This is a genomic window from Kitasatospora phosalacinea, assembly GCF_030268885.1.
GTDB classification, from domain to species: domain Bacteria; phylum Actinomycetota; class Actinomycetes; order Streptomycetales; family Streptomycetaceae; genus Kitasatospora; species Kitasatospora phosalacinea_C.
Genome location: NZ_BSSA01000027.1, coordinates 1 through 50,970 on the forward strand (window position 1 = coordinate 1; position 50,970 = coordinate 50,970).

42 protein-coding genes and 3 pseudogenes are annotated in these 50,970 nt (G+C 71.8%); 8 read left to right on the forward strand and 37 right to left on the reverse strand.

What is annotated here, in order from left to right; genetic code table 11:
* Window positions 1-155 precede the first annotated feature (155 nt).
* Window positions 156-1,364 carry a DUF4429 domain-containing protein gene (locus QSK52_RS29605; protein WP_285739278.1) on the reverse strand — a complete coding sequence of 403 codons (1,209 nt, stop codon included), beginning with the start codon at window positions 1,362-1,364 and terminating at the stop codon, window positions 156-158.
* A 939-nt stretch (window positions 1,365-2,303) separates the two neighbouring features.
* On the opposite strand from QSK52_RS29605, the gene QSK52_RS29610 reads away from it, so the two are divergent.
* From QSK52_RS29610 to QSK52_RS39725, 3 genes and pseudogenes are all read left to right on the forward strand, one after another.
* Complete coding sequence (locus tag QSK52_RS29610; RefSeq protein WP_285739279.1) at window positions 2,304-2,693, forward strand: hypothetical protein; 390 nt, start codon at window positions 2,304-2,306, stop codon at window positions 2,691-2,693.
* Between the two features lie 38 nt (window positions 2,694-2,731).
* Window positions 2,732-3,481, forward strand: a complete 750-nt coding sequence (locus tag QSK52_RS29615; RefSeq protein ID WP_285739280.1) for a transposase family protein — start codon at window positions 2,732-2,734, stop codon at window positions 3,479-3,481.
* A gap of 388 nt (window positions 3,482-3,869) precedes the next feature.
* A pseudogene (locus QSK52_RS39725) lies at window positions 3,870-4,278 on the forward strand (transposase); the annotation flags it as partial.
* A gap of 121 nt (window positions 4,279-4,399) precedes the next feature.
* Here the strand turns inward: QSK52_RS39725 and QSK52_RS29625 are convergent.
* From QSK52_RS29625 to QSK52_RS29645, 5 genes are all read right to left on the reverse strand, one after another.
* The gene (locus tag QSK52_RS29625; RefSeq protein ID WP_285739281.1) at window positions 4,400-4,798 is read right to left on the reverse strand and encodes a barstar family protein; all 399 of its coding nucleotides are present in this window, start codon (window positions 4,796-4,798) and stop codon (window positions 4,400-4,402) included.
* Between the two features lie 61 nt (window positions 4,799-4,859).
* A complete protein-coding gene (locus QSK52_RS29630) occupies window positions 4,860-11,834 on the reverse strand; it encodes a polymorphic toxin-type HINT domain-containing protein (protein ID WP_285739282.1) in 6,975 nt (2,324 codons plus the stop codon).
* A 113-nt stretch (window positions 11,835-11,947) separates the two neighbouring features.
* Window positions 11,948-16,177: a LamG-like jellyroll fold domain-containing protein gene (locus tag QSK52_RS29635; protein ID WP_285739283.1), complete on the reverse strand. Its 4,230-nt coding sequence runs from the start codon at window positions 16,175-16,177 to the stop codon at window positions 11,948-11,950.
* A 388-nt stretch (window positions 16,178-16,565) separates the two neighbouring features.
* Window positions 16,566-17,555 (reverse strand): AraC family transcriptional regulator, encoded by a 990-nt coding sequence (locus QSK52_RS29640; RefSeq protein WP_285739284.1) that lies wholly within the window; start codon window positions 17,553-17,555, stop codon window positions 16,566-16,568.
* A gap of 551 nt (window positions 17,556-18,106) precedes the next feature.
* Window positions 18,107-18,373: a hypothetical protein gene (locus tag QSK52_RS29645; protein WP_285739380.1), complete on the reverse strand. Its 267-nt coding sequence runs from the start codon at window positions 18,371-18,373 to the stop codon at window positions 18,107-18,109.
* Window positions 18,374-18,570: 197 nt separating this feature from the next.
* Here QSK52_RS29645 and QSK52_RS29650 point away from each other — a divergent pair.
* Window positions 18,571-19,098: pseudogene (locus tag QSK52_RS29650) on the forward strand (tetratricopeptide repeat protein); the annotation flags it as partial.
* Between the two features lie 238 nt (window positions 19,099-19,336).
* Here the strand turns inward: QSK52_RS29650 and QSK52_RS29655 are convergent.
* The 5 genes from QSK52_RS29655 to QSK52_RS29675 all read right to left on the reverse strand — a co-directional run bounded on the left by QSK52_RS29655 (window position 19,337) and on the right by QSK52_RS29675 (window position 23,869).
* Window positions 19,337-19,900 carry a helix-turn-helix domain-containing protein gene (locus QSK52_RS29655; protein ID WP_285739285.1) on the reverse strand — a complete coding sequence of 188 codons (564 nt, stop codon included), beginning with the start codon at window positions 19,898-19,900 and terminating at the stop codon, window positions 19,337-19,339.
* Window positions 19,900-21,492, reverse strand: a complete 1,593-nt coding sequence (locus QSK52_RS29660; RefSeq protein WP_285739286.1) for a hypothetical protein — start codon at window positions 21,490-21,492, stop codon at window positions 19,900-19,902. The genes QSK52_RS29655 and QSK52_RS29660 overlap by 1 nt, the downstream gene beginning before the upstream one ends.
* Before the next feature lie 326 nt (window positions 21,493-21,818).
* The gene (locus QSK52_RS29665) at window positions 21,819-22,355 is read right to left on the reverse strand and encodes an NUDIX hydrolase (RefSeq protein ID WP_285739287.1); all 537 of its coding nucleotides are present in this window, start codon (window positions 22,353-22,355) and stop codon (window positions 21,819-21,821) included.
* 81 nt (window positions 22,356-22,436) lie between these two features.
* Entirely contained in the window at window positions 22,437-23,564 is a 1,128-nt protein-coding gene (locus tag QSK52_RS29670) for a response regulator (protein WP_285739288.1), read from the reverse strand.
* Between the two features lie 95 nt (window positions 23,565-23,659).
* Window positions 23,660-23,869: a hypothetical protein gene (locus QSK52_RS29675; protein WP_285739289.1), complete on the reverse strand. Its 210-nt coding sequence runs from the start codon at window positions 23,867-23,869 to the stop codon at window positions 23,660-23,662.
* Between the two features lie 380 nt (window positions 23,870-24,249).
* Here QSK52_RS29675 and QSK52_RS29680 point away from each other — a divergent pair, with 380 nt between their 5' ends.
* Window positions 24,250-25,491 carry an endonuclease domain-containing protein gene (locus QSK52_RS29680; RefSeq protein ID WP_285739290.1) on the forward strand — a complete coding sequence of 414 codons (1,242 nt, stop codon included), beginning with the start codon at window positions 24,250-24,252 and terminating at the stop codon, window positions 25,489-25,491.
* Window positions 25,492-25,561: 70 nt separating this feature from the next.
* On the opposite strand, the gene QSK52_RS29685 is transcribed toward QSK52_RS29680, so the two are convergent.
* The 11 genes from QSK52_RS29685 to lexA all read right to left on the reverse strand — a co-directional run bounded on the left by QSK52_RS29685 (window position 25,562) and on the right by lexA (window position 31,907).
* Window positions 25,562-25,765, reverse strand: a complete 204-nt coding sequence (locus tag QSK52_RS29685; protein ID WP_285739291.1) for a hypothetical protein — start codon at window positions 25,763-25,765, stop codon at window positions 25,562-25,564.
* Window positions 25,766-25,815: 50 nt separating this feature from the next.
* On the reverse strand, window positions 25,816-26,274 hold the full coding sequence (locus QSK52_RS29690; protein WP_285739292.1) for a hypothetical protein: 459 nt from the start codon (window positions 26,272-26,274) through the stop codon (window positions 25,816-25,818).
* A 129-nt stretch (window positions 26,275-26,403) separates the two neighbouring features.
* The gene (locus QSK52_RS29695) at window positions 26,404-26,679 is read right to left on the reverse strand and encodes a hypothetical protein (RefSeq protein ID WP_285739293.1); all 276 of its coding nucleotides are present in this window, start codon (window positions 26,677-26,679) and stop codon (window positions 26,404-26,406) included.
* 40 nt (window positions 26,680-26,719) lie between these two features.
* The gene (locus tag QSK52_RS29700; protein ID WP_285739294.1) at window positions 26,720-27,262 is read right to left on the reverse strand and encodes an NUDIX domain-containing protein; all 543 of its coding nucleotides are present in this window, start codon (window positions 27,260-27,262) and stop codon (window positions 26,720-26,722) included.
* Between the two features lie 81 nt (window positions 27,263-27,343).
* Window positions 27,344-28,474 carry a methyltransferase domain-containing protein gene (locus tag QSK52_RS29705; RefSeq protein WP_285739295.1) on the reverse strand — a complete coding sequence of 377 codons (1,131 nt, stop codon included), beginning with the start codon at window positions 28,472-28,474 and terminating at the stop codon, window positions 27,344-27,346.
* Window positions 28,471-28,617 carry a hypothetical protein gene (locus QSK52_RS29710; RefSeq protein WP_285739296.1) on the reverse strand — a complete coding sequence of 49 codons (147 nt, stop codon included), beginning with the start codon at window positions 28,615-28,617 and terminating at the stop codon, window positions 28,471-28,473. The genes QSK52_RS29705 and QSK52_RS29710 overlap by 4 nt, the downstream gene beginning before the upstream one ends.
* A 93-nt stretch (window positions 28,618-28,710) precedes the next feature.
* Window positions 28,711-29,136, reverse strand: coding sequence for an ATP-binding protein (locus QSK52_RS29715; RefSeq protein ID WP_285739378.1), 426 nt, complete (start codon window positions 29,134-29,136; stop codon window positions 28,711-28,713).
* A gap of 267 nt (window positions 29,137-29,403) precedes the next feature.
* Window positions 29,404-30,252 (reverse strand): helix-turn-helix domain-containing protein, encoded by an 849-nt coding sequence (locus tag QSK52_RS29720; protein ID WP_285739297.1) that lies wholly within the window; start codon window positions 30,250-30,252, stop codon window positions 29,404-29,406.
* A 25-nt stretch (window positions 30,253-30,277) separates the two neighbouring features.
* A complete protein-coding gene (locus tag QSK52_RS29725) occupies window positions 30,278-30,808 on the reverse strand; it encodes a DUF6879 family protein (RefSeq protein ID WP_285739298.1) in 531 nt (176 codons plus the stop codon).
* Window positions 30,780-31,043: a hypothetical protein gene (locus QSK52_RS29730; RefSeq protein ID WP_285739299.1), complete on the reverse strand. Its 264-nt coding sequence runs from the start codon at window positions 31,041-31,043 to the stop codon at window positions 30,780-30,782. Before QSK52_RS29730 ends, QSK52_RS29725 begins: the two co-directional genes overlap by 29 nt.
* Window positions 31,044-31,205: 162 nt before the next feature.
* Window positions 31,206-31,907: a transcriptional repressor LexA gene (gene lexA / locus QSK52_RS29735; RefSeq protein ID WP_285739300.1), complete on the reverse strand. Its 702-nt coding sequence runs from the start codon at window positions 31,905-31,907 to the stop codon at window positions 31,206-31,208.
* Window positions 31,908-32,117: 210 nt separating this feature from the next.
* On the opposite strand from lexA, the gene QSK52_RS29740 reads away from it, so the two are divergent.
* Together QSK52_RS29740 and QSK52_RS29745 are read left to right on the forward strand one after the other, a co-directional pair.
* Window positions 32,118-35,603, forward strand: a complete 3,486-nt coding sequence (locus QSK52_RS29740; RefSeq protein WP_285739301.1) for a PHP domain-containing protein — start codon at window positions 32,118-32,120, stop codon at window positions 35,601-35,603.
* Entirely contained in the window at window positions 35,600-36,682 is a 1,083-nt protein-coding gene (locus QSK52_RS29745; RefSeq protein ID WP_285739302.1) for a DNA polymerase Y family protein, read from the forward strand. The genes QSK52_RS29740 and QSK52_RS29745 overlap by 4 nt, the downstream gene beginning before the upstream one ends.
* A 497-nt stretch (window positions 36,683-37,179) precedes the next feature.
* Here the strand turns inward: QSK52_RS29745 and QSK52_RS29750 are convergent, their stop codons facing one another.
* From QSK52_RS29750 to QSK52_RS29800, 11 genes are all read right to left on the reverse strand, one after another.
* Window positions 37,180-38,397, reverse strand: a complete 1,218-nt coding sequence (locus tag QSK52_RS29750) for a ParB/RepB/Spo0J family partition protein (RefSeq protein WP_285739303.1) — start codon at window positions 38,395-38,397, stop codon at window positions 37,180-37,182.
* Window positions 38,394-39,548, reverse strand: coding sequence for a ParA family protein (locus QSK52_RS29755; RefSeq protein WP_285739304.1), 1,155 nt, complete (start codon window positions 39,546-39,548; stop codon window positions 38,394-38,396). The genes QSK52_RS29750 and QSK52_RS29755 overlap by 4 nt, the downstream gene beginning before the upstream one ends.
* 297 nt (window positions 39,549-39,845) lie before the next feature.
* Window positions 39,846-40,604: a hypothetical protein gene (locus QSK52_RS29760; protein WP_285739305.1), complete on the reverse strand. Its 759-nt coding sequence runs from the start codon at window positions 40,602-40,604 to the stop codon at window positions 39,846-39,848.
* 69 nt (window positions 40,605-40,673) lie between these two features.
* Entirely contained in the window at window positions 40,674-41,357 is a 684-nt protein-coding gene (locus tag QSK52_RS29765; protein ID WP_285739306.1) for a hypothetical protein, read from the reverse strand.
* A 137-nt stretch (window positions 41,358-41,494) separates the two neighbouring features.
* Window positions 41,495-41,908 carry a hypothetical protein gene (locus QSK52_RS29770; protein ID WP_285739307.1) on the reverse strand — a complete coding sequence of 138 codons (414 nt, stop codon included), beginning with the start codon at window positions 41,906-41,908 and terminating at the stop codon, window positions 41,495-41,497.
* A 54-nt stretch (window positions 41,909-41,962) separates the two neighbouring features.
* The gene (locus QSK52_RS29775; RefSeq protein ID WP_285739308.1) at window positions 41,963-42,208 is read right to left on the reverse strand and encodes a hypothetical protein; all 246 of its coding nucleotides are present in this window, start codon (window positions 42,206-42,208) and stop codon (window positions 41,963-41,965) included.
* Between the two features lie 65 nt (window positions 42,209-42,273).
* Window positions 42,274-43,098, reverse strand: a complete 825-nt coding sequence (locus QSK52_RS29780; RefSeq protein WP_285739309.1) for a hypothetical protein — start codon at window positions 43,096-43,098, stop codon at window positions 42,274-42,276.
* A gap of 110 nt (window positions 43,099-43,208) precedes the next feature.
* Complete coding sequence (gene dnaN, locus QSK52_RS29785) at window positions 43,209-44,408, reverse strand: DNA polymerase III subunit beta (protein ID WP_285739310.1); 1,200 nt, start codon at window positions 44,406-44,408, stop codon at window positions 43,209-43,211.
* 87 nt (window positions 44,409-44,495) lie between these two features.
* Window positions 44,496-45,485, reverse strand: a complete 990-nt coding sequence (locus QSK52_RS29790; protein ID WP_285739311.1) for a hypothetical protein — start codon at window positions 45,483-45,485, stop codon at window positions 44,496-44,498.
* 33 nt (window positions 45,486-45,518) lie between these two features.
* A complete protein-coding gene (locus QSK52_RS29795) occupies window positions 45,519-45,764 on the reverse strand; it encodes a hypothetical protein (protein ID WP_285739312.1) in 246 nt (81 codons plus the stop codon).
* Window positions 45,765-45,778: 14 nt separating this feature from the next.
* Window positions 45,779-46,444 (reverse strand): hypothetical protein, encoded by a 666-nt coding sequence (locus tag QSK52_RS29800; RefSeq protein WP_285739313.1) that lies wholly within the window; start codon window positions 46,442-46,444, stop codon window positions 45,779-45,781.
* A gap of 220 nt (window positions 46,445-46,664) precedes the next feature.
* Between QSK52_RS29800 and QSK52_RS29805 the strand changes: the two genes are divergently transcribed.
* A complete protein-coding gene (locus QSK52_RS29805; protein ID WP_285739314.1) occupies window positions 46,665-46,883 on the forward strand; it encodes a hypothetical protein in 219 nt (72 codons plus the stop codon).
* A gap of 110 nt (window positions 46,884-46,993) precedes the next feature.
* On the opposite strand, the gene QSK52_RS29810 is transcribed toward QSK52_RS29805, so the two are convergent.
* The 4 genes and pseudogenes from QSK52_RS29810 to QSK52_RS29825 form a co-directional block, all read right to left on the reverse strand.
* Window positions 46,994-47,326, reverse strand: a complete 333-nt coding sequence (locus QSK52_RS29810) for a hypothetical protein (protein WP_285739315.1) — start codon at window positions 47,324-47,326, stop codon at window positions 46,994-46,996.
* Between the two features lie 104 nt (window positions 47,327-47,430).
* Window positions 47,431-49,497: a chromosome segregation protein ParM gene (locus QSK52_RS29815; protein ID WP_285739316.1), complete on the reverse strand. Its 2,067-nt coding sequence runs from the start codon at window positions 49,495-49,497 to the stop codon at window positions 47,431-47,433.
* Window positions 49,498-49,587: 90 nt separating this feature from the next.
* Window positions 49,588-50,052 (reverse strand): conjugal transfer protein TraB, encoded by a 465-nt coding sequence (locus QSK52_RS29820; RefSeq protein WP_285739317.1) that lies wholly within the window; start codon window positions 50,050-50,052, stop codon window positions 49,588-49,590.
* Between the two features lie 34 nt (window positions 50,053-50,086).
* A pseudogene (locus tag QSK52_RS29825) lies at window positions 50,087-50,970 on the reverse strand (hypothetical protein); the annotation flags it as partial.

Sequence of the window (50,970 nt, forward strand, 5' to 3'; positions counted from 1 at the left end):
GACCCCGAACACCTCGTCCGGACGGTCAGGCGCGGCTTACGGAAGATCCAGTACCGCCCGCACCTCATCGACGGCTGCCTCGCCGCGACCGGGCTGATCACCGACATCGCGAGTTCAACCTGAGTAATAGCCGCGGGTCCCCGAGCGCCTGTCAGCTAGGAGCCCAGGATCCGGGCCTTGGCGCTCTCGTACTCCTGGGCGGACAGCGCTCCGGATTCCGCGAGTTGCTGGAGCTTGGTGAGTTCGTCGGCCAGCGAGTCCGTCGGCAGCGGCCGGTGTTGGCGGGCGATCGCTTCGTCGACGGCTTCTCGGAGCTCCTCGAACGCGGCGGCCTGGTTCTTCATGACGATCACGCTGTTCTCGTCGTGGATCGCGCTGTTCGTCTGGTTGCCGAATCCGGACCTGCGCTCGATGCCGCCCGGCACGGTGAACTGGATGAAACCGTTCACCAGCTTCCCGGGTGGTTTCCATTGGACGGCCGCGATCTGCGAGATGTGAATCCGTTTCTCGCCCTTGCCGACCGACGTCCGCGCCAGGAAACCCTTCCGGGTGATGGTGACGTACTCGCCGTCGAACGTGACCTGGCCGTTGTGTCCCTTGGCTTCGATCATGAGTCCAGGATCAGCAGACCTGCCGGTTCCCGCACCTCGCCGCGGTCCAGCGGCAACGGCGGTGCCCTGGAGCGGCCGCCTACGGGTGCCGCCCCACCAGGTCCAGCAGCCGGCGGCGTCGGGCTCGTAGAGCGGGCGCCCGCCCGGGTAGGCACGGGGGGACGAGATCAGCGCGGTGCCCGGGACAGGATCGCCGACCCGGACGGAGGCGCGCTCGCCGTCCATCGAACCGCCGCCCGGCTCGACCTGGAGCGGCCCCTTCGCCGTGCCCGGTACCGTACCGGCCGTGGCGGGTCGGCCTGGCTCAGCCTGGCCTGGAAGGCTTCCGCGAGCGCCCGCCGCAGTGGTCTCCTCGATCCGCTGCTGCACCTGCTCGATGCTCTCGCAGCGCACCGGGGCTGCGGCCGTGGAGGCGGCGGTGTGCGTGCCGAGTTCGGCGAGGCGCTCCAGCAGGGCGGTGCGGCCGCAGTCCTCGTCCAGGCCGATCACGCTGCGGGCGAAGAACGTCAGCTCGATCCGGTAGGGGCAGTCCTTGGCACGCAGCGGCCGGGCCGCGCCGCTGTGCGGGTGGAGGAACGGAGGCGCCTCGTGGGCGAGCCGGATCCGGTTCGCTTCCTCGAACTGGGCCGTCGTCCGCAGCACCTCGCCGCGCAACTCGGCGTTGACCGGTTGCGTCAGTACTGCGGGCAGGCCCGGCACGGCGTCGGCGGCGTGCTGGGCCTGCCCCGTCAGGCCGTCGCCGCGGGCCAGCACCTGCTGCCGGCTTCCCGCTCTGGTAGCGGACGGCGACCGCCAGGCCGTCCGGCTCCGGCTCCACGCACCACCCGGCCACCGGCCGGTCCAGGCGCCGCTCCAGGCCCGCTGCCCAGTCCGCGAGCTCCTGCCCGGAGAGCACGTTGTCCGGAGAGCACGTTGTCCGGCGACAACGTCGGCGCGCTGTGCGGCACGTCGCCCACCACCGTGCCACCCGCAACCTCCCCGGCCGGCGAGTCGGCCAGCACCTCCTGCGGGTGCGCCTTCTCGTAGGCCTCGAGGCCGCGGCCAGCGCGTCGTACTCGTCGTCGCTCAGCCGGGGAGCTGCCATCGGTGTAGTACGCCGCGGATGCCGCCGCGGAAGCGCTCACGGCGGCATCCGCAGCGGCGGCGTAATCGGCAGAAGTGGCCAGGTCAGCGGCAGGAGAGGTGTCATGCGACCGTGACCTTGCACGGCGCTGACGGCCTCGCCCGGGCCGTGACGGTTCACTGGGGCGGTTGCGGTCCGGCGGGAGCCGGGAGGGCGGTAACTCCCGCCTTCTTGCCGGCCCAGCAGTTCACACCGCCGCCCGACGCTCAGCTCGGCGGTCGGCCGGGTGCCGCCTGGGGTGCCGCGGCTTCCTCGTGCAGACCGGTTACTGATGCTGTGCGTACGCCTGGCTGGAGCCCATGCAGGCAACCGCGCACCAGGTCCTGTTCGAACGGCCGGTTTCCTCGGGAACGCCCTCTGCCGCACCCGGCCGCCGCTACTGTTGCCCCGTCAGTGAACACTGGTACTGGGGGTAGTGGGTGCGCGGGGGAGAGTCGAGCACTGCCCGGATTCTGCGGCGAGCTGGACAGCTCCGGTGCTCAGCCGTGCTCTTGGCCGTAGCGGCCGTGGCGGTAGCCGGCTGCAGCGGGCCGAAGGACCAAGCAGCGAACGAGGGCAGTCCGACAACGGTGAGTGCCCCGCCCCCGTCCACCGCGCCGCCTTCCCCGTCGGCGGATCCGAGCACGGCGGCTCGGCAGCAGGTCCTCGCCGTCTACCAGGCGTTCGAGGACTATCGGACCCAGGCGTACACCTCCGGGCACGGGGACGCGAACCTCCAGGGGCAGGTCGCGGTGGGCGAGGAGTACCAGCAGCTTTCTGCGCAACTGTTCGAGTTTCAGCAGAGCAGCTACCGGTTCAAGGGGGCCAGGGTGAATCACCCCGAGGTGACCCGGGTGGACCTGCAGGCCTCGCCGCCGACTGCCGAGATCAAGGAGCGTTTTCAGAGCGGTCACCGATCGGGTGACGGCCCACGGTCGTGGGGCAGGAAGAACGGACAGGGCTCCCCGGCAGTTGAGTGAGGTATCTGACGTCTCAACTCTGTTGCCGGGGAGCCCTGGTGGTTACCTATCCTGCCGCACTGGACCTGCCGCACGCCCTCGTCGAGTGGGTCACCATGCTGATCGTCACCCGGGAGGGTGACCGCCGCTGCAAGCTCCGCCCTTCGCAACGAGCCCTGGTCGCGCTGGTCTACCTGCGCAAGCACGACACCCTCGCCCAGATCGCCGCCGGCTTCCGGATCAGCGTCGGCACCGCCCACGCCTACGTCCACCAGGTCACCGACCTGCTGGCCCGGAAGGCGCCCGGCCTGACCCGAGCCCTGCACGAAGCCGACGCCGAGTACGTCCTGGTCGACGGCACCCTCGCCGAGTGCGACCGGGTCGGCGACGGCCGTGCCGACTACTCGGGAAAGCACCGCCGCCACGGCGTGAACCTGCAGGTCATCACCGATCCGACGGGCAGACTCGTGTGGATCTCCCGCGCTCTTCCCGGCCGCACCCACGACCTGACCGCCGCCCGCACCCACCGCATCGTCAAAACCTGCGCCAGGCTCCACGTCCCGGCCCTGGCTGACATGGCGTACACCGGCGCCGGCGGCACCTTCGCCGTGCCGACCAGACGTCCCGCCCGCAAGGAACTCAGCCCCGCGCAGCGGTCGTTGAACCGAGCTCACGCCCGGCTCCGCCACCCGGTCGAGCGCGGCGTGGCCACGCTCAAGCGCTGGCGAATCTTCCGACACGCACGCTGCAGCCCGAACTGGCTGACGTCAGCAGCCAAAGCAGTCCTCACCCTCGAGCTGCAACGCTGAAAAGGCTCAAGGATTGCGTGGACATCTCGAATTGGACGGTGTACTCCACTGCTCCCGGAGGAAGCGCCTCGAAAGCGCCTGGCACCCCGCCGCGGATCCCCGCGACGGCACAGGCCCAGAGGATGCCCGACGGTACTTGGCGCATCAGCAGCTACGACTCCTCTCCTATGACTGCCTGCTGAAGGACGTCTTCCGGCAGCGCTCTGTGCACGGCACGCCGCCTGCCCGGGCACCGGGGAGGCGTGCTTCACTCTCCTGGCCCGCCTCCAGCACGGCTCGAACAAGGCCGGGGTGAGCTGCTGGCCGATGCCGGTGACTGCGGGGGCGGTGGTCCAGTTGGTCTTGATGGCGCTGCGGGCGGCCGCCAGGGTGATCCGGCCGGAGCAGATCCGGACGGCTGTCGATGGCGCAGATGACCTGCTACAAGCCGGGCGAGCGGTCCCGACTGATCTACGCGGTCCGGGAGTACATCGGGCGCAGAGACCAGCCGAAGGGCTTCGGTTGGCGCGACTCCCGAGACCTGATCATCCGGGCCCGCATCCAGCTCGGCGGCCCGATCGTCCTGGCCTGGGACAACCTCCCCCTCCACTTGACGACAGGGATGCGGGAATTCATCACCACGAACGCCGACTGGCTCACAGTGTTCCAGCTGCCGACCCACGCCCCCGACCTCAATCCCACCGAAGGGATCTGGTCCCTGGTCAAACGCGACAAGCGCAGACTCAAGCGCATCCAGTACCACCCCGACGGTGGTCGACGGCTGCCTCGCCAGCACCGGCCTCACCCTGGACCGCTGACCGACATCACCCTTTCAAGTTCAGTACTGCCGTCAGACACCGCACAGGCCCCACCGGAAGGTTCCGGTGGGGCCTGTAGTTCGCTATCGCTCACAACGCGATCACGGGCAGAGAGCCAACCTCACTCCCCCTCTGGGCGCCAAGACCCCCAGTAGAAGAATTCCAGCTGCCATTCACCGCCACCCTCAGATTCGATCGTTTCTGTCGCATTCTGGAGATACCACGACGTGTTGACGAACAGGCGCAAATCCCGACCTGCAAGAACATCCGAGTTCAGAATCCCCACGATCAATCGGCGCGGCTTCTCCTGGAACTCGGCAGACAGCAAGTCGAAGAACCCATCCCAGCCACCACGAAAGTAGCCCGGGAAGTCAAGCTCTCGCCCAACAGATAGAGAGGCGTCACGCTCCGATTCGAAGCTTGAGGCATCGACGCATCGGACCTGGAATCCCTGACCCTCTACGCGACGTCTGACCTCGTCCCGGCCAGCTTCTGGAAGCAGATAGGGCGGGGCGGACATCCCTGGGATGACGCTAGAGATCGGTCGCCACTGCACGTTTCATCAACCTTTCGCCGACTCCTCATCGAAGCCGGATGAAATTGTCGTAGTGATTGGAGGTGTAGTACACCTCACCCTTCCGTCCGAATACGAGACGCTCCGCCCCTCGATTCCCCGTCCCGCTGCCGGACGGCCAAACATCGCTCTCCGTGTAGTAGCCGAGCGGCCTATCTGGGAGCTGCCCATTTCCGTTGCCATACTCTCCGGCAGGTCGGCCTCTCCTGCCGCCCTGATGCGTCATGGCAGGCGGTCGCCCGTTCATGTCGTAGAAGTCAACAACCTCTTGGATTCGGTTCTGGGTTGCGGCCTTGCTCTGGCCGAAAATCCCTTCCCTGAGCGGGGCACCGAAGAGGCAGTTGCTGTTGTGAACAAGAACGGGAGTCTCGCCCGCCAGTACATAGTACGTATGAACGCCATTTACTGTGAGGTTGTAGGCGGCCAGGAGCGTGGCGGAGTGGCGGGTAGCCACCACGCGGGAGATGGTTCCACTGCTCGTGCGGAGCGCTTCTCCGACCTGGACGTCCGATGCCTCGACCCAGCTCTTGCGGGTCTCCAGCCAGAACGGGTGGTGGTCCGTTGCCGTGATGGAGCCGGTGTCTTCGAGTGTCAGCGTGGTGAATCCGCGATCGTCAGGCGTCGCGATCGTGGCGTCGATCCTCTGTGGTGAGGTCTGACCAGTCTCGGGATCAGCAGCCAGGACGATGTCGCCGACCTTCAGGGTCTCGATCGGGGCAGTGGCCCCGTCGGCCAGGAGCACCTCGGTGCCAGCCGGAAAACTATTGAACTCGCATGTGGTGACCGCCCCTTGCTCCCGCGAAGACTCCTCTTTCTGGAGCTTCGAGGACTGGCCCTTGAATGTGCCGGCCGACCATCCCGAATTTCCGGTGTACGGCTTGGGTGTGCGGCTGTACCCCTCGGCGTTGAAGTTGCCGAACTGGCTCTGGAGCCAGCCTCCGCCGATGATGGCACCAGCGGTTACAGAGGCGTCGCAGCGACCGACGTCCATACAGGAGGCGTGGAATTTGGTGATCAGGAGTTGGCTGATGTTCGAGTCGTAGGCCTGGGATCCAGGCTGGGCGTTGGTGTTGGTGACGTCGTTGCAGCCGAATTCATGGTTCCAGCCGGCACAGTTCTTTGCGATCCGGTCGTACATGGCCTTGCGGATCTTGTCGAAGGCCGGGTTGTCGTTCCTGATGGCGACGCCGGGGTAGATGAGGGTATAGGTGCCGTTGTTGGGGAGGTCCTTGCGGTCGGTGTACCGCATCCTGCAGGACGCTCCCTCGCAGAGGTCGTCCTGGATAGTCCCGCCGCCTTCGGTCGCTCCCGCGTACTTCATGAGGCCGCTGGGGTCGCTGTAGGTGAGGGGGTTGTTGGTGCTGTAGGTGTAGCCGGCGAGTGCTTGCGGGTCGGTGGGTGACAGGAGCGGGTCGACGCTGATGAAGCGGCCGGTGGTGGGGTCGTAGTCGCGGGCTGCGAGGTGGGTGAGGCCCGTGGGTTCGGTGGTGCCACCGAGGAAGCCTCGGTTGCCGGCCCAGGTGGCGGGGCTGGTGCCGCGGGTGGCGCCGAAGGGGAGGGTGTGGCGCTGGTCGGTGGCTCCGGTGGTGGCGTCGATGTTGACTTCGGCGGTGCCGTGGTGGTCCGCGCTCTGGTAGGTGAGCTTGTTGTCGTCGGTGCGGACGGCGGTGGCGGAGCCGAGCGCGTAGTAGCGGGTGGCGGTGGCCTTGGTGGCGCCCTTGACCAGCTTGAGCTCGGTGTTGCCGAGGTACAGGGTCCAGTTCTCGGCCGCCGGGTCGGCGGTGTCGAGGGTGTGGCCGATGAGTCGGTTGCCCGAGGCGTCGTAGAGGTAGTCGGTGCTCCGGTTGGTGGTTGTGGTGGTGCTGCCGGTGGTGGTCTTGACGGTTGCGGCGAGTCGGCTGAGCCGGTTCTCGGTGTTCCAAGTCAGGGTTTCGTCGCTGCTGCGGTTTCCGGCGGGCTTGAGGTTGCGGGTGGTGGTGTTGCCGGCGCTGTCGTAGCCGTAGCTCTCGAGCACCGGTGTGCCGAGGGCCCCGGTGACGGTGCTGGTGCCGGTCAGGGCGTGGGGCCGGGCGGCGGTGGCGGCCGGGTAGGTGTAGGTGGTGGTGGCGTTATTGGCGGTGTTGCCCGCCGGGTCGTGCCGGGTCTCGGTGGCCCGGGTGCCGTTGGTGTTGTAGGTCCAGCTGGTCCAGTACGGGGCCGGTCCGCCGAGGGTGGTACCGGTCGGCGAGGTGGGGCAGGTGTCGGCGGTCGGGGTGTACGCCTCGGTGAGGCGTGCGAGGTGGTCGTAGGTGAAGCACTGCCGGTCGGTGCCGGAGCGCGAGGTGTCGGTGACCGAGGTGACGTTGCCGGCCTGGTCGTAGGTGTAGGCGGCGGCGCGGGCTGCGCCGGTGATGCCGTACTGGTCGGTGCGGCTGGAGGCCAGGCGCTGGGTGCCCCACTCGTAGGAGTCGGTGACCAGGATCCGCTTGTCGCCGGTGCCGTTGAGGGTGGTCTGCCAGGGCTTGTTGGTGGGGCTGTAGGTCTGGCCGGTCTGGTAGTCGCTCAGGCCGATGACCTGGGTGGGCCGGTGGAGGGAGTCGTAGGTGAAGGCGACGGGCTCGGCCGGGAGGTTCCCGGCGGCCGGGTAGGTGACGGTTTTGGTCTGGCCGTCGAGCCGGTAGGTGGCGCCGCTGATGTAGGTACCGGCGAGGGGTTCCTGGCCGGGGACGGAAGGGACGGTGACGGTGGTGCGGGTGGGCCGGGCCAGGGCGTCGAAGAGCGAGTAGGCGGTCTTGTACTGGTAGGTGGTCCCGCCGACGGTGGCGTGGCGGATGCTGGAGGACAGCTGTCCCTTGTTGCCCGCCGGGTCCCAGACCTGGGAGGTGAGCAGAGGGCCGGTGGGCGAGTCCTGGTGGGTCTCGGTGGGTCGGCCGAGGTTGTCGTAGACGGTGGCGATGGTGTTGCCGCGGCCGTCGGTGGTGCTGGTCAGTTCTCCGCGGTCGTTGTACGTGCTGGTGGCGGTGCCGCTGTCGGGGTCGACGGCCTTGGTCTGGTGACCGTGCTGGTCGTAGGTCCAGGTCCAGACGGTGCCGGCGGGGTCGGTGAGGCGGGTGAGGTGGCCGGCCGGGTCGTAGCGGTAGGTGGTGGCGTCGTAGGCCCCGGTCGGGGTCGCGGACTTGTACTGGCGCAGCTCGGTGGTGTGTCCGGCGGCGTCGGTGATGGTGGTGGTGGGGGTGCCGCCCTGCGGTGGGGTGATGGTGGTGCGGTCGCCGGCGTACTCGGTGAGGGTGCTGGACAGGGGGGTGCCGACGCCGTTGCCGGCGAGGAGGGTGGATTTGACGGGCCGTCCGAGGCCGTCGTAGGCCGTCGTGGTCTGGGTTTCGAGGTTGGTGGTGTCGTCGACGTTGCGCAGCGTGCTGGAGGGCGCGCCAGCGGTGTAGTAGGCGGCGTAGGCCAGGGCAGGGTTGCCGCGGTCGTCGTAGAAGGTGTCGGTGAGGATGCGGCCGCCGTCCGGGCCGGGGGTCTGACTCTGGCGGGGGCGGGCGAAGCCGTCGTAGAGGGTGTAAGCGGTCTGTTGGGAGCCGTCGTCGTCGAGGGTCTTCGTGGCGATCGCGCTGGGCTTGCCGTCGGCGATGGTGTAGGTGAACTCCTGGTCGGGAGTCTGCCCGCTGGACTTGGCCCGGTCGGGGAGCCAGACCTTGAGGGTCCGTCCGAGGGCGTCGTACTGGACGTCGGTGCGGCGGTTGTTGGCGTCGAGGGAGTCGACGGGCAGGCCGCGCAGCAGGTCGAAGTCGGTGGTGGTGGACTGTGAGGTGGCTGTGTTGCCGGCGGTGGCCGGCGGGGTGGTCTTCGTGAGGCGGGCGGTGCGTCCGGCGGCCGGGGTGTAGGTGCTGCTGGTGGTACGGGCGTCGGGCGAGGCGGTGGTGACCGGGCCGGTGCTCCCGGTGGTATCGAAGACGGTGGTGGACACCAGGTCGGTGGCGGTCAGGGGCCGGCCGTAGGTGTCGAAGGTGCCGCTGCTGTCCAGGTAGGTGGCGGTGGTGCCGGTCCGGTTCTTGAGGCTGTGAGCGAGGGTGACGTCGCCCTTGGTGGGCGGGGCGCCGTAGGCCTGGTTGTCGTAGCGGTAGCGGACGTCGGACAGGACGGCGGAGGTGCCGTCGGGCTGGGTGTCACGGTTGACGTTCGCGGAGCAGTTCGCGGCGACGGTCTCGATCTGGCTGACGCCGGCAAGGATCCAGGTGGTCGTGTTGTCGGTGTAGGTGGTGCGGGTGCACTTGTCGTCGGCGGGCTCGGTGGTGTCGCCGAGGTCCTCGAGTGCGGTGACGCGGCCGTAGCCGTCGTAGGTGGTGTTGGTGCGGGTCTCGCGCCAGGAGGCGCCGACGCCCTTGTCGAGGGAGGTGAAGGAGCGGGTGGCCGCGGTGCCGGTGAGGTTGGCGGTGGTGGTTCCCCAGGTGTTGCTGCGGGTGGCGGTCTGCTTCTTCCATGGGGTGCTGACCGTCTTGGAGAGGATGACTCCGCCGGGCTTGTCGAACTGCTCGGTGCGGTACTCGAAGCCGGCCCACGCCTGGTCGTCGGTGAGGGTAGTTCCCTCACCGTCGTTGACGGTGACGCTGCGCTTGGCGTTCTTGTCGGCGGGGTCGTTGCGGTCGCCGTCCATGCCGCGCAGGAACCAGTGGTCGGCCTGGGTGGACATGCCGGCGACGCCGCCGGTCTCGATCCGGGCGTGGGCGTAGCCGCGCCACTGGGACCAGGTCTTGAGCTTGTCCTTGGTCAGGCCGTCCTCGTCGTCGTAGTGCCAGGCCGCATCACCGAGGTAGCTGTAGTGGGTGACCATGTCGGGTGCGCCGCCGGTGCGGTCGGTGGCGATGACGGAGGCCACCACGTACTTGTTGAACCACTCGGTGATGATGGGAGAGGTGTCGGAGGCCTGGTACATCTGCGGGAAGCAGCGGGTGGTGTTGGTCTGCGGAGTGGGCAGGTTCGTCCAGTCACACACCGCGGCCGAGTAGTTGACGTCGATCTGGCCGCCGAGCTCGTCGGTGATGGTGCCTAGGCGCTGCTTGACGAACGGCAGGCGGCCGTCGCCGGTCTGGTCGAGGCGGTTGACCATCTGCTTGTAGGCGAAGGTGGTCTTCGGCATCACGACCGCCGGGGTCGCGGAGGATCCGGTGTGCTGGATGGAGTCCAACAGCAGTTGATAGTCGTAGTCCGCGGTGCCCCACTTGTGCTTCAGGTCCCAGGTGTCCACGGGCGTGTAGCTGCCGTCGGCCTGGAGGGTCTTGGCGACGACCTGGGTCAGCCGGGTGCGGGTGAAGAACGTCGGCGCCGGCTGCGGGCAGTCGGTGCCGTCCTTGCAGGTCTGGTCCCACGGGGTGTCGTACCAGTACTGCTTGTTGGCGTCGATGTTCGCCGGGTCGCAGGTGCCCGCCGTGCTCTCGAGGCAGCGCTCGCCCGTGCCGAAGTCGACGCGGGCCATGGGCTTCACGGTCGCGGAGTAGATGTCGGTCTGCTGCTGGCCGTACTCGATGTGGTCGAGGCGGCCGCCGCGCACGTAGGGGGTGCGGTCGGTGGGGGTGAGGTTGCGGCCGTAGTTGTTGGTCTCGGGGGTGTACCAGTACGTGATGTCGTTGCCGTGGGTGTCGACGACCAGATCGAGGTTCCACCGCCAGCCCTGCTGGCACCAGGACGAGGCGAAGTCGGCGCTGTTGCACGGCTCGCCTGTGTTGTTGCCGTAGACCGGCAGGGTGTAGACGGACTTGGTCTCGGGCTTGCCCGCGGTCCAGTTCGGCAGCCGGTTGTAGCCGAAGTAGTAGGTGGTGCCTTCGGGGGTGGTGGCGCGGAAGTACTCACCGTCGTTGTCGCCGTTGCCGCGGTTGGCGTCGCGCACGCGGACGACCTTGGTGCCGCTGTCGTTCTTGATCCGCCACTCGTCCGCGGAGACGGGGATCAGCTCGCCCGCGTGGCCGGCGAAGCTGATGGTGGCGTTGTCGGTTCCCCAGCACTGGTCGCCCGGACTGAGGGTGCCGGTCTTCGGTGCGCCGTCGTCCGCGCACGGCTTGTAGGAGCGCTCGACGAAGCCCGGGGAGTAGCTGAAGCCGTCACCGATCCAGGAGGCCTGGTTGTTGCTGTTGGAGGTGCGGCCGTCGATGGATCCGGAGTCGTAGTCAAGGCCGAGCTGGGGTGTGAGACCGCCCGGCATCGGGGTCAGCGGCATGTCGTACGACCAACTGAACGAGCCGCTGTTCAGCGAAGTGGACCAGGTCGAGGCGCTGGCCAGCGGCGTTGCCGTATAGGTGCCGTTCGGGCCGGCGGTTCCGGCGGTGGCGGCCAGGACCATGACACCCGAAGAGGTCTGGACGCGGGTAGATCCGGGGGGAGCGGCGGTCAGGGCGTCCGCCTTGACTGTCTGCGCCTCGGTATCGTTGCCGCCGGGCAGGGCCGTCTGGGTCCGACACTCGGCGAGTTGCGGAGTGGTCAGGGCGCAGGCGGGCAGGCGGACGAGCTTCAGGCGGGATCCGAACGCAGAGCCCGCGGCCTGGGCGAACGACGAGTAGTCGACGCTGACGCCGTTGTCCTCGTTCACACCGGAGACGGTGAACAGCAGGCCGGTCAGACCTGCCTTCGCTGTGGCGTCCTGGTCGAGGATCTCGACGTGGGCCGTGCTGGCCGTTCCGGCGGAGGTGACGGTGATCGGGAGCTTGCCGGCCTTGACCGTCTTGCCGCGCCCGGCGGGCACTTCGGCGGTGGCGTTGCCCTTGCCGGGGAGGGCTCCGTGTTTGTCGTCGGTCTTGCTGGTGGTGGTGTCGGTCTTGCGGGGCTTGGCCTTGGCGTCGGAGGTCTTGACCGGCTTCTCGCGGGAGACGGCGGAGGGCGGGACGTAGGGCTGGGCCGCCGCGCTGGCGGCCAGGGGCAGGGTCGGCAGCAGCGACCCGACGAGGGTGGCCGCGATCGCCGCGGCTGTCCTGGGCCGGGCCCGCCGCGCGGCGAACCGTCCGGTTCTCATGGTGTGGTGGCTCCCGTGTCGAAGGGATGCCCCTGCAGGTGGGCGACCGTCGGGGCGTGGAAGGGCGCCGGCCGGGCAGCTGGGTGCTGCCCGGCCCGGACCGGTGTGGGGACTCAGAGGTCGGTGGCGGTGTCCAGCTCGGCGTTGGGGTCGGCGAGGCGCAGGATCTGCGCGGGACTCAGCACGCCCTGGTAGACCCAGACGTCGTCCAGTTCGCCGGAGAAGTACTCGCCCCACGCCCCGGCGGAGCGGGTGCGGCCGAACTGCAGGCTGTCGCCCGCCTCGTACGGCTGCGGAGCCCCGGTGGAGGAGACGTGGGGGACGCAGCCGGTCGTGCCGGCGATGCAGGTCTGGTTCTCCACTTGGCCGTTGACGTACAGCACGAGCCGGTCGGAGAAGGCGTCGTAGGTGAGGGCCAGGTGGGTCCAGTTTTCCAGGACCGAATAGGCCGGGGTGTGGGCGACCAGGGTGCGGTTGGCGCCGCTGGCGTCGGAGTCGCGGACCTCGGCCTGCCATTCGCCGGTGGGTTGCTGGTTGGCGTCCAGGCCGAGCGTGTGCCAGCGCAGGGTGACCGCGCTGTTGTTGGCTCCGGGAAGGGAGAGCACGGTCATGTCCCTGGTCGGGAGCCCGGCGGTGTTCGCCCAGGCGGCCAGGGTGAAGCTCTGGCCGGTGTGCACGGGCGCGCCGGTGGTCGCGGCGTAGCCGGTGGTGCCGTTCAGCATCAGGGTGCCGTGGTTGGGCAGGATGCCGCCGTCGGCGTTGACGGAGGCGCCGCCGCCGAGAGTGGCCGCGAGGGGGCCGGGGTCGTCTCCGGGGCGGGCTTCACCGGGGGTGGTGGCCGGGGTGCCGGTGACCGTGGCGAGCTTCCACCGGCCGGCCAGCTGCGGGCGCTGCTGGACCAGGGCGGACGCTTCGGGCGTGGTGACGACGCGGTCGTAGACGCGGACGTCGTCGACGTCGCCGCCGAAGTAGTCGACGTTAGCGCCCTCGCGGCTGCTGGCGCCGATCTGCAGGGGTCCGGGGGTGACCCACGGGGAGTTCTGCGTGTAGTCGGACTCGCCGACCAGGTAGCCGTTGATGTAGAGGCGCAGCTTCTTCGCGGTGGTGTCGTTCACGCCCAGCAGGTGGGTCCACTCCTCGCTGGTGGTGTCGCCCGCGTAGCACGGCACGCCGTTGATCTGGGTGCCTGGGGTGCAGTCCGGCTGGGCGGTGCGCACGAGGGTGTCGGTGGCGGTGTCCTCCTTGTAGCGGCCGAATGTCCAGCGCTTGGTGGAGGCGGAGTAGTAGAGCGCGAGTTCGCTGTTGTGCGCGCCCGTCTGGCTGAGCACGGTCTTCGCGGCGGTGTCGCTGTCCGCGAGCTTGGGCAGTTTCACCCACGCCGAGACGGAGAAGTCACGGGTACCGTCGACCTGCGGACGGGCGGTGCGCAGGTAGTCGTCCGTGCCGTCCAGGTGGACCGCCTTGCCTGAGACACCGGCTGCGGTGGTCTGGGCGTCGTTGTAGCTGGTCAGGGGGTCGGTCTCGGGAGCGCCGATGACGGGTCCGGTGTTCTCGTCGAGGTGCCACACGGCCTTGGCCGGGGCGCCGGCGGGCTGCTGGTCGGCGGCGACCGCGGCGGCTTGGGCGGCCGTCAGCGGCCGGTCCCAGAGCTTGACCTCGTCGACCGAGCCCGGCCAGGCGGCGGACCACAGGCCCTTCCACCGGTCACGGCCGATCTGCACCGGCCCGTGGCCGTCCCACAGTGAGGAGGGCACGACGGTGGATCCGGCCTGCGCGCCGTTGACGTACAGCACGAGGGCGTGGCCGGGAGCGTCGTAGACGCCGGTCAGGTGGGTCCACTGACCGGTCGGCGCCGCGGTGGACGCGCTCGCCGAGAAGGTGGTGTTGTCAGCGTCGCCGGCCGCGCTCTGCACCTTGAACGTCCAACGGCTCTCGGTGTCGTTGATGATGTAGGCGCCCAGGGTGAAGGCGTAGTAGTTCTGGCCGTTCTGGCTCACCGCGACACGGCTGGTGGTCGCGCCGTTGAAGAGCACCCACGCGGAGACGGAGAAGCTCTTGGAGGTGTCGAGCACCGCCGCGTCGGTCTGCGCGTAGCCGGTGGACGGATTTCCGTTGAGTGCGAGGGCGGATCCGAGGTGCCCGGCCGCCCCGGCGGTGGCGCCGGTTCCGAGCGCGGCCGGGACCTGGGCGCCAGCGCCGTTCAGGCTGCCGTCCATGCTCCAGCCGGCACGCTGGCCCTGTCCGTTGAGGACGTTGAAGTAGTACGTCTCGGGCTGCGAGGCGTTGCCCGAGCCGTCGACCGCACGGGCGGAGACGAAGTGCAGGCCGGAGGTCTGCGGGAGCGCTTTGACGGTCTGCTGGGCGCCGCCGGTGGTGGCGACCTCGTTGGCCGAGGACGGCGCCGCATCCAGACCCCACTGGTACTTGACGACGTCGGTGGAGGCCGACTTCAGCGTGAAGGTGCCGTAGCGGCCCACCCCGTCCGTCCAGGGGAGCTCGGCGGTGGCGTCGTTGGATCCGGGGTAGTTCGGCGACGTCACCGCCGGGCCCTCGGGCGCGGAGGTGTCCACCGAGAAGTAGCAGCCGGTCGGATCGCCCTCAGACGACCAGGGGCTCCAGGCGGCGCCGTCCCAGGCCCTGGCCTCCCAACTCAGCGTGGCGCTGTGCGGGAACTCGTCCGGAAGTGTCCAGGAGAAGATCGAGCCCGAGCCCTTGAAGTCCGCGTACGACGGCGGATTGTCCTCCGCCCCGGTGGACCACCAGTGGCGCCGCAGCCCGTCGCCGGCATCCCAGTTGACGGCGAACTGCACGCCGACGGCCTCTCCGTCCGGGTCGCTCGCCCGCACCGTGACCTGCGGCAAACGGTTGATCTTCACCGGATCGCTCTGGCAGACCGAGCCCGGCGACATCGTCATGTCCCCGTTCGGAATCTGGTTCGGGCTGGCGTTGTAGTAGACCTGCAGGTAGACGCCGTCGGTGAACCGCTTCCAGCCGTTCAGGTCGCTTTCGTCCTGCGCTTTCAGGCCGAAGGTGATGGTCTGCCATCCACCGTTCGCGGCGTCCTGCACCAGGTTCTTCACCCCCGCGTCACGGTCGCCGCCCCATTCGATCCAGCCCGCGTCACAGCCGCTGTTGCCCTTGGCCGCGGTGATGCTCTGCACCTTCCGCAGCCAGAAGTTGGAGTTGTTCTGCGAGTTCCAGGTCAGGCTCCTGGAGATAGCGCCGCTCCACCACAGCTCGACCGGACGCGGCTTCGTGCAGTCGTAGGTGTGGTTCTCCCAGGTGCCGAACGTGGCCCTGAGGATCTGCTTGCCGAGGTACGGGCCGGTCGGAACCTGGTAGAACGAGCGCTTCACGTCGTTCGGCGCACACCTCGAGGTGTCCCCGCAGAAGCCCAGACCCCAGTCGTGCACCGGCGTCGAGTCGTAGGAGAAGTGCCAGTAGGGCTGGTTCGGGAGGTAGCGCGAAACCCCGGCCCACTCGGAGGCGCTGGCGGTGTGCCAGGCGGGGTCGATCATCACCGGGAAGACCGTCGCCGGATCGTCCAGCAGCGCCTGGTCCGGCGTCAGGACCATCTCGTTCTTCGGCAGCTCCACCTTCAGCTTCGCCACCTTCGCGGCCTCACTCGGTCCGGAGGCGGCTCCGCCGCGGGCTTCGGCGGCGGCCGGAGCGGTGTCCGCCCTCGTCTTCGCGGAGGGTGCCGGACCAGCGGCCGCCAGCGCGGCGGAGGAATCCCACATCACGGGGGTGGGCGCCTCGAACACCGTGCCGCCACCGGACTGGTCGACCGCCTTCAGCGAGCCGTCACCCTGCTGCCCGACCGCCAGGCCGTCGGCCTGCAGGCCCAGTCGCAGCCGGTCCAGTTCGGGGTTCTTCGCCGCAGCCGCATCGTGCACCACCAGCACCTGCGTGAAGCCGGTCGCCTCGGCGGTCAGCCGAAGGTCCACACCCGGCAGGATCGACCGGTACTCGGCCGTGTTCCCGTCCAGCACCGGCGCCGGCAAGGCCTTCGGCCAGGTCAGCTTCAGCACCTTCCCGGCCCGCTCGATGCGCACCAGCGGCTGCTTGGCTCCGCCACCGGAGAACTCGATGTCGGCGGTGGCCGCCTTCGGCGCCACCGCGCCGCCCGGCAGCACCGCGAGCGTCGGGTCGACGTCCACCCAGCGGCCGGCCTTGCGCACCCTCTTGGGCTGCACGTAGGTCGTCGACAGCAACGTGCCGTCGGGTTGCGCCACGACGTCGGAGTTCTCCCGCTTCAGTGCCTCGACCTCGACGGGTTTGCCGGTCCGTTTCGCCTCCGCGACCGCCGCAATCTCCGCGGTGTCCTCCGCTGAAGTAGTCACTGTTGCAGGCCGGACCGGCTCCGCACCGGAAGCCGCAGCCACCGCTCCCGGAACAACGAATGTCCCTGCGAGCGTTCCAGCGGCGAGCAGGGCGGCGGACACGCCGCGCCCCCACCCCGTCCGCACGGATCTCTTCCGCACGCCACACCCCTATGAGATAGACGACCATCACCTGTCAGCCGGATGCTCACGTGGTGCGGCAGCTCGGGCCTCCGGTCAACCACGGAGGTCTTCGTGGCACCGGGCGTCAGTGCCCCCGGCCCCGGCAACGCTGCCGGCGCGACTGCCGGTCGAGAGGCCCCGGTCCCGCTGTCGGGGTTCAGATTCCCCGCATGATGATCACGGGACTATCCATTTCGGGTTTGCGGCGGTGCACGTTTGTGGATAGTCAGTGACGACTACGCGTGGTCTCCGACGGCGAACACCCGTAGGCGGCACGGTACTCGGCGCTGAACCGGCCGAGGTGCGTGAAGCCCCACCGGCAGGCGACCTCGGTCACCGTCCCCCTGGCACTGCCGTCCGCGATCGCCTTCAGATCGTGGTGGGCGTGGTCGAGGCGCACCCTGCGCAGGTAGGCCAGTGGTGTGGTGTCCAGATGCGTCCGGAACGCCTCGCGCAGCGTGCGGACACTGACCCGCGCGGCTTGCGCGATGTCGCAGACCGACACGGCGTCACCCGCCCGCTCGTCACAGAACTCCGTGGCCCTGCGCAGGGCGCTCGGCAGCAGCGCCGCTGCGCGGTCCGCCGAGTTGCTCCAGGAGTGCGGCTGGGCACCCAGCAGGGTGTCGACCAGCAGCCGCTCGAAATGCCGCACCCCCAACTCCGAGCTGCGGCTCAAGGGAGAGAGAACGAACTGCCGGAACGACTGGACGAGCGCGAGCCAGGACTGCACGGCCGGGTCCGCTGGGTCGAGCACGTGCTGGTCAAAGCGCAGCGGCTTGTGCGGAACGTCCCCCAGCCGCACCGCGAGGACCTCCTCCACGAGCTGGCGGGACATCGCCAGCGCCGAGTTGACGGCCAGGTGGTCCTGCTCCGTCAACACCGAATCCCCCGGCCCGCCGGCGCACAGCGGCGACGACAACGCAGCTCCGTTCACGACTACCGCCACACTGCCGACCTGCGGCAGCTGACAGTAGAAATCGGGCAAGTCCCCCACCCGCAGCCTGACGGGGGCACCGAAGCCCAAGTCGTAGAGCCCGACCGAGCCCGCGTGGAAGACCTGGAGCCGACCCGGCAGCACCTGCTTGCCCAAGATCGTCAGCCGGTGCGGCGACAGGCGGCTGCTCACGACCTCGTGCAACTCCTCGATGTCCGCACCCTCGTAGAGCGAGAGCGGACCCGCCGTACCGTCGCCACAACCCACCGCTTCGACCACCACACGCCCCCCTTCCTGCCAGCCCCGAAGTCCACCTCGTCCCAAAGCCGGTGGAGGCCGGCTCAACCCTGCCGCAAACGCTTCCCCGGAGCAACCAAGATCACCATCGGGAAGGGGACGACAGCACTGGTCAGGGGGCAGCGGCAGGGGCGAGGGGCCTGCGGACCACAGCAGCCCTCCGCGCGTCCGTGGTGGTGCTCTGCATTGGCGGAGCGGAAGGCGAACTCGTCGCCGTCGAGCACCCGCGGTGCCCGTGCAACCGGCCGTCATTTTGGTCGTGGTGGTTGGTGGCTGAGCTGGAGTGTTGGGATTGGTTTGGAGTGTGGCCTGGCTTCTGAGAGAAGGCGGCGCCGCCGTCGGCGGGCCCCGGCTCGCTGTCGCCCGTCGGCAGAGCCTGGTCGAAGGAGTACTGGCCGGGCTGGGCGGGATCGTGCACGGGACCACCTTGTTCTCGCCCGGGCTGCGCCGGTTTCCGCGGCGCAGCCCGAGCCTATGACCTGCCGCTCCGCCGATAGGGCCCGGTTGAGACCGGGGTGCCGGGGCGGAGCAGGCGGTCAGGACTCCTCGGATTCCTGCTGGTAGCGCACTGCGCGTGCCCGGACGGAGCCGAAAGACTCGCCGGCGCGCAGTCGGCGGGCGAGCGTCATCCCCTCGATCCGCAGGTGAAGGATGTTCAGGTCCAGTCCTCCGTCCCGGCACTGGCCGGCGAGGGGGGCGTTGTAGACGCCCAGCAGCGACGCCCAGGAGCGGGCCTCCACCGCGGTGGAGAACTTCAACTGCTCCCACTGCCGGGCGAGCAGCGCTCGGCTGGTGGGCGCCAACTCGAGAGTCAGGGCGGCGAGGGCTTCCTCGATCTCCGCAGCGGAGGCGACGGGCGCCAGCGGCAGCGGGCGGGCGGGGCGCCGGTCGCGCGAGCGCGGAGTACGGGCCGCAGGAACGCCGCCGTGCCGTCGGTCCCGGCCGGAGCGCGCAGCGCCGGTGCAGGCACCGCGGCGCTGGAGGCGGCGGAGGTCAACGCGCCATCGCCCTGCACGAACGCAACCTCGCCGACCACGAACGCGTCCTCGGCCCCGACCACCCCGCCACGTTGTCTTCGCGCAACAACCTCGCCTACACCTACCAGGCGGCCGGCGACCTCGAACGTGCCATCACCCTGTTTGAGAGGACCCTCGCTGACAGCGAACGCGTCCTGGGCCCTGACCACCCCGACATCTTGATCAGCCGCAACAACCTTGCCGGCGCCTATGAGTCCGCAGGCGACCTCGTGCGTGCTATCGAGCTTTACGAGAGCGTCCTCGTCGACCGCGAACGCGTCCTGGGCCCTGACCACCCCGCCACGTTGTCTTCGCGCAACGATCTCGCCTACACCTGCCAGGCAGCCGGTGACTTCGCCCGCGCCATCGCCCTGTACGAGAGGGCCCTCGCCGACCATGAAAGCGTTCTTGGTGCAGGCCATCCCAACACTGAGATCGTGCGTCGGAATCTGGCCCAAGCTAGAGCCGTGTGGCCGCGGCACCAGGGCGGCGTAGGCGTCGCTCCTCGGTGAGCTACGGACGACGGCTGCTGGGCGTGCATTCGCGCCTGCGGCTGCCCGGCCGGAACGCGGCACCCCGGACGGCACGTCAGCTCCCCGGGTACACGGGTGGCGGCACCTGTACGGCGGTTGTTCCTGTCTGGCGGCTGGGTCTCGGCACCGCGCTGCGGGCGGGAAGACGAATACTGGGGCGACTGCGCCTGTGGGGGCGGCCCATATGGGCCGCCCCCACAGGCGGTTTGTCGGCCAGTCAGCTGTTCAGGTCGACGTCGTCGGTGTCGTACTCGAAGTCGTCCGGGCTGAAACCTCTGTAGGAGCCGCCGTTGAAGTAGTCGGCCAGGGCCTGGCCGATGACCTCGCGGACCTCGCCCTCGTCTTGGGCGAGGGCGAGGTCCGCGAGGGCGGCGGCCTGGTCGCCGGTGAGGTCGAGGTGGATGTCGCGGGCCCGGACGGCGTCCGAGCCCTGGATGTTGAAGGTGTGGGTGCGTCCGACCTGGGCGGTGATCCCGGAGCGGGGGCCGAGCTGGGCCAGCTGCCTGGCCCTGCGGGCGCGGCCGCGCTCGGTGGTCTGCACCTCGACGGCCTCTGTGCGCAGCCGTCCCTGGTGGGGTCCGGTGGGGTGGCGGCTGCCGTCGACCCAGCGCTGGACGGTGCGGGCGGAGACGCCGTAGGCGGCGGCCATGGCTCTGGTGTTGCCGCCGTATTTGCGTTCCCGGACCTGCCTGGCCTGGGGGGTGGTCTGGACGGGGGCCCGTCTGGAGGGGAACAGCGTCTCGCGGACCCTTCCGAACAGGCCCCGGAATCCGCCGGCCATCAGTTCTCACCTTCCTTCTGCTCGTCGGTGCTCTCGGTGCCGCTGGTCTCGGAGGCCCGCTCGGGGCCGGTGTAGGTGCCGTCGGTGGCGTAGGAGTGGGTCAGCTTGGAGGGGTGCTCGCGCCGCTCCATCGCCTTCACCGCCTCCTGCAATGGGATCGACGACTCGTGCTTGTGCGAGTCGGGGGCGATGCCCAGGCGCAGCGCGCCCGGTACCGGGGAGCCGTCGTCCTTGAGGGGCAGGAGTTCGAGCGGGGACGGGGCGTCGGTGGCGTAGAGGTAGGAGTCGACGTTGACCGCGAACGGGGCCCGGCCGGTGAGCAGGTAGGTCTTGCGCATGCGGCGGTGGGCGGCGATGCGGGCGGCGGCGATGATGTGGAAGCGGATCTCCGGCCGATACGACCAGGAGGCGGCGACCTTCTCCAGCCACTGCTCGTCGTCGAGGTGGCGGGCGGAGTCGGACCACTTCCCGATCCCGCCCTTGTAAATGTTCTTGTACAGGGAGCCCAGCGTCAGGGCGTTCGCCTGCACCGCGTCGGTGCCGACCTCCTTGTGGACCGCGTACGCGGTGAGGAACTCCTCCGGGCCCTGGCCGTCGGCCAGGCCGAGGTCGGCGTAGACCCGCTTGTAGCCGCCGCGCACCCGGGTCGTCCACTCCTTGAGCAGCGGCGCGGTGTGGGTGGACAGGTACGCCTCGGTGATGGTGGCCGGGTCGAAACCGTACATGCTGGCCATGTAGGCGACGGTGGGGGTGGCGTACCAGCCGGGCCCGGTGGCCGGGCGGCCGTGGAAGGTGGCGGGGTGCGGCAGCAGCTCGTCGACCTCGACGCCGGTGAAGTCCGCGAGCCACAGGCCCGCGGTTTTGCCCTTGCCCCAGGACGGGTTGCTCACGTGCTCCAGCTCGCCGATCGGCAGCGGCGGGGAGTCGGTCACCGACAGGTAGGAGGCGCAGACGTCGACCGCGACCGCGAACGAGCGCGCGGCTTCCTCGTCGGTGAGCTGCCGGGCCCACCACTTGTAGTCCTCCTCCTCGCACACCGCCCGGCCCTGGGAGAGGAGTTCGTGGGTGAGGGGGTGGCGGGCGCCGGCCGCGATGGGTACGCACCGGTCCCCGGCCGGGAGCGCGCCCTCGCGCAGGTGCGAGGACCACTCCCCCGTTGCCTCGTCCTCGGTCCACTCCACCCGCGGGCGGACCGCGTCCAGGTGCAGCATCGCGGTGGAGGCGGTGGTCGCGCCCGGGGCGACGCCGAGGTCGGCGGTGAAGGCCCGGTAGCGGTGGGCGAACGTCTGCCCGTCCCGGGTGCCGTCGGGGGCGGTGGCGAGCGGGGCGGCGAGCGCGCTGACGGCCTGCTGCCGGGCATCTCCCTGGCCCAGCCACGGCGCGACGGTCACCTGCTGTGAGGTCTTCGGCCCGCCCGCCGACCCAGCGCGACGGAACGCCCGGAACATCGGCCCGATGCTCTCGGAGACCTCCATGCCCACGGCCGCGGCGGCCTTCGCGAGCTTGGCCTGCAGCGCGTTCAGCGCCTTGTCCGTGCTCGGCAGCGTGGCGGGCAGGCCGAGCTGCTTGAGGGCGGCGGCGGTCAGGCACACCGCGCCGTCCCCGCCCCGGCCCTGCGGGTGGGCGCGCTCGACGCGCAGCGGCAGCCCGGTGCCCAGCCACGCGAACCAGTCCGCCAGCTTCGGCCCGGCCGGGACCGGCGCGCCTGGCCCTACACCGCCTCGGCGCCGGGGACGATGACGTTTCCAGGGCCTGCTGGGCCCGGCTGGCGGCGCCCTTTCCGGCGCGGCGCAGCCCGGCCTTGGCGTACTGCTCGACCATGCCGGTCGAGGCACAGTCCCCGCCGGTGATGACCTGGATCTCGGGGGCGCTGTGGCCGGCCGCGCCGAGGTCGGCGGGCATTCCGGCGCGCAGGAGTTCAGCGCCACTGGTAGCTGGCGTCCGTCATCGTGACCAGCAGCACTGGTTCGGCGGCCGCGGGCGGGGCCTGGGTGGTGACGGCGGCGACCAGATGCTCCCCGAGAGCTGGGTAGAGGTGCGCTCCGGCAAGGTCGGCCGGGGGCAGCCAGAGCACTTCGGGGTCGTCCTCCGCGTTCAGCTCGGCTGGGGCGACGCCTTCGGCGAGCGGCTTCGACAGGTGGATGACGAAGACGAAGTGGCGGCGGCGGAACAGCCGACCCTCTCCCGGGCGACGGGTTTCCTGGTGCTGCTCGAACCGCGGCACCAGGCTAACGTCGTCGACGGCCAGGCCGAGCTCCTTGCGCAGTTCGCGCCGCAGTGCCGCGGCGAGCTGCTCGCCCTCAGCCACCAGCCCGCCCGGGAGCGTGTGCTGCACGCCGCCGGGCCGGTGACGGTGGATCACACAGACCCTGCCGCCGGGGTCGACCAGCGCCGCGCACACCCGCACCGGCACCCCGTCCGCCGCGCCGTCCCAGGCGCTAGTCACCGTGTTCACCGTGCCGATGATGGCGCAGCAGCAGGGTTCGCGGTCGCGCCCTGCAGGGGCCGGGACGGAGCGGGGGCTGGAGTGGTGGTGTCAGTGCGGGGTGGGGTGTTCGCGGTGGCGTTGGAGGTAGAACTCGACGAACACCGCGACCTTGGCCCGCAGCGCCCAGGGGTCGAACGGCTTGACGATGAAGTCGACGGCGCCGGCCGCGTAGCCGCGCATGGAGTACTCGGGGTCGTTGCCGATGGCGGTGAGGAAGATGATCGGGATGTCCCGGGTACGGGCGCGGCGCTTGATGTGGGCGGCGGTCTCGTAGCCGTCCATGTCGGGCATCTGGACGTCGAGGAGTATGACGGCGAAGTCGTCGGACTCCAGTAAGGCGCGCAGGGCGTCGGGACCGGAGGCGACGCTGACCATGTCGTACCCGTGGACGCCGAGGACGGCCTCCAGGGCCAGAAGGTTGGCGCCCTGGTCGTCGACCAGCAGCACCTTCGGGTGCAGGCCGCAGGCGAGCACGGGGGCATCCAGGGGGTCGACCAGGCTGACCAGTTCGGGGGCGGGCAGGAGGGTGCCCTGCCGCTGCTCGATGTGGACGAGCTGGCGCTCCAGCAGCTCGCAGCGGGCTTCGGCGAGCCCCGCCCGACGGCGGGTCTCCTCGAGCTCAGCAGCCATGTGGGCCAGGCCCGCGGCGAGAGTGTTGCGCTCCTGAAGGAGCGCGGCGTGGTCGGCGGCCGGATCGGGGTGCAGGGGAAGCTGGTCGCCGAGGTCGTTCTCCAGCTTCTTGAGCCGGTCGTCCAGGTCCGCGATGAGGCCGCGGGTGTCATCGACCGCGTGGTCGAGCCGCTCCTCCTGCGCCGTGGACTTGCGGGCCTCCTCGTCGGCGGCCTTCAGCTCCCCTGCCAGGTGCTGGACGGCCTGGCTGATCGAGGCGTTGGTCCGCAGCGCCGCCAGGTGCAGCGCCCTGATCCGCTGCTGCTCCCCTTCCTCGACGATGATCCCGTGGTCCTCGGCGAGGTGGCCGAACAAGTCCGCGACGAACCGCCAGGCCGGGATGCGGCTGCCGCCGAGGTAGCGCGAGAGCGTCCCCGGGTCGATGAAGCACCGCGACGCGTAGCGGCGCAGCGTCACGTTCAGTTCGAGGAACAGCTTGCGCAGTACCTCGGCGAAGGCGCGGCACTCGCTGTTGAGTCCCGCGTCCAGCGGCTGGAGCCCGCTCATCCCCACCCCTTCGGCCGGCCCCTTGCGGACCGGCGCATCCCCCACCCCGGGTGCCCGGCCGGGCACCCGCACCATGTTCCCGCGGCCGTGGCCCGTCATGAAGAGGACTGGGAGTCGTCGTCGCCCGGGGCCGCGACGAGCCGGTCGAAGAACGGCACCGCGAGGCCGAACGCTCCGGCCGCGTACAGGACGCACTGCGCACCGGGGGCGCCCGCCATGCGCGAGAGCACACCGGCGCCGATCCCGGTGAGCACCGCCAGCGTGAGCACCAGCGTCGACCTCAAGGAGAGCAGCGAACGCCGCACCTCATACCTCCGCACACCAAGCCGACCTCCCGGCCAGCTGCCAACATCCCGGCAGGAGAGCCGAGTTGGCAGAAGCATGTCGGAGCCGAAACCTGTTGCGCGCCCCGCAACACCCCGCAACAGAAGACGGCAACAAGCGGCAACGGCGAGTCGGGGGCCGACGCACGGGACTTCCAAGTTCGCGCACTTCCAGGCCTGGCACGACACGGCCCCGGACGTGGCCAGCTGCTTGCGCGTCCTACGCGGTGAGACGACGCGCCCGGTCCCCTGGCCCCGGTGCTGCTCCCCACGGCATCCGCCGGTATTCCCCCCAGGGCGGCGACGGCGGGCGCCCTGCGGGCTCCGGACGCGTTGTCAGTACGCGCTGGCACCCTGCCCCTGTGCTGATCCCCCTTGCCGCCGCCCGGACGAGGGCCGCGTCCGTGCTCACCGCCCCTGTGCTGCGCTTCGCCGCCGACGGCCTCCACTCCGACGTCCTCAAGGACACCGGCCACATGTACCTGGGCGCCACCGCGCTGCCGGGCGTCAAGCGCAGTGGCATCTGGCACGTCGACCAGGACCTGCTCGACGCAGCGCTGCAGGAACTCGCGGCGGTGGCCGCCGCACCGGGCCGGCTCGTCCCGCTCAAGCTGCCGTGGACGGACCTGAACCGGGACAGCCGCTTCAACGACGACTGGCGCCTGGCCGTCCAGGGCGAACTCGTCGACCGCGCCGCCCGGGCCCACCGCCGCCCACCGGCCGCCCGTCTCATCGACACCGGCCTCGCTCCCGCGGCGCAGCGCCGGGCGGTGAAGGAGCTCGACCGTCTGCTCTGGGGTGAGCGGGAGCCGGACGGCCGTGGCCCGCTGGTGGTGGCCGGGGTTGTGGTGATGGAGGTGGTGCGGCGCCGGGCCGGGGCGTGGAGCATCCCCGCGCGGTGGGCGGAGGTGCTGGACGGGTGGCGGGCCGAGCACGTGGCGCTGCTGGCGCGGGCGCAGCGGTGCGCGGGGTGCGGCGCGGTGGAGGACCGCTCCCCGCGGACGATGGCGGCCCGGGCGCGGCAGAACCTCGACTGGCGCTCCTCCGGCGCGGAGGGCTGGATCACCCAGTGCCCGGCCTGCGCAGAAGGTGGGCACCTCTTGTACGGCGGTTCGATGCGGGGCGTGCGCTACACCAGCGAGCGGCGGCGGGCGACGCGCGCCGACAGCTATCTGTGCGCGGTGTGCGGGCTGCGGCAGGCCGCCGTCTGGGACCACTGCCACGAGATGGGCCATGACTTCGTCCGCGGGCCGGCCTGCGCGAGCTGCAACCAGGCCGAACGCTCCCAGCATGGCATCTGGCGGACCTTCTGGAACCACGGCCCGGCCGTGAGGCACCTACTGGAGTGCAACGGCTGCCGCACCACCGGCAGCCTTCCGCCCCGGCACCTGGCGGCGCTGGCCGCCGCCCGACTCAGCGCCACCGCGCGGCACGACCGCTGCCCCACCGAACCCTCGACCGTTCTCGAGCAACTGCCCGGCGGGGACTTCCTCGCCCACCTGCACTGCGCAGCCCACCCGGGCCGGGAGGCCCGCTGGGAGGAGACCCTCGACGCGGCGACGGCCCTGGGGTGGGTCGCAGACCTGGCAGCCGAGCACTCCTGACCCCGGCACGGCGTGCGCCACCCAGGCCAACCGCCGCACCGCCCTTCCCTGCTCGGCGCCCCGTTCGAAATCAGGCCTGCGAAGCCAGGTAGCCGTGGCCCAGCGGGCGCCGCCCGTTCGAAGACACCGTCGCGGCCACGGCCGGGGCGGGGGCCGGCTCCAGGAACGGCGAGGACTCCACGGGCCGACGCGGCAGGCCGTCGGGCACGACGGGCTCATCGACAGCGGAGGAGGAGAACAGGGGCTGCCCCAGCGGGCTGCGGTCAACGCTCATGGCCCCAGTCTGTCCTCCCGCCACCGGCCCAACCCCACCAGGCCGTGCGACTACACGTGGGTGTCGGGCTGGAAGCGGCGGTTTCCCTGGAGCTGCCCGCCAGCGGGAGCAGTGCCGACACACGCCACGAACAGCCTCCACCGGTCCGCCGTGTCGATCGTGACGCCGTAGCGGACCGCCGGCGGCTGCGGGCGGGTGCTGTAGCGCTCGGCGCGCAACACGTGGCCCTGTTCGGCACCGGCGGCCAGCGCGGTCAGCAGCGCCTGCTCAACGTCCGCCGTCGCTGCCTTCCCTCCGGTCAGCTCCGGTACGGGCTGCGGACCGAGCCCGTCCGCGCCCTCGGGAGTGGCGGTGTTGCTGGCCCCGGTGATCGTCCAGTAGACGGTGCCCGCCCCGGAGACGGTGACCACCACCCCGTATGGGCTCTCGGACCAGGGCTGCGCCGAGGCGATGCCGGGCACCGAGGGAAGGTGGTTGACGAGGGTGCGCTGCAGCTCAAGGGGGGTCACCGCCGGAGCCTACCTGCGCGCTGCTACAGCCACGGCGGGCAGGGTCCGTTTCCGCCGGGATTCACCGGCCCGCCGTACGCGGCCGCCGTCCCGCCCTTGTCGGCAGGAACAGCTCCCTGGGCCTCTCGCCTACGCTGAGTCGCCCTGCCAGTCCCACCGGAGCGGGTCGCCGGGGCGCGGCTCGTAGTGGGCGCGGCCGCCAGCGCCGTAGCGGCCCAGCGGCGTGATCAGCGCGGCCCCGCACTCCAGCTGGTCGGCGTCCCAGCCGGTGACGTCCACCAGGAGGCCGTCCAGCGGGCCGCCCACCAGCTCCCGGTACTCGCAGCCCGGGCGTGGGCCGGGATCCTCACCGGGTTCGGCGCCGTAGACCCGGCCACGCAGCAGCTGCTCGTCCCTTTCATCCATCAGGTCAGGGTGACACCGTGGGCCGACAGCGCGCAGGCGATCAGCGCCACCGGAAGGTGGCGTCCGTCATCGCGGCCAGCAGCGTCGGCGCGGCGGCCGCGGGCGGGACCTGGGTGGTGACGGCGTCGACCAAGCGCTCGCCGACGTCCGGGTAGAGGTGCGCGCCGGCCAAGTCGGAGGGCAGCAGCCAGACCACCTCGGTCGCGTCTTCGGCGTCCAGCTCGACCAGGGCGACGTCTTCGACGGGCGGGCGCGGCAGGTGCGCGACGTAGACGAGGTGACGGCGCCGGAACAGCGGGCCTTCTCCCGGGCGGCGGGTTTCCTGGTGCTGCTCGAACCGCAGGACCAGGTCGACGTCCTCGACGGCCAGGTCCAAGCCGAGCTCTTCCCGGATCTCCCGGCGCAGCGCGTCGGTCGGCTGCTCCCCGAAGCCGACCAGACCGCCAGGGAGCGAGTGCTGTACGCCGCGGGGCCGGTGACGGCGGATCACGCAGATGCGACCGTCCGGGGCGACCAGCACTGCGCACGCCCGCACCGGCACGTCGCCCGCCGCGCCGTCCTGGACGCTCGTCACCGTGTTCACCGTCTCGATGATGGCGCAGCCGCAGCGCTCGCGTGCGCGACCGGCTCCAGCTGGCGAACCGAACCTGCCCGGCCGCGAGGGTCAGATCGTCTGTGCGGGGTCGTCCAGCCAGGCGTGCCAGCCGTGCGGGGTGACGGTGAGGCCGAGCCGGTCGACGCCCGGCTCGCCCGTCCGGTGCCACCAGGTGAGGGTCTGCTCGAAGTCGTCCCACAGGCGGCGGCCTCCGTACTGGCGGACCTGGTGGACGGTCTCCGCGTCGCGGAAGGTCGCGGCGGCCCAGGCCGGGGTGGTGAGGGAGTACAGCCACAGGGTGTGGCCGTCCTCGTGCGGCTGGACGGCGTGCGTCATGTCGCGCAGGCGCAGGCCGGCGGCGAAGGGGAAGGGGTCGAACTTGCCGTGCGGCGGCAGGTCGGCGGTGGTGGTGTGTTCGGCGAGGGGCGCACCGCCAGTGGGGTTCTCGGGCCAGGTCAGGCGCTGGGAGCGCATCTTCATGAACTCCACCGGCTGGAGGAACGGGCCGGACGCGGTGCCATCTGCGTGGACGGTGAGGCGGACCAGGGCGTCGGCGTTGGAGTAGTGGGTGCCGAACGGCGCCAGGATCAGCCCACCGGGCCGGGTCTGCTCGATCCACGCCCGCGGGATCTCGCGCAGCCCGTAGGTGACGGTGATCCGGTCGTACGGGGCCCCGTCCTTGAAACCGAGCGCGCCGTCGGCGCAGACGGCTGTCGGGCGGTAGCCGGCGGCGTGCAGGGCGGCGTGGGCCCGGGCGGACACGGCGGCGTCGATCTCGACGGTGGTCACGTTCGCGTCGCCGAGCCGGTGGCTCAGCAGGGCGGCGTTCCAGCCCGTGCCGGTGCCCTGCTCCAGCACCCGCATCCCCGGCTCGGCCTGGAGGTCGTCCAGCATCGAGGCGACCAGCGACGGCTGCGATGCCGAGCTGGTCGGCACCGTGCCGGGCTCGGTGCCTTGGTGCTCGCCGTCGTCCCACTGGGTGACGATCGGGATGTCCGCGGCGGCGGCCGCCAGCCAGTCGGCCTCGTCGGCGCTCCGGTCGACGGGCCGGCTCTTCCCGGTGGCCATGTCGTGCGCCCAGATGAGGTCCGGCAGGAACAGCGAGCGCGGGACGGCGTCGAAGGCTGGCACCCAGGCGTCGGCGACGGGGAAGGACCGCCCCGGCGCGGGGCGGTCCTCCTGCTCAGGTGCGAGCGTCACCTGCGGTGTCCCCCGTCCCCGGGCGGGGTGCTGCCGTCCGGGGACGGCGGGTCCTGCGGCGGCGTCCACGGAGTGCCCGGGTGACCGTCGCCCCCGCCGCCCCCGTCGCCGCCCGAGCCGCCGTCGACTGCCTCGATGTCCATGCCGAGCTCCTTGTCGTCGCTGACGTGATGGTGCCCTCCCGGAACCCGGGAGGAGTAGAGGGCCGGCCCCGGCGCACCGGGGCACGGGGGTGGCTATGCCGGGGCGGGAGAGCGGGTGCGCAGGTCCGCATGAACGGTCTTGCCGAGTGGCTCCAACCTCACGCCCCAGTGCCCGCCGGTGAGGTGGTGGACCAGGGCCATGCCGCGGCCCGACACGGCGGCCGGGCCCGCGTCGATCAGGCAGGGCAGGGCGCGGGAGCCGTCGCGGACGCCGATCCGCACGCACCCATCGGTGATCCGCTCGACGGTGACCGTCATCTTCCGCCGGCAGCCGGTCTTCGCCGCGTTGCCCACCAGCTCGCTGACAACCAGTTCGCCCGCCTCGACCAGGTCCTCCAGCCCCCACGCGCGCAGCGTGGTGCGCACCAGGCGCCGGGCCGCCGACGCGGACTGCGGCTCGTACGGCAGCAGCACCTTGGCGAAGTCGGCGGCCGCGGGCAGCGTCGGGGCCTCAACCATCGTGGTCACCGGGCACCTCGCATCCGCCGGTACCCAGGTTCGGCAGCGGCCCGAACCGGTGGGCGGTGTATGCGGTGCGCGGCCACTGCGGTTCTCCGCTCTCTCGTCGGCGGTGACGGCTGCGCCCGCCCGACGGGGGACGGGCGGGCGCAGCGGTCCCGGCTCGCCCGCAGGGGCCGGGTGTCCGGTCCGTCACGGCGGGCGACGGTTCGACGGTAGGGAGTGGCCGTTGGCGCGTTCAACGCGATTGCGGGTGATTGCGGGGATTCACCCGAGGGTGTCGATCGCGGTGGTGATGAGGGCGCGGGCGGCTGCGCCGTGGACGGCCAGTTTGGCCAGCTCGGCGAAGGCGCGGTGGTAGTCGGCGAGTTCGCGGGGCTGGGTGACGGTGACCTCGGCGGTCAGTGTCTCGACGCATGCCTGCTCGTTGTCGAAGAGGTAGAACGCCTCCAGCGGCCAGATCCGGCGCTGCGCGGTGAAGGGGATGATCCCGAGGGAGACCGACGGCAGCGGCATCACCGCCAGGAGGTGGCCGAGCTGGCCGGCCATCGTCTCCGGGGCGCCGATGCGGTAGCGCAGTACCGTCTCCTCGATGAGGATGACGAACCGGTGGCGGCCGTCGTGGAGCAGCCGGCCGCGCTCGGTGCGGGCGGCGACCGCGTCGGCGACGTCGTCCGGGGTGCCCTGGAACTCGGTGATCGAGCGCATCAGGGCGGTGGCGTAGGCGGCGGTCTGGAGGAAGCCCGGGACGACGTTGGAGACGTAGGCCCGGCATACCGCGGTCTGGTGGTGCAGCGTCAGGGACTCCTGCTGCACCTGCCGCATGCCGGTGCGGTGCACGCGGCGCCACTCCAGGTACATCAGCTCCACCGCGCGCAGCGAGGCGATCAGGTCGCCGGCCTGGTCGTCCGCGCCGCACGCGGCGCACCAGGCGCGCAGGTCCTCCTCGGACGGCGCCGACTTCCCGTTGAGGATCCGGGAGGTCTTGGAGGGGTGCCAGCCGCACCGGGCGGACAGCCCCTTGCCGTCGAGCCCGGCGTCCAGCATCAGCTCGCGCAGCCGGGCAGCGAGGGCGGCGTGGGCGGCCTGGGCGCTGGAGGAGGGTGAGGCGGGCATGGGCTGTCGGCTCGGTGCGGCGGGCTCAGACGGTGTACTGCTCGTGCGGGACGGCCCGCTCCCAGACCGTCTCGAACGCCTCGGCGCACAGCTTCGCCACCGCCGGGTCGTCGCTGACGGTGTCCTCCGGGTCCGCCCAGTCGCCATCTCCGGTGAAGTGGTTGAACATCACCACCTTGCCGTCGAACAGCCAGAAGTCGCTGCCGGGCAGCGCGATGGTGGAGGCCTGCATCCTGGGCAGCCAGCGGACCTGTTCGCCGGCCGCGATGTTGGTGAAGGTCATCGAGTGCAGGTAGCGGGTGTACTCGCTGACCGGCTCGGAGACGATCCGGGCCCGGCGCACCACCACCCCGCGGGCCACGGTCGCGGCGATTGTGTCCAGCCACGGCCGCCACCACGACTCCCGGTCCGCGGGGTCGAGGCGGTGCCCGGCCCGCCACTGCTCGATCCGCTCCGCCTCGTCGGCCACCGCGTAGGTGTCGCGCATCTCCAGGTGGACTGCCGAGTGCCGGGCGGAGGCCAGCAGGTCAGAGAAGCCCGTCACGCTCTGCGTCATCGCATGCCTTTCGCAAGATCGGGATCATCCGGGTGGGAATCCACACCACGGCCTCATGCCCGGGGATGCCAGCCTCGTGGCCCGGTGCCCAGGCCCGCTCGCCGACCTCGGCCTCCAGGTCCTCCTCAGCCTTCACGCCCTGGAACACGATCCTGCTGTTGGCGCGGTCTACCCACACCGTGGGCGAGCCCTTGTCCCCCGTCCCGGGGTCGATCCCGACGAAATCTAGCTCCACGACGCCCTCCGTCACCAAACCGGTTGCGAGCACTTGCGGGCAACCGTCCTCTTCCGGGTGAGCGGCCGTCAAGGGCGCGCGGGAGCATGCGGCCGGGTAGAGGTACGGCGCTGCGACGGAGTTGCGAGTGCCCGCTGTGCGGACACCCGCCGCCTGCTGGCTCTACAGGCGGCGCAGGACGGCGACGACCTTGCCGAGGATGGTCGCGCTCTCGCCGGGGATCGGCTCGTAGGCGGGGTTGTGCGGGAGTAGCCAGATCGTGCCGTCTTCGCGCTTGAACCGCTTGACGGTGGCTTCGCCGTCGATCATCGCGGCGACGATGTCGCCGTTCTCGGCGACCGGCTGCCTGCGGACCGCGACCCAGTCGCCGTCGCAGATCGCGGCTCCGACCATGCTGTCGCCGCGCACGGTGAGGGCGAACAGGTCGCCTTCGCCGACGAGCTGGCGGGGCAGCGGGAAGACGTCTTCGACGTTCTGCTCGGCCAGGATCGGGCCTCCGGCGGCGATCTGGCCGACCAGCGGCACGTAGGACAGGGACAGCCCGGCGGTGTCCGGCACGGTGGCACCCGGCGCGGTGGTGCCGTCCAGCGTGGCAAGGCGGTGGTGGGAGACGGTGTAGGCGCGGGGGCGGTTCGGGTCGCGGCGGACCAGGCCCTTGCGTTCCAGGGCGAGCAGCTGGTGGGCGACGGAGGAGGTGGAGGAGAGGCCGACGGCGTGGCCGATCTCGCGCATGGACGGCGGGTAGCCGCGGCGCTGGACGGAGTCGTTGATGACCTCGACGATGCGGCGCTGGCGCTGCGTCAGGCCGGCTTCGTCGGTACGGACGCCGGGCGGGCGGCCGGGGGCCTTCGCGGTGTGGGGCATGCCGTTGGCTCCCTTGCCTGGTGCGGGTCTTGGAGGCGGACTCTACGCCTGCGAATCGAACATGTCGACGATTCCCTCACATCGAACCCCACCCCCACCTGGGGTGATACGGATTGACGAGCAATTCGAACACGTGTTTGATCTAGGGGTGGGGTGCTGGGGAGCGCCGTAGTCGACCGAGGGGGCTGACGTAGAGCGGAGGTGGTGTGCGTGCCGGCCGTGCACCTCCACGTCGCCTCCGCGTTCAGCGCCCGATTCGGCGTCAGCCGCCCTGTGGAGCTGGCGCGTCGGGCCGCCGAGCGCGGGATCGCCGCGCTGGCCTTGACCGACCGGGACACCACCGCGGGCGTCGTCCGGCACGTGCGCGCCTGCCGCCAGGCGGGGGTGCGCCCGATCCTCGGCGTCGACCTGGCGGTGGAGCCCGCTGATCCTGCCCCCTCCCCCGCCGCCAAGGCGGGCACCGCGGCCGCGGGCGGCCGGTCGCCGGTGCGCGGCGGCGCCCACGTCGTCGAACACCCGCACCGCATCACCCTGCTGGCCACCTCCCGCTCCGGGTGGGCGGCGCTGTGCCGCCTGGTCTCGGCCGCCCACCTCGCCGACGGGCCGCCGGTCATCTCCTGGGCGTGCTTGCGTGAACACGCCGCGGACGGCGGGCTGCTGGCCTTGCTGGGGCCCGCCAGCGAGCCGGTGCGGGAGCTGCGCCGTGGGCGGGCGGATGCCGCGGAGCGGCTGCTCGCGCCGTGGATCGGGGTGTTCGGCACGCAGGTGCGGCTGGAGGCGGTGACGCACTGCACGGGCGGCCAGAGGCCAGGGTCGCTGCGGGTGGCGGCGCGCACCGTGCTGCTCGGCGACCGGGCCGGGGTGCCGGTAGTGCTGTCCGGTGCGGTCCGCTACGCCGACCCGGGGCAGCACGTGCTGGCGGACGTGCTGGACGCAGCCCGGCTGCTGCGGCCGGTGGACGGCCGGGCGGTGGACTCGGGGCGGCGGTGGCTGCTGGACGCCGCCTCGATGCGCGAGGCCGCACACCGGATCGTCGCGGCGGCCGGACTGGGCGAGGGCCGGGCGCTGCGGCTGCTGGCCGACACCTGGGCCGCGGGTGAGGAGTGCGCGCTGCAGCCGCACCGGGACCTTCAGCTGGGGCGGGCGCACCTGCCCGAGCCGCACACCGTCGGCGCCGGGCCCGGACCGGGTGCGGCCGGTGCGCAGCTGCGGGCGCGGTGCGAGGCGGAGCTGGTGCGCCGCGGCCGCCACCGGGAGCGGCGGGTGCTGGAGCGGCTGGAGGACGAGCTCGCGGTCATCTCGGCGACCGGCTATCCGGTGTACTTCCTGGTGGTTGACCAGGTGGTGCGCGACGTGCGGGAGATGGGGGTGCGGGTGGCGGCGCGCGGCTCGGCGGCCGGGTCGCTGGTGTGCCACCTGCTCGGCGCGGCGGTCGCGGACCCGCTGGAGCACGGGCTGCTGTTCGAGCGGTTCCTGACGCCGCGGCGCCTGGACATGCCGGACGTGGACCTGGACATCGAGGCGCACCGCCGCCTGGACGTCTACCACCGGGTGATCGCACGGTTCGGCCCGGAGCGGACGGCGGTGACGGGGATTGCGCAACGCTACCGGGCCCGGCAGGCGCTGCGGGCGGCCGGGCTGGCGCTGGGCCTGGAGCCCGATGTCGTGGACGAGGTCACCAAGGCGTTCCCGCACGTGCGGGCCTCGGGCATCCGCGCGGCGCTCGGAGAGCTGCCGGAGCTGCGGTTCCTGGCCCGGCGGGCGGAGCGCTACGGGCGGCTGTGGGAGCTCGCCGAAGGGCTGGACGGCGCGGTGGCCGGCTACGCCCAGCACCCGTGCGGGCTGATCGTCACGGACGCGACGCTGCTGGAGCGGCTACCGGTCCAGCCCGCGCCGACCGGCGGGATCCCGATGGTGATGGCGGACAAGGACGACGTCGAGCTCGGCCGGACCGCGGGCGAGGACGTGGGTGACGGTTTCGGGTGCATCAAGCTGGACCTGATCGGGATGCGCGCCCTGTCGGCGCTGGCCTACTCGGTGCGCGAGGTCGCCCGCACCACCGGCCGCGCCCTGGACCTGGACGACCCGGCGTCCGTGCCGCTTCAGGACCCGCTCGCCCTGGCGATGGTACGCGCCTCGGACACCATCGGCGTGCCCGGCCTCGAGTCCCCTGGGCAGCAGGAACTCCTCTCCCGGCTGGTGCCGACCACCGCGGGGGACGTGATGACCTCGATCGCGCTGTTCCGCCCCGGCCCGGTCGCCTCCGGCATGCCCGCCGCCCTCGTGCGCACCCGCCGCGGCGCCGCCCCCGCCTACCCGCACTCCGACCTCGAACCCGTGCTCCGCGAGACGCTGGGCGTGACGGTGTTCCATGAGCAGGTGATCGAGACGATCGCGACCGTGACGGGCTGCGACCTCGCCCTGGCCGAGGAGGCACGCCGGGCCCTGGGCGACCCGGCCCGCCGCGAGCGGCTGGCCGCCTGGTTCGAGACCGCGGCCGAGCAGCGCGGTTACGACCAGGCGGTGCGGTCCGCGGTGTGGTCCACCGTCAGCTCCTTCGCGAACTACGGGTTCTGCAAGGCGCACGCCGCGGCGCTGGCCGTTCCAGCGCTGCAGGCGGCGTGGCTTCGCGCGCACTTCCCCGCGGCGCACGTCGCCGGGGTGCTGGAGCACGAGCCCGGCATGTGGCCGGCCCGCGTCATCGTCGCCGACGCCCGCCGCCACCAGGTCCCGATCCTGCCCCTCGACGTCAACCACTCCACCGGCCACTACGAGCTGGAGCGCCACCAGGGCGTCTGGGGCGTACGGATGGCGCTGTCCGCGGTGCACGGCATCACCGCCGCCGAGATCCAGCGGATCGTCGCCTCCCGCCCCTACACCTCGCTGCCGGACCTGTGGGAGCGGGCCCGGCCGTCTAGGCCCGTCACCGACCGGCTGATCGCCGTCGGCGCCCTCGACCGGATCACCGGCCCCCTGCAGCGCCGGGACCTGCTGCTGCAGGCCGCCGACCTCCACCGCGACCAGCACACCCGCGATGCCACCGACGGCCAGCTCCCCCTGCCCGCCACCGGCCCGACCGGCGCCGCGGCCACGGCCGCGGGAGCGGGGCTGCCGGAGATGACCGACCTGGAGAAGGTCAGCGCCGAGCTGCTGCACCTCGGCGTCGACGTCAGCAGCCACCTGATGGAGCACCACCTGGTGCTGCTGCGTGAACTCGGCACCGTCAGCGCCCGCCGCCTGGCCGACGTGGAGGCGGGCACCACCGTGCTGGTCGCTGGGATCCGCTCCTCCACCATGGCCCCGCCCACCCCCACCGGCCGCCGGGCCCTGTTCCTCACCCTGGACGGCACCGACGGCATGGTCGACGTCGCCGTGTTCGAAGACGCCCAGGAGCACGCGGCCCGCACGATCTTCACCTCCGGGCTGCTGCTGGTGCGCGGCACCGTCACCCGGCGCGGCAGCCGCCGCGCCTCCGTCACCGCCACCGCCTGCTGGGACCTCACCGAACTCGCCGAACTGCGCCGCGACCGCGGCCTGGCCGCCGTCGCCGCCCGCCTCGCCGAACAACTCCCCCACCCCGCCGACCCGCCCGGCCTCGGCGCCGGCGGCGAACCCGGGCACCGCCCCGGGCCGCACCCGCCGGGCCCGACGCTGCCGCGCCGCACCGCCCACACCTCGCCGGGGGTGCCCGGGTGAGCGCCCGCCCCGGCACCGCGCCGACGGTGCTGCACATCCGCTTCCACCCGCCCGGCGGCGAGCCGGAGCCCGCCGACTACGAGGTGCTGCTCGACCTCCTCGAAGCCATCACCCCCGTCGTGCAGGCCCTGCCCCCGGACGCCGCACTCCTCGACATCTCCGGCGCCCTCCCCTACTTCCACACCGACCCGGCAGGCCTCGCCGCGATGATCCGCGCCCGCGCCCTGGCCACCCACTCCACCGACACCACCACTGCGGTCGCTCCCAACCCGCTGCTCGCCCACCTCGCTGCCCACACCCAACCCGCCGGTGCCCTGCGGGTGCTGACCGAGCAGCAGGTGGCCGCCTTCCTCGCCCCGCTGCCGCCGACCGCCCTGCCCGGCATCGGCCCGGCCGCCGCCCGCACCCTCGCCCAGCTCGGCCTCACCACCCTCGGCCGCATCGCCGCCACTCCCCTGCCCACCCTCCAGCGGGCCCTCGGCGCCGGCCCCGGCACCCGCCTCCACCAGCACGCCCGCGGCATCGACCCCACCTCCGTCGTCCCCGCCCGTCCCGAACCCGCCCTCACCGCCGAGCACCACTTCCCCGCCGACGAGCTCGACCCCGACCGCCAGCGCGCCGCCCTCCTGCACCTCGCCCACCAACTTGGCACGGCCCTGCGCGCCCGCGGCCAGGTGGCCGGGACGCTGACGCTCACCGTCCGCTACGCCGACCGCACCTGCTCCACCCGCACCCGCCGCCCGGCACAGCCCACCGACCACACCCCCGACCTCACCGACACCGCCTACCGCCTCCACCACTCCCTCGGCCTCCAACGCGCCCGCGTCCGCACTCTCCTACTGCGCGCCGGCGAGCTCGCGCCCGCGGGCACCGCCCACCGGCAACTCACCCTCGATCCCGCCCCCGACCTCGCCCGCCTTCACGAAGCCGCCGCCGATCGCGCCCGTCACCGCTTCGGCCACCGCGCTGTCACCCCCGCTTCTCTCCTGCCACCGCCCCCGCACGGCCGCTGGGAAAACTCACCTGCCCGAGAGCGGGCAGCACCCAGTTCCTGGGAACCTGACCACCAGCTTCAGTGATCTGGTGGGACCGGCCCGCATGGGGGCGCCAGCTGGTCGTCCCGGGTCATGCCGAACGCCACGAGAACCGGGGGCGACCGCGATACCGGCCTGGCCATCGTCCTGCCCCTGGCCGGTCGGCTCCTGAACGCATGCGCTTGCCCGCCGGGCTCCCCAGCTGTGCAGCGCGTCGGTATCTCCGCAGTCAGCGCCGTTCAACCCACTCGGGGGTTGGAGTCCTGTAGAGAGCAAGGCAAGAGCTGATGGCTGGTTCCTGCCGGGTCAACATGGGCACGGCAGGCCATTCGGGCCGAGCGGACGGTTGCCCGGTGTTGTCCGCGGACAACACCGGGCAACCGGCGCTTCAAGCGCGCCATCTCAGTCCCTCGCCCTCACCCGTGTCGCTGCCATCTGCTTGGCAGGTCGGTCACTTAAAGCGCTGTCGGGTGCCCCCAACTATCACCGGGGGCACCCGACAGCGCCGTGATGCGTGTTGTCCGCGGACAACACGGTAGGGGTCAGACGGAGGCGTAGAGCGCTTCGAGGAGCGCGGTGAAGCCTTCGTCGTCGAGGCCCGCCCGAAGGGTCGCGGCTTGTTCGGCGGCGGTCGCGCCCAGTGCCAGCACCAGGGCGCTGGCCTGGTTCTCCGGTTGGCCGTCAGAAGTGTCTTCTCGGGTGGGGGGTGTGTTGTCCGCGGACAACGCACCCCCCACCTCAGCGAGATCGTTAGTCGGCTCAGGGTTGTGGTGGGCTTGGTCATCAGCCGCGCGTTGTTCCGGGATGTTGTCCGCGGACAACACATCTGAAGGTGTGGGGGAGTCAGTGGCGGGCTGTGACTGCTGCACCGGTGAGGCCGCTGTGGGCGTAGCGCTGAGGGCAGTCGCTGCCAGGCCATCCAGTGCAGATGGCGACGGGGGTGGCGGCTGCGGGGCCTGGACCGTGTTGTCCGCGGACAACACGGCGTTCTTCGCCGCTTCGAGCAGATCCCTGGTCTGGCTACGGCGGTCGCGTTCTTCTGCCTTGAGCTGCTCAGCCAGCTCGAGGAGCGCCTCGCTGCTGAGCGAGGGGTCGTCCTTCAGCGCGCGGGCGAGACGTCGTGCATAGCGCTCGGCCAGGGTGCCGGCGATGAGCATGTCCTGGATGTCTGCTGGGAGGGTGAGTAGGGCAACCTGGTTACCAACCCAGGAGCGGTCTCTGCCGCGGCGGCGGGCTACTTCGGCGGCATTGCCATCGCAGGCCTGCAGGAGGTCTTCGAGACCGCGAGCGCGTTCGATGATGTTGAAGTCCTGGCGCTCGTCGTTCTCGAGCATCAGGTAGTCGATGAAGTCGGCGCGGGTGGCGGCGAGGTCGTCGCGGACGACGAAGTCGAGGTGCTCGAGGTTGACGCGCTGGGCAGAGCGGTAGCGGCGCTCGCCGTTGAGGATGATCCATTCGGCGATGCCGATGTGGGCTTCGTGCTCGGGCCACAGGGCGAGGTAGGCGGCGCGGGTGACGGCGACGCAGGCGGTGGTCTGCTTGCGGGCGAGGCTGTTGCCGAGGGCCTCTTGCTCTTGGTCGGTGCCGAAGTTGCGGCGCGGGTTGACGAGGCTGGGGCGGACCTTGTCGAGGGGCAGGCGCTGGAGTTCGTAGTCGGGGATGGCGCCTTCGGCGACGGCCTTGGCGCGTCCTCGTTCGCTGCGGGGGCGGACAGCACCGAAGCTGCTGCCGCCGCCGAGGCGGTCTGCTGCGCGGGTCATGAGGCGATCCTCCGGGCGATCTCACGCATGACGTCGGCCTGTTCGCTGTCGGGCGCGTGGGAGAGCAGGGGCTTCTTGACGCGGACTGCCTCGCGTTGGTCCTTGAGGTCGTGGACGATTGCGATCACAGCGGGTTCCTCTATGGCCTGCCACTCCTTGAGGGCGGAGGTGGCCACGAAGCCCTTGCGGGAGTCGTAGAGGTTGACGACGAAGCCGAAGTCGTGGATATCGATGCTGAGGTCGTCGCAGAGGGACTCGATCTGCTCTCGCAGCATGATGTAGGCGTCGGCAGAGGAGTCCTCGGCCTGGACCGGGATGATGAGGCCGGAGCGTCCCTTGGGCTCGCCGTCGCGGGTGCGAGCGTAGTAGAGGGCGTTGTCCATGGCGTAGCCGAGGCTGGGCGGGCAGTCGACGATGACAACGTCGAATTCGCGCTCGACGACAGCGAGCGCCTTCTCCAGGGCGGTTTCCTTGACGCGGACGTCGCGGGAGGTGACGAGCTTGGCGTCGAGGAGGAAGGCGTCGGTGCAGGCGGGAAGGACGAAGAGGCGTCCTTCGAAGGCTTCGCCGGGGACCTCAACGAGCAGGTCGCGCAGGTCGCTGGAGCGCTCGCCGGTCATGTTCTTGGCGAGGCTGTCGCCCTTGATGGGCAGGGGGTTGATGCCGAGTTGGAGGGTGAGGTGGCTCTGCGGGTCGAAGTCGACGATCAGTACGCGGTGGCCGGCTTCAGCGAGGGCCTGGGCCGTGCCGTTGGAGATGGCGGTCTTGCCGACGCCGCCCTTCTGGTTGGCCACGACGATGCGTTGCGGGCCGGTGGGGAGCCGCACCGGCTGGCGGCGCGGGTTGGCGTCGAGCCAGAGCCTGATCGCTTGGGCGAGCCCCTGGTTGTAGGGGACTTCGCGCTGGGAGCAGGCGATCCGGAAGGTCTTGTACAGGTCGGAGGGGACGTAGGTGGAGAAGGAGGTGCTGGCGGAGGTGTCGATCGGCTGGAACGGCCCGGCGGTCTCCAACCACGCGCTGACACCGGCGGTGACTGCGTCCTGGATGTCGACCCCGACGGTCGCGGCGCGGATCTTCAGTTCGCGGCGCAGCGCGGCAGGCAGTTTGGTAACCACCTTGTCGCGGTTGTCCGCCGAAGTCTCGGTACTCATGCGGGGAGTTTACTAACCAGCGAGAGCTTGTCACGTCACCGACTCACCACCTATGGGTGGTCTATGACGCTGTGTCTGTTTTGTCTCTCAATGTTGTCCGCGGACAACATCCTGTTCTGGCTGGCAGCGCCGCGCCATGGCTTGATCCACAATCCGTCGGCGGCAGAGGCGGAACCCAGGACTGAGCCGCTGCGGTAGGGCGGAGATTCAAGCACTTCGCCCTAAAACACAAAGAGGCCCTGCACCCGCGCAGGTGCGCGACTGCAGGGCCTCTGGCTGTCTCGTCGGTGGCGCGCCCTACAGCAGGGCGAGCTGGTCCTCGTCCGGCTCGGGCCCCTCCTCGGTGCGGGCGTCGGCGCGGACCTCGGCCTCTTGGTCGCGGTCGTTCTCCTTGTCGGCCCCGGCGTCGGCGGGCACCAGCTCCTCGATGCCGAACTTCTCGCCGCTCTCCGTCCACGGGTCGCCGTCCTCGGTGGCGGGGAGGTCCTCGGTGTCCAGGTCGAGGAGGGCGACGATGTCGGTGATGCTGCGCACCGGGACCTGCTTGCCGTTGCGCACCAGCAGGAAGGTGCGGGTGGTGTAGCCGCCGGCTCCGGCGGGGGAGGGGGTGCACAGCAGGTGCGCGCCGCCGGACAGGTTGCACGTCGCGGTGCCGTCCGGGTGGCCGGTCCAGTTGTCCGGCTTGGTGAGGCTGCCGCTGCTGGTGTCGAGGCTGTGGGCCTGGGTCGCGGCGCGGTGGGCGGCGTCGGCGGCGACCTCGCTGGCGAGCTGCTCGGTGGTGGGTGCCGGGGCGGGTTCGGTCAGGCGGTAGGTGTAGGGGGCGGGGGTCAGGCCGAGGCGCTCGCGCAGGGGGCGGCGGATCTGGGTGGTGATCTGGTCGGTGGTGACGGCGGCGAGGGCGGCGGCGGCGAGGGCGAGGGCGGTGCGGGTCTCGGTGGGGCGGGCGGCCAGGGCGCGGTAGGTGGTGAGGCCGGCGGCGGCCGCGGCGGCGGTGGTGGCGAGGTTGTCGACGGCGTCGAGGGCGGTGCTCAGAACGCGGGCGCGGGTGTCGGTCATGGGTGTTCCCTTCCGGGGCGGGTTCGGGGCGGGCCAGGCGAAGTGCCCGGCCCGGTGTGTGATGTCGGGTCAGCGGCTGGCGGGGCCGAGCAGGAACTGGATGTTCGCGCCGGGGGAGTCCTGGGTGCGGACGGTGAGCGCGGCCTGCGCCCGGTCGTGGGGGATGTCGATGCCGAGGTGCTGCCGGGCGGCGCGGCGTACGTCGACGAGCGAGGCCGCGGTGCCGTGCTCGGCGACGGCCAGGTCGGCGGCGGCGAGGGTGAGGAGGTCTTCACGGGAGGGCCCCGTGGGGGAGGCTTCGGTCAGCCGGGCGAAGGCGCCCCTCCACTGCTGCCGGGCACGTTCGCGGGCCGCGGAGGGCTGCTGCAGGTGGCTGGTACCGAGGCGTCCGCGTCCGGCCACCCAGTAGGAGACCGGGATCTCGAGGGCCTCGGCGAACAGGATCTCGCGGCGGGTCGACTCGCCGAGGTAGAGCCGGTCGTCGGTGACGACGAGGACCTCGTCGGCGGTGGAGATCTTCGCCAGGTGCAGGGCGTCGAGCCGGGCCTTGAGCTGCTCGGCGGCGGCGGGGTCGTCCCACAGCTCGTGGTGCTGGCGCATGTCGACGGCCGGGGCCAGGACCATGCGACCGGCGACGGTCTCCTGGAGCGCCGCCTCGGCGATGTGCCGCCAGAAACGGGTGCTGCCGCAGATCGTGACGATCGGCGGCAGCAGGTCACTGGGCTCGGGGGAGTATCGGGTGGTGGACGGCATCGATGTGCTTCCTTCCGGGACGGGGCCGGGGCGGGTCGGCCGGGCGGCCGCGCCGCCCACCACCGCGCCCCGGCGGCCGCACCTGGCGGGCGCGGTCGGCGGGGGCGGTGGTGGGCAGCGTCAGGGCCCGGGCGGGGTCAGCTGTGCTGGAGGCTGGCGGCGCTTTGGGCGGGCAGGGCGAGGAGGGCGGCGGCGGCCGTGCGCTCGCGCAGGGCCTCGGCGGCGGTGAGGGCGTCGAGGACGGCCCAGTAGAGCTCCTCCTGGCCGGGGTCGGTGCGGTCGAGGTTGTTCTCGGCGGCGGCGCCGACGCCGGCCAGGTAGACGACGATGTCGGCGGCCTCCCGGTGCAGGTCGAGCAGGCCGGGCTGGCACTCCAGCGGGCCGGTGAGCTTGCTCAGGGCGGCGCGCAGTTCAGCTTCGTGGTGGGCGCGGGCGTCGGCGAGGCTGGTCTCGATCTCCGCGGCGACGGCGGCCGGGTCGTGCAGGGCCATCTCGTAGCCGAAGCGGCGGGCGAGACGGTCGGGCAGCAGGCGGAGCAGGCTCTGGCGCACGGGTTCCTCCAGGGTCGGTGCTGGGCGGGTGTGGTGGTGTCCGGCCGGGCAGCGTCAGTGCCCGGACAGCAGGCTGAACAGGACGAGTGCGGTGATGCCGAGGACGGTCAGCAGGAGCCTGGGACTGATGGAGCGGCTGCTCTCGAGGCGCTGGATCTCCTGGTAGAGGGCGTCGCACTCGGTCTGCAGCCCGGTGTGGGAGGGGCTGCCGGGGGTGAGGCCGGACAGGGTGGCGGCGCGGTCGCGCAGACGCTCGCGCAGGGCAGCGATCTGCTGGTCGCGGGATATCGCCACGGGCACGGTGGGGCTCCTCGGAGGGTTCGGCGGATCTCAGCTGGACAGGGGCAGGCAGTTCGCGGGTGGGCCTACTGGTCGGGGCGGCTGGTGCGGCGGGCATCGCCGTCGGTGTCGACCACCAGCACGGTCTCGATCCGCGGTTCGGGAACGGTGACCTCGACCACCGGGGCGGGCACCTCGGCAGGGGCGACGTCGACCGTGATATCCGGCGCGGGGGCGGGCTGGACGGTGTTGACCACGGTGGTGTGGGTGGTGATCCACGACCCGGTGAGCGCGAGGGCGGCGAGCACCGCCCAGATCAGCACCGCCAGGCCCGCGGCAACCGGGCGGCCGGGACCGGTGCTGCCGTCCCAGACCATCGCCACCGTCAGCGCGCCGAACAGCACGCTGCCGAGCTGCACCCCGACGCTCGCGCCGCGCCGCAGCGCGAGCAGCAGGATCACGATCCCGGCAGCGGCCCACGCCTCGTAGAGGGTGCCGGGGCCAGCGGGCAGTTCGGCCCCGCGGGCGGTGAGGCTGCGGTGGAGCGGGTCGTTGACGGTGTGCCAGAGCTGGGCAGCCGGGTGGGCCAGGTGCTGCGGGTCGGCGCACCAGCGGATGACGGCCAGCACAGCCTGGGTGACGCCGACCAGCACGAACAGGACCAGGACCAGGGTGGCGAGGGCGGCCAGGACGAGCCCGGCGTCCGGCAGGTGCTGGAACGAGGCCGGGACCTTGTCCCGCAGGCGGTGGCGGGCACGGCGGGGCTGGTGCCAGATCACGTCCGGGTGCCCGCCCTTGTCCTCGTCTCCGCCGCTGTTGAACTGCGGCATCTGGTGGGCGGTGGTGGGGAAGACCAGGTCGTCGTCGGGGAAGTCGTGCTCGGGCTGGTCGGGGGTGTGCTGGGCGGTCACGGTGGCAGCTCCTCGGCTGTCGGCGGATCGGGCGGTGGCGGACGTACGTCCGGGCCGGCCGCCCGCAACGGGTGGACGGCCGGCCCGGGAAGGCGGGGCGGGAGGTCGGGTCAGCCGGACAGGCGCACGGGCATGAGCATGTGCCGGTAGTGCGCCTTGGCGCCGTCGCCGAGGCGGGGCAGCATCAGGACCGGCTTGTGCGGGTGGCGCAGGCGCATCTCGGCCTCCGGCGCGCCGAGCGACTTGAGCGCGTCGATCAGGAAGCCGGGGCTGAAGGCGATGCTGTCCGCACCCATGTCGCCGTGGGCGTTCACGGGGACGCGATCGCTGGCCCGGGCGTCGTCGCCGCTGCCCGCTTCGATGCGCAGCCGGTCGCCGTCGAGGGTGAGCAGGACGGGCGTGTTGCGGGCGGCGACCAGGGCGACGCGCTGCACGGCCGCGACGGTGTCGGCCACCGGCAGCGTCCACACCGCGGTCGGATCGATCCCGGCGAGGACGGCGTCCATGTTGGGGGCCTCGTGGCCGGACAGGATCCGGGTGGTGTAGCTGCGCCCGCCCGGGATGGAGAAACCGACCATGCCCTCGGTCCAGTGCAGGGTCAGCGGGTGCTCGCCGTCCAGCGCCCGTGCGGCCTCGGAGAGCGCGCGGGCGGGTACCAGCGTCTCGGCCGCCGCCGAGGCGGCGGGGTCCGGGCCTTCGCCCGGCTCCGGCTTGCGCCGCTTGTTGGCCGGCTTGCCCGGCAGGGTGCCGGTCGGGCGGACGGCCACCTCGCGGCGGGCGATGCGGTAGCGGTCGGTGGCGGTCAGGACCAGCAGCTCGCCGTCCAGGCGCAGCTGCACGCCGGTGAGCACGGGGAGGGTGTCGTCGGTGGCCGCGGCGACGACGACCTGGGCGACGGCGTCGGCGAAGGCGTCCGCGGGCACGGTGGCGACCGCGTCCGGCAGGGCCGGGAGTTCGGGGTATTCGTCGAGGGGCAGGGTCGGCAGGGTGAAGCGCGCGGTGCCGGAGGCGACGGCCAGGCGTGCGCCGTTGCCGACGAGTTCCAGGTCGACGTCGGCCGTCTTGGGCATGCGGGCGCAGATGTCGTTCAGCAGGCGGCCGGGGACCAGGGCGCGGCCGTCGTCGGCGACTTCGGCGGTGGTGGTGTCGCTCGCGTAGACCTCGTAGTCGAAGGCGGCCAGGTGCAGGCCGCCGTCGGTGGTGGTCAGCAGCATCCCCGCCAGGACCGGGACCGGCGGGCGGGCGGGCAGGGCGCGGGCGGTGTAGGAGACGGCGTCGGCCAGGGCGGCGACGGGCAGGCGCAGCTTCACGGGGCGGGGTCCGTTCCGGGAGAAGGGTCGGCCCGGCCGCGAGTGCGGCCGGGCCGGTGATGCGAAGTCAGGTGGTGCGGGGTGGTGTCAGGCGTGGAGGCCGAGGACGCCGTCGATGTACTCGGCGCCGGTGAGCGGGTAGCCGGCCATCTCCACCACGGCGTGGCCGGGGACGTCGGCCAGGGCGGCGAGCAGGCCCTCGGCGGTGAGGCGGCGGGTGCGCTCGGAGATCCGGGTGAGGTAGCCGGTGCCGCTGTCCGGCGCGACGGCCGCGGGCGCGGGCGTGGCGGCCGGGGCGGGGGCGCGGTTCAGGCGGGCACCGATCAGGTACCGGCCGACCGGGTACTCCTCGCCGGCTTCGCTGCTGTCCCGGGCGGGGGCCGGGGCGGCGGGCAGGTCGAGCGTGCCCTGCCCCTTGATCGCGGGGACGGTGGCGCGGGTGGCGCGAGTGGCGAGGGTGTCCTCGGCGCTCAGGTGTGCGGGGTCGGCCTGGGGGCAGACCAGCTCACCGCCGGGCAGGGTCTTCCAGTCGCGGTCCCGAGCGACGGCGACGACGTCCTCGGGGGACTCGTAGTAGCCGTACTCGTCGTCCAGCGGCTCGTCGCAGATCGCGCACCACGCGGAGTGCACGACGTGCGGACGGACGCTGGCGGTACGGGCCTGGCGCGGGCGGCGCCACGCGACGCCGTGGTGCAGCACCACGGCGTGCACGACGGCGTTGAACGGGCTGCCGTCGTCCAGATCGGTGGCCACCGCGTTGTGCTCGGCGGCCTCGATCAGGGCCTCGCCCAGGCTGGGCATCGGGATGATCTCGTCCATGCCGGTGAGCCACAGCGCCCACTCCTGGGCCTCGTCGCCGACGATGAGGGGCTCCTCGGCGAACAGGCCCCGGCGGGCGATGGCGGAGGCGGCGGAGGCGAGCACCGGCGCGGGCGCGGACGGGGCGGTGGTGGCGACGGTAGTGGTGGTGTGCGGTGCGGTCACGACGTCCTCCAGGCGGATCGCGGTGTCGGCCGGGCGGCCGGGCCCGCCCCCGGAACCCGCCGCGCCGCCCCGGCCGGTGGGCAGGGCGGGCACGGGGGTACCGGGGGCGAAGCCGGTCGCCCGGGCTCACTGCTTGTCCGCGATGCCCTGGAGTCGGACGCAGGCGGCGTCGGCGTCCTGCTCGGCGGCGAGCAGGAGCGGGTGGACGGTGAGGTGCTCGGGCCAGGTCCACCAGTCCGTCTCGCCGTCCGGGCCCAGGGCGGCCGGTTCGGCGGGGGCGGCCTGGGGGAGAGCGGGCAGAGCGTCGTCCGGCCGGGCCGCTGCAGGACGGCGGGCCAGGCGGCGGGCGAGGCGGTGCAGGGCGGCTTGCACGGGCGGGTGCCTCCTCAGCCGTTGCTGTTGGTGATGGATCCGCGCCACCCGGCTGACTGTCGGCCGATGGTGGTGGTGTGGTGCTGGGGCCGGTAGGAGAGCGTCAGGACGGTCCCGGTGGCGGTGGAGTGTTCGCCGTTCGCGGTCGCCGCGGAGCCGCTGGTACCGGAGGGGAGGGAGCGGAGCTTGCCGAGCAGACCGGCGACGCCCAGAACGACGGCGGCGACCAGTACCGCGGCCCACTTGAGGAGGTCGCCGATCTCGTCGGCGTGCGGGGCGATTTCGGCGACAGCCGCGCCGAGCATCCACACCGCGCCACCCGCCACCAACGAGGCGATGGAGCCGTAGAGGACGCATTGGCGTACCACGAGCGGCAGGCCCTGCTCGGCGGCCGGGTCGGCCACCGGCGCGGGGGCAGGGGCGTAGTTCATGGCGGCGATGGCTCGGCGGTGCTCGGCCAGGCGCGCATCCAGCACGGCCAGCTGCGCGGCGACGTCGAAGACGGGGACGGCGGTGGCCTGGCCGTCAATGAGCGCGGGCACGCACGTGGTGTCGCCGGGCTGTGCGGTGGTGGGGAGGGCGACGACCGTGCCGTTCTTCGGGAAGGGCACGTAGCCGGGCTCCAGGAGGATCACGGCCGAGGGGTCGAGGGGGTGGCTGGTGCCGGAGTCGGGGATCATGGCGGGCTCCTTCGCGAGGACTGCGGGGGTGGGCGGGAGGGGGTGGCGCACCCTGGCTGCGGGCTGCGGGCTGCGGGCTGCGGGCTGCGGGCTGCGGGCTGCGGGTGGCGCGTCGCGGTGGCTGAAGGCGGGAAGCATGAGGGCGGCAGCGATGGTCGGCCGAAGTCCTGCCGGGCGGGCGGCAGGAGGGCATGCTGGTGTGCACGGGAGGGGAGTTGCTGTGGGCTGGTTCTGGGATCCGTCGCCGCGGGTGATCGAGTTCGATGCGGTGATCGACGAGGACGGGGTGATCTGGAACGCGTTCACCGACGACGACGGGGTCTTGTGGATCGAGGACCTGGACGAGTCGTTGTCGGTCCGGGTGACGGGCGTGATCGTCGGCAACCAGATCCTCGACGCGTGGGTGCTGGACGACGGCACGCTGCGCATCGCGGACTGAGCGTCCGGCCGGGAACCGGGCGCGCGGGGGCCGGTGTGCCGTGCCGCCCACCAGGGCCGCGCCGTCCTCTGGCGGGGCGGCGGGTGCTGGTGGGCAGCAGAGCGCACGGGTCAGAGAAGGTTCCCGGCCTCGAAGGCCTGCAGCACCCGGCTGGCGTCGGCGTCGGTGAAGCAGCGGGTCTCGGCCCAGAGCCGGTCGCGGTACTCGGCGGGCGCGTACTCCAGCCCTATCTCGCGCAGGTCCTCCTTCTCCTCGTCCAGGAGGTCCTCGCCGACCTCGCCGGCGTCGAACGCGAGGAGCAGTCCGGTGAGCTGGCCCAGGGTCAGCTCCCGCACGTCGCGGTAGTGGGAGCCGTCGTCGGGGGCGATGGTGAGGGTGACCTCCGTCAGTTCCTCGGCCGGGGCGGTGGCAGGGTCGGTGCTGTGGTCGGCGGTGGTGGTCACTGGTGCTTCCGTTCTCGGCCCGTCCTGGGCCGGTTGTGTGGGGAACTCGACGGGCGGGGCCGGGCGTGGGCTGGCGTGGTGCCCGGCCCCGGGGTGTGGCCGCATCAGAGCCGGATGGCGGCCAGGGCCTGGTCGGCGGTCGTGATGCTGCGGGCCGCGTTCTTGCCGCCTCGCTTGGGGGCGGGCTCCTCGTCCTCGTCGTCGGGGTCGTCGCCGAACTCGCCGGGCTGGGGCGGCAGGGACCAGTCGAACCACAGGCCGCGGGCTTCGAGTTCGCGGATCTCGTGGTCGGTGAGGTGGTAGACCTCGCCGGGGAACAGGTCGTCGATGCCCTTCCTGAAGTCGGCGAACAGGGTGCGCAGGACTTCGGGCTTGCGGCCGGGGACGATCCAGCCGACGCCGCCGGTGTTGGAGTCGCTGGGCGGCTCGGCCTCACCGGCCAGGATCCGCTCGATGCGGCCTTCCGCCTCCTTGGAGAACGAGCGCGGCAGCGCGTCCGGGATGTACTCCAGCGCCACGCCCAGGTCCTTGAACGTGGAGGTGATGTCACCAGGCGCGAGCTTGAGGAGGGTCGGGATGCCGTTCTCGCGGATGTTCTTGAGCATCAGCGACGGGAAGCCGTGCTGGACCTGCGCGCTCTGGCCCGCGACGTCCTCGCCCATACCGTACTTGCGGCCCTTGACGGAGAACTCCTGGGACAGCTCGGAGATCTCGGCGCCGTAGTCGCCGTCAGCCGCCGCCGACAGGAACTCGTCCTGGAAGACGTGCAACGGCCGGTAGGGGCATCCGGGCAGCTTCGGATCCCAGTCGTGGACCCTGCCGTCCGCCCAGAGCATCGTGCCGCGGATCTCCATCAACGCGACCAGCGCCCGCAGCTGGCGCACCATGTACAGCGCGCCGACGCCGTAGCGGTCGCAGTGCGCGCCCAGCAGCGGGGTCTTCTCGTCCGGGGCCTCCGTTCCCAACCACAGCACGGCGCCGAAGTTGGCGTAGGCGGCCATCACGAGCGCCATCAGCTGGGTCTTGCCGCCGCCGGAGGGGGCGACGAGCAGGCCGTGGGCGGCACCGCGGTCGGTGTAGACGCGGCTGAGCGCGGGCTGGCCGTTGGCCAGATAGCCGGTGACCCACCAGCCGTTCTCGTCCGGGGTGAGGAGCTCGCGGGTGGCGGGGTAGACCTTGCTGAGCGGAGAGTCGTCCCACACCGCGACCAGAACGCGCTGCCCGTCGACGGTGGCGAACACACGGCCTTCGTCGTGGCTGGAGCCCATGGCGCGGGCCAGGGCGACGGGGTCGATGCGAGGCTCACCTGCAGAGTCCGGCAGCTGGGCGACCCAGTACGTCACCTCCTTGTCGTCGTCGCGCTTCTTGGTGATGAACCGGGAGCCGGGGATCGCGGCCGAGGCGACCTTGTCCTCCCACCGCTCGGCTTCGGTGGGGTCGGTGCGGCGGCGCTTGCGCTCGTCGGGGATCACCTGGACCTCCCGCCAGCCGGGGCCGCTCTGGCGCCCGGCCATCGCCGTGGTCTCCAGCAGCACCACGTCGCTCTCATGCACGGCGAACGCCGCCGCGACCGCGGCCCGGGTCAGGCCTGCGCCGATCGGGCGGCCCTGCTCGCTGGAGCGCAGCAGCATGGTCAGGTCGTGCGGCTGCCCGACGTGTGGGTGGGCGGCCGCGACGTGGGTGTGGCCAGCGCCGCCGGCTTTGCGCCACAGGGCGCGTACCTGCGCGCTGAACTGGTCGGTGGCGTCCAGCGGGTCGAGGACTTCCTCGGCCTGGGCCGGTGCGGGCGGCGCGGTGGGCAGCGCCTTCGCCTCGGGTGCGGGGGCGAGGGCGGGCCTGTTGCGGCGCCGGGTCTTGGAGATCGGCGCGAGGGCGTAGCACAGCAGGCCCCATCCGCCGGCCAGGGCGGCGTCCCAGTGCCAGCCGGAGATCTGGCGGGCGGCGAGGTCGACGGCCCCGGCGGCCAGGAGGGGGGACAGGCGCACCAGCCAGAGGCCTTCGCGCTTGGGCCGGGCCGCGACGATGGCGAGAGCGGCAGCGACGCCCGCGCCTTCGGCGGTGGCGGTGGCGACGGCGATCGGGTGGTGCGGGGGGAGGTTGGCCGCCCAGCCCACGGCGGGCGCGGCGGCGAGGTACACGGTGCGCTCCAGCTTCGTCACGAAGGCGGCCACTGGCAGATGCTCCTTAGGTCAAAGACCCCCTGGGGCGGGCCCGCGCAGCGGGCCCGCCCCAGGGGGTGCGGCGGTGATCGGCTGGTGGTGCTACTGGAAGAACCCCGGCTTGGGGGTGCGGTACTTGCGGCCCTTACGGACCCGGTGCAGCGGCCCGTACATGCGGGCGTGGGCGCGCTGCACGGCCACAGCAGCGCTCGCGGCCTGCTGCGCGTGCTCGAGCATCTGGTGGACCGCCTTGGCCGCGCTTGCCTGTTCCTTGGCCACGTCCTGGGTCATGGCCACGAACTGGCCGTCGACGTCGGCGTCAGCCAGGTTCCCGGCCAGGGTGGATGCCTCGTCAGCGGTCCTGCTGCACTTCTTGTCCAGGCCTTCCAGCTCCTTGACGGCCTGCTGCATCGCCTCGCTGAACACCTTCAGCGTGTGCTGCACGGCCTCGTAGTCGCTGCCGCTGCTGTCGTCCGCGCCGGGGCGGGGCCGGCGCCGCCTGCCGGTGTACACCGCGGCCGTCTTGGCCGCGGGCACCGCAGGCAGGTTGCTGCTCTGCTCGCTCATCCCTGTTCCTCTCCTATCTGTCCGAGGGGCCCGGTCACTGGTGGTGGACGGCTGCGGAGGCCTGCTCCAGACCGCCCTCGCGCATGGCGGCACGGTCCTCCTCGTAGACCTGTGCGACCTGTTGGGCGGCCTCGGTGGCCTTCTGCGAGGCGGCATGGACGGCCTGGGCCAGACGGCCCGCGTTCTCCGCGGTGCTGTCGGACAACGAGGCAAGGGCGTCCAGGAGCCGCACCAGCTTGCGCTCCAGGTTGTGGCTGCCGCTGAGCTCACCGCACATGCGCCTCCAGCGGTGCGCCCAGACGGTGAGGTTGTCCACCGCGTTCTGGACCTTCTCGGCGTCCTGGGACGAGTGGACCTTGATGTTGGCCATCGCGATCAGGAACTCGGTGAGCGTCACCGCGGTCTGGTGCTCGCCGGCCATGCCCGCGCCCGCCGCGCCCCAGGACCTGCGGGGCATCTGGCCACCGGAGCCCGCGGCACCTTCGAACGAGGCGGTGCTGCCGGACCGGACGGTGCCGGGCTGCTCGGTGGGGGGCTGAGGTGCGGGCTCCGCCGCGGCGGACACCTTAGAGGGCAGTTCGGTCACCACGATCTCCGCATCGGGGATGTCGTCTTCGCTCCTCGCCGCACTGCGGGGAGCCATGTCCGGGTTTCCAGGTGCCACCGTCTCCGGCTCCACCTCCGGACCGGGGCCGGGCGGGTGATCTTCGAAGCCGCCTCGCGGAGGCTTCCCGCGGCCTCCGGCAGCCTCCTTCTCGTGCAGTGCTCCCAGGTACCCCAGCCAGCCGTCACGGGTCATCGCCGCCCCGTACGCGTCGGCAGGATCAGCTGCCGGTGCCGCGCCGTGCTCGCCGCGGTCCTTGTTCTTGGCCGGGTCGGCTTCCTCTGCCGCCTCCTCCCGTTTCGGGGACGCCTCCC

Bases quoted from the DNA above. Each gene is read 5' to 3' on its own strand.
- QSK52_RS29670 (WP_285739288.1), bottom strand. From the start codon at position 23,564: ATGAGCGGGCTCCAGCCGCTGGACGCGGGACTCAACAGCGAGTGCCGC.
- QSK52_RS29750 (WP_285739303.1), bottom strand. From the start codon at position 38,397: ATGACCCGCGCAGCAGACCGCCTCGGCGGCGGCAGCAGCTTCGGTGCT.
- QSK52_RS29710 (WP_285739296.1), bottom strand. From the start codon at position 28,617: ATGGACATCGAGGCAGTCGACGGCGGCTCGGGCGGCGACGGGGGCGGC.
- QSK52_RS29760 (WP_285739305.1), bottom strand. From the start codon at position 40,604: ATGACCGACACCCGCGCCCGCGTTCTGAGCACCGCCCTCGACGCCGTC.
- QSK52_RS29695 (WP_285739293.1), bottom strand. From the start codon at position 26,679: ATGGATGAAAGGGACGAGCAGCTGCTGCGTGGCCGGGTCTACGGCGCC.
- QSK52_RS29800 (WP_285739313.1), bottom strand. From the start codon at position 46,444: ATGATCCCCGACTCCGGCACCAGCCACCCCCTCGACCCCTCGGCCGTG.
- QSK52_RS29715 (WP_285739378.1), bottom strand. From the start codon at position 29,136: ATGGTTGAGGCCCCGACGCTGCCCGCGGCCGCCGACTTCGCCAAGGTG.
- QSK52_RS29655 (WP_285739285.1), bottom strand. From the start codon at position 19,900: ATGGCCGGCGGATTCCGGGGCCTGTTCGGAAGGGTCCGCGAGACGCTG.
- QSK52_RS29720 (WP_285739297.1), bottom strand. From the start codon at position 30,252: ATGCCCGCCTCACCCTCCTCCAGCGCCCAGGCCGCCCACGCCGCCCTC.
- QSK52_RS29685 (WP_285739291.1), bottom strand. From the start codon at position 25,765: ATGAGCGTTGACCGCAGCCCGCTGGGGCAGCCCCTGTTCTCCTCCTCC.
- QSK52_RS29820 (WP_285739317.1), bottom strand. From the start codon at position 50,052: ATGAGCGAGCAGAGCAGCAACCTGCCTGCGGTGCCCGCGGCCAAGACG.
- QSK52_RS29625 (WP_285739281.1), bottom strand. From the start codon at position 4,798: ATGTCCGCCCCGCCCTATCTGCTTCCAGAAGCTGGCCGGGACGAGGTC.
- QSK52_RS29765 (WP_285739306.1), bottom strand. From the start codon at position 41,357: ATGCCGTCCACCACCCGATACTCCCCCGAGCCCAGTGACCTGCTGCCG.
- lexA (WP_285739300.1), bottom strand. From the start codon at position 31,907: ATGCCCCACACCGCGAAGGCCCCCGGCCGCCCGCCCGGCGTCCGTACC.
- QSK52_RS29630 (WP_285739282.1), bottom strand. From the start codon at position 11,834: ATGAGAACCGGACGGTTCGCCGCGCGGCGGGCCCGGCCCAGGACAGCC.
- QSK52_RS29725 (WP_285739298.1), bottom strand. From the start codon at position 30,808: ATGACGCAGAGCGTGACGGGCTTCTCTGACCTGCTGGCCTCCGCCCGG.
- QSK52_RS29755 (WP_285739304.1), bottom strand. From the start codon at position 39,548: ATGAGTACCGAGACTTCGGCGGACAACCGCGACAAGGTGGTTACCAAA.